Raw genomic sequence first — 57,029 nt, forward strand, 5'->3', positions numbered from 1 at the left:
GTGAAACGACTTTGCGCCGATGATAGTGCGGGTTCCCGTGTGAAAGTAGGTCATCGTCAGGCTCTTACAGCCCAAATCGCCCCGACATCCAACGATGTCGGGGCGCTTTGCTTTGGAGAATGAAAATCTCTCCTCCAAATCTTCGCTAAACGTAGCCTGCTTGGGTGAATCAGTCTCCAGTCAGGTACGCCCCTTGGCCTCCGGCCCAAGCCTGACAACGCATTGCAGGCTTCAATGCGGCGCTGTTCGTCGGCCTCAGGCATTCAACGGATCACGCGACCACGCTGCCATTCCGATCAGCTTGGCCCGATCCAGGCCAGTTCAATCCGCTCCAGGCCCAGTGGATACGCTACGATTGACGTTACGTCAACGTCAGCGAACCCTCCCCCCACCACCGCAGCCGCTGACAGGGATGAATCTCCACGAGTCTCCCCCACCTCCTATGGCCGCCACCACCTACACCATCAGCGACCTCGCCAAAGAGTTCGACCTCACCACCCGCGCCATGCGCTTCTATGAAGACATGGGCCTCCTCCAACCCCAACGCACCGGACCCGGCGCCCGTACTCGCATCTACACCGCTCGCGATCGCACTCGGTTGCGGCTTACCTTGCGGGCAAAACGCCTGGGGCTTTCGCTGACCGAGGCGAAGGAGATCATCGATCTCTACGACAGCCCCAGAGACACGGGCGTGCAGCTTCGTAAATTCCTGGACGTACTGGCGGACCACCGCAAGCAACTGGAAGCCCAGATGGCCGATCTTCAGGCGAATCTGGAGGAGGTGCGGGAGCATGAAAAAGAAGCGCGGGCACTGCTCCTCAAGGCAGAAAAGAAGAAATAGGCCATAATTGACGTTTACGTAAACGTAACTCAGCCAAGCCATGCCGATCACGTTGTCTGACCTTGCCCACCCCGACCATGTACAACGCGTTTCCCAGAGTTTTGCGCTACAGGGCGCGATGCACACTTTGGGCGCGCATCTGGGGCGCATTGCCCCTGGCGAGGTGGACATCGAACTGGATTGGGCCCCGTCTCTGACGCAGCAGCATGGGTTTTTGCATGCGGGAATGGTGTCCGCCGCGCTGGATTCCGCCTGCGGATACGCGGCCTTCACCTTGATGCCCGACGAAGCCGCGGTGTTGACGATCGAATTCAAGATCAACCTGTTGGCGCCGGCGCGCGGACCCCGCTTTCGCATGGAAGGCCGTGTCATCAAGCCAGGCCGGACCATCACGGTGTGCGAGGGCCGGGCCTACGGTATTGACGGCAGCCAGGAAAAACTCATCGCCACCATGGGCTGCACGCTCATGTCCGTCATCGGGCGCGATGGCATTGCTGGCTGAATTTCTTCTTCATTGATTCCCAAAATAGGAGACTCCATGACCCTCGCCAGCCTTCCCGGCCTGAATTTCCAACTGGGTGAAGACATCGACGCGTTGCGCGATGCCGTGCGCGATTTCGCGCAAGCCGAGATCGCACCGCGTGCGGGGGAGATCGATCGCACCGACCAATTTCCCATGGACCTCTGGCGCAAGATGGGCGAGTTGGGCGTGCTCGGCATCACCGTGCCGGAAGCCTACGGCGGTGCGCACATGGGGTATCTCGCGCACATGGTGGCGATGGAGGAAATTTCCCGGGCCAGCGCATCGGTGGGCCTGTCCTATGGCGCCCACAGCAACCTGTGCGTGAACCAGATCAACCGCAACGGCTCCGAAGAGCAAAAGCGCAAATACCTGCCCGGCCTGATCAGTGGCGAGCACGTGGGCGCGCTGGCCATGAGCGAGCCGGGTGCCGGCTCCGATGTGATCAGCATGAAGCTCAAGGCCGAAGACAAAGGTGGTTACTACCTGCTCAACGGTACCAAGATGTGGATCACCAACGGCCCGGATGCCGACACGCTGGTGGTCTACGCCAAGACGGAGCCCGAACTGGGCGCGCGCGGCGTCACGGCTTTTCTGATCGAAAAGGGAATGAAGGGCTTCAGCATTGCGCAAAAGCTCGACAAGCTCGGCATGCGGGGAAGCCACACGGGCGAGTTGGTGTTCGAGAACGTCGAAGTGCCAGCGAGCCAGGTCCTGGGCACCGTCAACGGTGGTGCCAAGGTTCTCATGAGCGGGCTCGACTACGAACGCGCGGTGCTGACCGGCGGGCCGCTGGGGATCATGCAGTCGGTCATGGACAACGTGGTGCCCTACATCCACGACCGCAAGCAGTTCGGCCAGAGCATCGGCGAGTTCCAGCTGATCCAGGGCAAGGTGGCCGACATGTACACCGTGCTGCAGGCCGGCCGCTCGTTTGCCTACACGGTGGCGAAGAACCTCGACATGCTGGGTACCGACCATGTGCGCCAGGTTCGCAAGGACTGCGCTTCCGTCATTCTGTGGTGCGCCGAAAAAGCCACCTGGATGGCAGGCGAGGGAGTTCAGATTTTCGGCGGAAACGGTTACATCAACGAATACCCCTTGGGCCGCCTCTGGAGAGATGCAAAACTGTACGAGATCGGCGCCGGCACCAGCGAAATTCGCCGTATGCTAATCGGCCGCGAATTGTTCGCGGAAACATGCTGATTTGTTGAACAATCTTCGAAAGAACTGACATGGCCGTTCCCGACATCGAACAACTTTTTGTCCACAACCGTTCGTGGGCAGCGCAGATGGAGCGGGAACGTCCCGGGTTTTTCACTGGCCTCATGGCGCAGCAAAAGCCCAAATACATGTGGGTCGGCTGTTCCGACAGCCGCGTGCCGGCCAATCAGATCACCGGATTGGAGCCCGGCGAGGTGTTCGTGCACCGCAACGTGGCCAACGTGGTGGTGCCTACCGATCTGAACTGTCTCTCCACCATCCAGTACGCGGTCGACCAACTGCGGGTCGAACACCTGATGGTGGTCGGCCATTACGGATGCGGCGGTGTGCTGGCCGCGCTGCAGGACGTGCGTGTGGGCCTGGCGGACAACTGGATCCGCCACGTGAAGGATGTGCGCGACCGCCACCGCGACCTCATCGCCGCGACGCCGCAGGCGTGGCGCCACGACGTGCTGTGCGAACTCAACGCCGTCGAGCAGGTGATGAACGTCGCGCAGACCACTGTGATGCTCGACGCTTGGGCGAGCGGCCAGAACGTCACCCTGCACGCCTGGTGCTACGGCCTCAAGGACGGGTTGATCAAGAACCTGAACCTGGAGGTCTCTGGCACCGAAGGCCTCGACGCGCTCTACCAGGCGGCCGTTGCCGACATTGCGGCCACCCGCCGCGAGTAAGCTCGCTCTCCTTCGCAGGACGCGGCCCATGTTTCCCCAGCGACTGGACTCCCCCCACGCCTACGCGATCGCCAAGGCGATGATGGATGGCTTCAACCGCCACTATCAGCTGTTCCGTAAGGAGTCCGCGCGCGCCAAGCACCGTTTCGAGACGGCCGACTGGCACGGGCAGCAAAGGGCCCAGCGCGAGCGGATCGAGTTCTACGATCTGCGCGTGAAGGAATGCGTGCGGCGGCTGGACAAGGAGTTCAACGCGGGCGAGCAGCCCATGGACGTGTGGCACCAGGTCAAGCTGCACTACATCGGCCTGCTCGTGGATCACCACCAGCCCGAGCTGGCCGAGACGTTTTTCAACTCGGTCACGACGAAGATCCTGCACCGCACGCATTTCCACAACGACTTCATCTTCGTGCGGCCGGCCGTGAGCACGGAGTACATCGAAAACGAAGAGCCGGCCGCCCGGCCGACGTACCGCGCCTACTACCCGTCGCCGGACACACTGCACGAGACGTTGGTCCGCATCGTGGACAACTTCCAGCTGCAGCGCGAGTTCGAAGACCTGGACCGCGATACCCGCCATGTGCTGGCCGCCCTCCAGCAGCGCCTGGGGCCGCACACCAAGCTGCGCGCCAATTTCCAGGTGCAGGTGCTTTCGGGCCTGTTCTATCGCAACAAGGGCGCCTACCTGGTGGGCAAGGTGATCAACGGCTTCAACGAACTGGCGTTCGCCCTGCCCATCCTGCACGGCAGCGCGGGCCGCCTGGTGATCGATGCAGCCCTGTTCGGCGAGGACGACCTGCAGATGCTGTTCAGCTTCGCGCGGGCTTATTTCATGGTGGACATGGAAATCCCGAGCGCTTATGTGCAGTTCCTGCGCAGCCTGATGCCGCGCAAGCCCCGGGCCGAGCTGTACAACGCGCTGGGCTTGGCCAAGCAGGGCAAGACGCTGTTCTACCGCGATTTCCTGCACCACCTGCGCTATTCCAGCGACCGCTTTCGCATCGCGCCGGGTATCAAGGGCATGGTGATGCTGGTGTTCGACCTGCCCAGCTTTCCGTTCGTGTTCAAGCTCATCAAGGACTACTACCCGCCACCGAAGGACACGACTCGCGAGCAGATAAAGTCCAAATACCTGCTGGTCAAGCAGCACGACCGCGTGGGCCGCATGGCCGATACGCTCGAATACAGCGAGGTGGCCTTTCCACGCGAGCGATTCGAGGACGGGCTGATCGCCGAGATCGAAAAATTCGCCCCGAGCCAGTTGGAGATCAGCGACCGCGATGGCGACGGCCAGACCGAGGTCATCATCAAGCACCTGTACATCGAGCGGCGGATGATTCCGCTCAACATCTACCTGCAGGAGGCCTTCGATGCCGGCCTGCACGATGCGCGCGCGCGCCAGCAGATGGAGCGCAGCGTGGTCGAGTACGGCAACGCGATCAAGGACCTAGTGGCCGCCAACATCTTTCCCGGCGACATGCTGTGGAAGAATTTCGGCGTCACGCGCAACGGCAAGGTCGTGTTCTACGACTACGACGAGATCGAATACCTCACCGATTGCCAGTTCCGCCGCGTGCCCGCGGCGCGCAACGAAGAGGACGAGATGAGCGGCGAGGTCTGGTACGCCGTGGGGCCGCGCGACGTGTTCCCGGAAACCTTCGCTCCCTTTCTGCTCGGCAACGACGCGGTGCGCGACGTGTTCATGCGCCACCACGCCGATCTGCTGGACGCGGACTTCTGGCAGTCGCACAAGGAGCGCATCCAGGCGGGCCATGTGTACGACGTCTTTCCCTACGACAACGAACGGCGGTTCTCGTCCAGGACTGCGCCGCCTTCCTGAGCGCCGCCGCGGCCGCACCCTGGCCGTTTCCCTTCGGCTTTTCCACCCCTTCCCCTCTTTTTGCAGCAGGAGCAACAGCATGAGCAGTGATTCCATCGTCATCGTCGGTGCCGCACGCACCCCCATGGGCGCCTTCCAGGGCGATTTCTCCAGCCTGGCCGCGCACGACCTGGGCGGCGTGGCCATCCGCGCCGCCGTCGAGCGCGCGGGCATCGCGCCGGAGTTGGTCGAAGAGGTGCTGTTCGGCAATTGCCTGATGGCCGGCCAGGGCCAGGCGCCCGCGCGCCAGGCAGGCTTCAAGGGCGGGCTGCCGCAGAGCGCCGGCGCCGTGACGCTGAGCAAGATGTGCGGCTCGGGCATGAAGGCCGCGATGTTCGCGCACGACCTGCTGCTGGCCGGCACGCACGACGTGATCGTCGCCGGCGGCATGGAGAGCATGACCAACGCGCCCTACCTGTTGCAAAAGGGCCGCGGCGGCTACCGCCTGGGCCATGACCGCATCTTCGACCACATGATGCTCGACGGCCTGGAGGACGCCTACGAGCCCGGCCGCTCGATGGGCACCTTCGGCGAGGATTGCGCCGCAAAGTACCAGTTCACGCGCGAGCAGCAGGATGCCTTCGCCGTGGCCAGCGTGCAGCGCGCCAAGGCGGCCAGCGACTCCGGCGCGTTCGCCGACGAGATCGCGCCGGTCACGGTCAAGACCCGTGCGGGCGAGACCGTGGTGTCGGTGGACGAAGGCCCGGGCAAGGTCAAGCTGGACAAGATTCCCCAGCTCAAGCCCGCGTTCAAGAAGGACGGCACCATCACCGCCGTCTCCAGTTCCAGCATCAACGACGGCGCGGCCGCGCTGGTAATGATGCGCGAGTCCACCGCCCTCAAGCTCGGCCGCCAGCCCATCGCCCGCATCGTGGCCCATGCCATGCACGCGCAGGCCCCGGAATGGTTCACCACCGCCCCGGTCGGCGCCACCCAGAAAGCCCTGAACAAGGCCGGCTGGAGCGTGCTGGACGTGGACCTGTGGGAAGTGAACGAGGCCTTTGCCGTCGTGCCCATGGCGCTCATGAAGGAGCTGAACGTGTCGCACGACATCGTCAACGTGAACGGCGGCGCCTGCGCCCTGGGCCACCCCATCGGTGCCAGCGGCGCCCGCATCATGGTCACGCTGATCCATGCGCTGAAGGCGCGCGGCAAGAAGCGCGGCCTGGCCACGCTGTGCATCGGCGGGGGCGAAGGCACGGCCGTCGCGCTGGAGCTGATCTGATCTGATCGAGGCGCTTGGTGTATTGCTATTAAATATATAGCAATACGCCCTAGAATTGATTGCGGTGGAAGCCGATTGGATACAAGGACTCAGGCAGTGACTCAGACCGTTCTCGTCATCGGTGCATCGCGCGGCATCGGGCTCGAATTCGTGCGGCAGTACCGTGAGGCCGGCTGGCGCGTGATCGCCACCGTGCGCGACGACGCCGGTCGCGAGCGCGTGCAGTCCATGGGGGCCGAGCCGATGCGCGTGGATGTGGCCGACCCGGCCAGCGTCAGCGGCCTGGCCTGGCTTCTGGACGGCGAAAAGCTCGACGTGGCGCTCTACGTGGCGGGCGTGATCCGCCGGCCCTCGGCGCTCACCCCGCCCACGCGCGAGGATTTCGATGCGGTCATGCGCACCAACGTGCTCGGCGCCATGCAGGCGCTGCCGCAGGTCGCGCCCCATGTGGCGATGGCGGGCGGCACCCTGGCGTTCCTGTCGTCCGCCATGTCGCTCATCGGCAGCGTGCCGGGCAGCGATTCGTGGCTGTACCGCACGAGCAAGGCCGCGCTCAACATGGCGGTGGCCGCGGCGCAGCACGACTATCCGGGGGCCACGCTCATCACGATCGACCCGGGCTGGGTGCAGACCGACATGGGGGGCGAGGGCGCGGCGCTCACGCCCGAGGCGAGCGTGCGCGGCATGCGCGCGGTGCTGGCGGGCGTTACCCCGGCCGACCGGGGCCGGCTGCTGCACCACGACGGCCGCCGGGCCGCGCACTGGTGAGCACCGCAGTGCTGGACGCCCCGCGTGGGGCGGCGGTGATCGCGCCGACCGCGCATAGCGCGAACCATTTCAACCTGCTGCGCCTGGCAGCGGCGATCGCCGTGCTGCTGTCGCATGGCGAGTTCCTCTACCGCCTGAGCATGCCCGTGCCCTTCGCCGGACACAGCCTGGGCTCGCTGGCGGTGTACTGCTTTTTCTTCATCAGCGGCTACCTCGTGTGCCAGAGCTGGGAGCGCGAGCCGGACATCGGCGTGTTCTGGGCCAAGCGCGTGGCGCGCATCTTTCCCGGGCTGGTGGTGGCGACCGCGTTCGCTGTGTTCGTGCTGGGCTGGGCCATGACGCAGCTGCCGACGGCGCAGTACTGGTCCGATGCCCGCACGTGGATCCATTTCCTCAACAACGCCGTGGGGCTGGCCGCCATGCAGGTGCTGCCGGGCGTGTTCGAGAACAACCCGTTCGCCCGGTCGGTGAACGGCTCGCTGTGGACGATCCGCTACGAGCTGCTGATGTACCTGCTGCTGTCGATGGCGGGCGTGGCGGGGTGGACGCGGCGGCGCTGGGTGTATCCCGTGGCTGCGCTGCTCATGGCGGTGTCCTGGCAGTGGGTGCGGGTGGCCGGCTGGGATGCCTGGGTCGATGCCGGGCCGCGGTGGCTCACGGCGCTCTTCCACCTGTTCCACTGGGCCGAGGTGTCAGGGTTCGGCGTGGCGTTCCTGCTCGGCTGCACCTTCGCGGCTTACCGCGTGCGCAGCGGCCCGTGGCTGCTGGCGGTGGCCGTGCTGGGCGGCGCACTGGCGTGGTTCACGCCGCAGGCGTGGAGCGTGCAGATCGGCGTGTGGGCTCTGGTGGCGGCCGGCATCTTCTGGGCCGCGCACGTGGGCGGCGGCCGCTCGGGCGGCTGGCTGCGCGAAGACCTGTCCTATGGCGTCTACATCTACGCCTTTCCGATCCAGCAGGCCGTGACGGAAATCAGCCTCAGGCGCGGCTGGAGCCTGGCGGTGTGCATCGCGGTGTCGCTCGCGCTGACGCTGGCCATGGCGGCGTTCTCGTGGTTCTGCATCGAAAAGCCCGGAGTGCGCTATGGGCGGCGCGTGGTGGAGCAGTGGTCGCGCCGCCGCGGCCTGCGCATGCACGGCACGCCGGTGTAGCCGGCGCTGGCCGGCACCGCGAGGCGGATGCGCCGGCTTCGGCAAACGAATTTTCAGGGCCTTTTTCAGAGCCATTCCTTTCGACGACGGAGACAAAAAGCATGCTGTTGAACCAAGACCAGGAAATGATCCGCGACGCGGTGCGCGACTTCGCCCAGCGCGAGCTGTGGCCGCACGCCGCCCGATGGGACCGCGAACACCACTTCCCCCGCGAGGCCCACCAGGGCCTGGCCGCGCTGGGCGCCTACGGCATCTGCGTGCCTGAAGAGGATGGCGGCGCGGGCCTTGACTACCTGACGCTCGCGCTGGTGCTGGAGGAGATCGCGGCCGGCGATGGCGGAACCAGCACGGCCATCAGCGTGACCAACTGCCCGGTGAACGCCATCCTCATGCGCTACGGCAACGCCGCGCAGAAGAAGGCCTGGCTCGCGCCGCTGGCGCAGGGCCGGATTCTGGGCGCGTTCTGCCTGACCGAGCCGCACGTGGGCTCGGACGCATCGGCCCTGCGCACGACGGCGGTGAAGGACGGCGACGGCTACGTGATCAACGGCGTCAAGCAGTTCATCACCAGCGGCAAGAACGGCCACGTGGCCATCGTCATCGCGGTCACCGACAAGGGCGCGGGCAAGAAGGGCATGAGCGCCTTCCTGGTGCCCACCGACTCGCCGGGCTACACCGTCGCGCGGCTGGAGGACAAGCTCGGCCAGCACAGCAGCGACACGGCACAGATCCAGTTCGACCAGTGCCGCGTGCCGGCCGAGAACCTGATCGGTGCGGAGGGCGAGGGCTACAAGATCGCGCTCGGCGCGTTGGAGGGCGGGCGCATCGGCATCGCCGCGCAGAGCGTGGGCATGGCACGCAGCGCCTTCGAGGCCGCGCTGGCGTATTCGAAGGAGCGCGAGAGCTTCGGCACGCCCATCTTCAACCACCAGGCGGTGGGCTTTCGGCTGGCCGATTGCGCCACGCAGATCGAGGCGGCGCGCCAGCTCATCTGGCACGCGGCGGCGCTGCGCGATGCCGGCCGGCCGTGCTTGAAAGAGGCCGCCATGGTCAAGCTCTTCGCCAGCGAGATGGCCGAGCGCGTGTGCAGCGCGGCGATCCAGACGCTCGGCGGCTACGGCGTGGTGAACGACTTTCCCGTGGAGCGCATCTACCGCGACGTGCGCGTGTGCCAGATCTACGAAGGCACGAGCGACGTGCAGAAGATCATCATCCAGCGCGCGCTGGCCTGAGTTTGATGGCGCGGTGGTGGTGCGGGTGCGGGCATCCTCGCATGGGTTGACCGCGCCATCAGGCGCGGCGGTTGATGGAATTCCGGTGCTGTGAGGGGGCGAGTGGTCCGGGCGTGCTGTTCCTTCAAAGTCTAGAAAGACGGCCGGCATTTTTCGCTGGTTTGCCCAGTGCTTCGCCATGATGGGTTGGCGCGCGCGCAGATATCGGATGCTCCGAGACGCCGGCAGGTCTTGGCGGCAGAAAGAGAGCCATGTTGCCGGAGAACTCATTTCGGATAGATCGAAACCCCGGCCTGGGATCGCAGCGCATTCACACCGACGTGGAGCCATCCCGGTCGGCATCGCCCTCTCCGTCAGTGCTTAATGCACCAGCCGGACTGCGCAGCGCTGCCAGGCGCCCACCGGGCACCCAAGAGCATGGCTCTCCCGTGCGCAGCCCGTTGCCACAGTCGCTGTTAGGCAAGGCGCAGGCAAGCACCAAGGCGTCTGTCGCAGCATCGGCGTTGCCTCTGCCTGCGGTGGTACGCCATACGCCCTTCGTCCCGCCACACGCCGGCATCCGTGGCGCGTCCGATCCCCTGCAGCGCGCGGCAAGCGCCCAGCGATCCGCGCGTGTGCCCCGAACGACACTGGGGCAATTGCTGGCTCAGGAGCGCCGGGAGGAGGCCGAGCAGGCGCGATTGGCACTGTTCAATGCCGGTGGAGCACTGAAGCGGTTGAAGGACCGCGCGGCCAGGATGCATCCGTCCACGATGGACCAGCGATGGCACGCCATCTTGAATGGAAAGCCCAAACCCATGGAGGGGAAACGCAAAGAGGCGTTCGAGGATCTGATCTGGGCAGACGTCGTGGCGCTTGGCGAGGCTGGTGATATCGAAAACTCACGCGCGATCGACGAGATGATCAACGCGTTGAAAAATGGCACCGCTGGCCCTTCCATCCTGGAGCGAGACCGGCAGATGCTGTTGGAAGTGCTTGAGGGATGGGCCGTCAACTGCCGATACGATGAACTGAACCTGAAAATCACTCCCTATACGCGGCTGACCTTTACCGACGACCAGGTTCTTGAAAAGCCCGAGAAGCTGGGATCGGGAAAGTTCAACACGGTGTTTTCGGTCAAGCTGACGGGCCCGGATGGTGCTCCGATCGACGCCATTTTCAAGCCGCTCAGCACGGTGGAGCGTGGATGGGTGGCCATGGAAACCGGTATTCCCCCTGACGATCCACAGATCGCAATGCGCAACGTGGCCACGGTGGCCTATGTGAGAAAGCTCGGCATGCGCGTGGTTGCCGATACACGCGTCGCGTTGATCGATACCGGACAAGGCCGTCAACTGGGTATGGTGATGGAGCGGGCCCGCGGCAAGTCGGCCGCCGACACTGATCCAAAACTTTTCAGGCAAGCGAACGTATGTGCGGAAGTGACCAAGTTGCAGTTACTGGATCACCTCACAGGGCAAGGCGATCGCCATGCCGGCAACTATTTCATCAACCTCGAACCGGACGGGCGTGCCAAGGTGATGGGGATCGATAACGATCAATGCTTCGGACACAAAATGACGGACCCGGCCGGAATCGAAAGAATCCGGAATGATCCCTCGCGTAAAGGGTTCCGCGGGACGGGGCTGCCTCCGGTGGTGGATACCGAAATGGAGCGATCGATTGGCGCGCTCACTGAAACCGACATCCGTTCGATGCTGGGAGACAAGTTGAGTGAGGCCGAGATCGACGCGGCGGTCCAGCGGCACGAAGGCGTCAAGCAGCATATTGCGCAACTGCGTTCCACCAACCGCGTGATCGATCCGGCCGAGTGGGGCGATGCGGGCGTGCAGCAACTCCTGAACAGCCAAAACAGCTACGTGGGGCGCGAGCGTGACCATGCGCTGTCGATCACCACCTGGTGAGGCATTGATCGCCAACGCATGGCCATCGAATTGCCAGTGGCTCATTGCCAATCGCTCTTCGTTTTTTCGCCTTTCGGCCGTGGGCTTCGCAGCAGCGTGCAGGCCCGTGTTGTTGTCCGGCATAGTCGCTCGGGCCGAACCATTCTGGCGGCAGAAAGAAAGCCATGTTGTCGGATATCGCTTCCCGGCTTGCCCGAGGCCTTATACACAATAAGCCCCGCACCTCCGCCGATGTACCGAAGCCTCCTGAGACGCCTTCGCCCCTCGCTTCGGAAAGTCCTGCGGGACTCCGGCATGCGCCCAAACGGCCCCAAGGATCGTTGGAGCAACTCTCACCCCTTCGCAGCCCGTTGCCCTCCCTGAACAGGCAGCCCAGCATTCGACTGCAAAGTGAGATTCAAGAGTTGTCTTCTGGCGCCAATCCATCGCAAGGGCCGGATGCGGCTCCGCCATCGCAGAAGGTTGGCCGTCCGAGACTGGGCGAACTTTTGAAGCAGGAGCTTCGGCAGGAAAAAATCGAGCAAGCCGAAAAGGCCGAGCAAGACCGTCAGCAACGGCGTGCCGCGCTGGAGCAACTGGTGCATTCGGCGCTGCCCGACGGGGGACAGGCCATGAAACGGCTCAAGGAGCGCGCAGTCAGAAAGCACCCGAAGACGGCGGCTCAGATATGGCATTCGATCCAGACCGGACTGCCCAAAACCATGAAAGACCAGCGCAGGTCGGCTTTCGAAACGTTGGTGCGCGCTGATCTGCGGGCGCTGGCATCCACTGGCCAGATCGCACCCAGGGCTGCGGTCGACCAATTGACCGAGGCGCTCGGCGAAGGCATCTTCGGCCAAGGCATCCTCAAAAGGGATCGAGCGCTTTTGCTGGAAATATTGGGTGACCTGTCCTTGGAAGGTCTCTACCGGCGGTGGAATCTGGCAATGACAGACGACACCAAGCCTGCCTTTACCGACGCAGACCTTCTGCAAGTGCCTAAACCGTTCGGCGCCGGAAAATCCACACACGTCTATGAAGTCAAGCTCAAGGAAACCGACGGCGCGGTGCTGAATGCCCTCTTCAAGCCGATTCCGAAGGAGGATTGGTCTTATGCCGGTTTGGTGACCGGCATTCCGAGATATGACCCTCAGACCGTGATGCGCAATCTCGCCACCGTCGATTACGCCAGGAAGCTCGGGTTCCATGTGATCCCGGATACCCGCGTGGCACTGATCGACGTCGATAAAAAACCGTTTGATCCCTCCTTGGGCCTGCTCATGGAGCTGGCCCCTGGCGAACCGGCCGAGCGCACGCCTGCGAGCGTTTTGGCCCGGGCAGATGTTCGCGCGGAAGTGACCAAGCTCCAGCTGCTCGACCACCTGACGGGGGAGGGGGACCGCCATGGTTTCAATTACTTCATCCATATCGACGCGGACGATCGGCCCACGGTCATGGGCATCGACAACGACCAGTGTTTTGGCGAGAAGTTGACCGATCCCGACGGTGCCCGATACGCCGATGACTCGCAGCACAGGCTCTTGGAGGGAGTCGGGCTGCCTCCCGTGGTGGATACCGACATGGAGCGCGCTATTGAGGCGATGACGGAGGACGACATCCATTCCATGCTCGGCAACAAATTGAACACCGCGGAAATTGCCGCCGCGCTTCAGCGGTACCGAGGCTTGAAAGCGCACATCGTTCAGTTGCGGGAGCAGAACTTGGTCATCGATCCGAAAGATTGGGAGACGCCGCAGGTGCAGGCGCTCATGACCCCTCAGAACAGCTACCTGGCACGCGATCTTCAACGAGTGGCAGGCGTTTGAGCCACGGGGCTCTGCGGCGGAAGGTCATGACATTTCGCATGCCGACCCCGTGCTTCGCTGCAATGGGTTCGTCCGGTGTCCTTGGCCGACACACTCATTTGCACCGTTCCCTTTGACGGCAGAGAGAGTCGTTTTGCTGGATCACCTGTTTCGGACCGCTCGCAGTTCCGTGCCCAATGCGCCGCGCGTCGAGTCTGGCGGCGTGCCTCCCGCGCGTACGCCGCATACTCCGGTAGCGCTGAAGGGGCCTGAAGGTCTCATGGGCGCGCCAAAGCGATTGCAGGGCGCTGGTGAGCAGTCTTCCCCCGTGCGCAGTCCGTTGCCACCGTCCGCACTGAACCGCCAACCGGTCATCGACCGCTCGCAGACAGAGATCCAGCCCCATGTCTCCGACGGCCATACCTCGCCGACGCACGAGACCTCGCCTTCTCAGCCGGTACGACGCCAGACGCTGCGCCAACTGCTGGACGAGGCCCTGCGAGAAGAAAAGGCCGAGAAGGCGGAGCAGGCCCAGCAAGCCAAACAGGCCCGCCGCGCTGCGCTGGCGCAATGGGTGCACTCGGCATTGCCGGATGGCGGTCAGGCCATGAAACGATTGAAGGCGCGCGCGGCCAGGGAGCACCCGGCCACTTTGGCCGACAGGTTGCTTTTGATCCGCCATGGAACCCCCAAACCGATGGAAGGCCCCCGGAAAACGGCGTTCGAGGCGCTGGTGCGTGACGACCTGTGGGCGATGGCCATGGCTGGTGGGGTCGATCCTTTGGTGGCGGTCGACAAGATGGCCGAGGCTTTGGAAGAGGGGATACTTGGCCAAGGCATGTTGAAGAGCGACCTTGAATTGCTGACGCAAGTGCTGGACGACTTGGTCATCGACCGGTTGTACACGCGGCTGAACCTGAAAATGACGGACGACACCATGCCCGCGTTCACCAACGCGCAGGTGCTGGAGGCGCCTGTGGAGTTGGAGGCGGGGAAAATCAACAAGGTTTACGCAGTCAAGCTTGAGAACACTGATGGCTCTGAACTGGATGCCGTTTTCAAGCCGCTGAACCCCGAAGTGCCCAGCGTGGAGGAGTGGAGTGCGGCTGCCAGACTGGCGGGCATATCGAGAGAAGATCCGCAGACGGCGATGCGCAACCTTGCAACCGTCGCCTACGCGAAGATGATCGGTTTTCACGTGGTCACCGACACGCGCGTGGCGTTGATCGCCATCGGAGATGACCCGTTCAACCCTGCCTTGGGGCTGATCATGGAACGCGCCCTTGGTCAGCCGGCTGAAGAGGTCGATGCTGAAGTGTTCAAGGAGGGCTCCGTGTGCGCTGAAGTGACGAAGCTCCAGTTGCTTGACCATCTGACCGGGGAGGCCGATCGCTACGAAAAAAACTATTTTGTCGAGCTCGGCTCCGATGGCCGGGCCAGGGGCATGGGCATCGATAACGACACCAGCTTCGGCGCAGCACTGACTGATCCAGCCGGCGCCAAAGCGCCGCCGACCAACCCGAAAGGCGTCGTGATCGATCCGTCGCGCCTGGGGCTCCGCGGTACGGCGCTCCCCCCTGTGGTGGACACGGACATGGAAAGCGCAGTCCTTGCCCTCACGGAAGAAGGCATTGTCTCGATCCTGGAAGACAAGCTGAACGATGCCGAGGTTGATGCCGCCATCCAGCGGTACCGAGGCGTCAGGCAGCACATTGCCGAGTTGCGCGCAGCGGGGCTCGTCATCGCGCCGAACGAATGGAGCCGTTCCGACATCCAGGAACTCCTCACCCCGGAAAACAGCTATCTGGGCCGCGATCGCGATCTTGCCTGGGTTGCCAGCCAACCATAGACATTGAACAACCCACATGAACCTCTCTGCCAACGAAGCCGAACGCCATGCCGGCGCGTCCTCAGCCCTGACCCTCTTCGCTGACGAAGGACTGCCGTTTCCTCCCGTACCGACAGCGCTGGCGAGCGCATTGCAGGTCCAGGGGCGGGCATGGTTCGCCACGCGTCCCGTGGCCTCGTCTCCTTACGATTTCCATCACTTCCTGGATGAAGTCGAAACGCAACCCGATGTGGCGGATTACGCCGTGGTGGGTTTCGACGGGCATGGCACCAACAGCTGGGCGGTGCATTTCTACCTGGTCGGCCAGGGGTTGGCGCTTTTCATCAAGCTTCCCTGGGGTGGAGCCTACCTGGAGCCCGAGCCCGCCCGCGCGCATATCACTGAAATGTTCGACTGGGCCGCTGCCTTGCTATCGCACCTGCAACGTGCCGAATCGGCCGGCAAGATACCGTCGGGCATGCGGCTGCACGTGGCGGCGAGCCGTTTTGATCACGCGGGTTGGCGCTGGGTGGCCGCAGGGCAGAACGCGGCCGAGACGCCGTGGAACCCGGCCGGCGGCATGAGAGCGGCCGTGCTTCAGGAGCTTGAGGCGGTGATCGCTGGCCGGGCATTGGCTGGTGGGTCGAATCCGCAGGGGCCGATGACTTAGTCGCTGTGCGCCGCCTTCCTTCGGCTGCCGGGCTGCCGTTTCGCCACAGGCTGGATCGCGAGTGCCGTTGGCCGACACACTGCCCGGTGCCGTGCGTTTTGAACGGCGGAGGGAGTTGCCTTGCCAGACAGTCCGTTTCGGGTCACCCGGAGCCAAAACCCCGGCCCGTCGCGCATCGAGCCCGGCACCTTGCCAGCCAGGCCGGTTGCCTCTTCGTCCCGCGCACTGGAGGGGCCCTTGGGACCGGGCCTGGCACCGCGGCTGCATCAGGCCGCGGCAGGGCCGCTTTCGCCTGTGCGCAATTCGGCACCCCGGCCACTGACGGGCCTTTCGCCAGCAAGCACCGGACGATCGCCACCCGGCCTGCACACGCCAGACAGAGCCGGCCGAATGCGGTTGCTCGAATCGGCCCTGCCAAGCGGTGGTGGAACCCTGAGGTTTTTGAAGGAACGCGCGGCCAGGCAGCACCCGGCCACGCTGGCCGAGCGATTGAATGCACAACTCAAAGGCGCACCCGAAGCCTTGGATGTGCACAGCGATGCGGCATTCGCTGCATTGGTGCGCGCGGACGTGATGGCGATTGCCAAGGCCGGCGCGATGGAGCCCTCGTTGGCCGCCGACGCGCTGGGCGCCGCCATAGAGGAGGGCATGCTGGGTCAAGGCATCCTGCCTACGGACCGGCAGGCGCTGCTGGCCGCGCTGGACCAGTTGTCCATCCACCGCCTCTACCAAAAAATCAACCTGAAGGTCACGCCCGAGACGTCGCCCGCCTTCACCAACGTCCAGGTCCTGGAACCACCCAGGGCTTTCAGATCAGGGAGCTTTCACACCGTGTTCGGGGTCCGTCTCGCGAAGCTGGACGGTTCGGTGTTCAATGGCATCTTCAAGCCCCTCAAGGCCACGGAGAAGAACAATCCGACGACCGCAGGCACCGGCATTCCAGAGAGCGATCCGCAGACCGCGATGCGCAACATCGCGACGCTTGCCTATGCCAGAAAACTCGGTATGGACGTGATCGTGGACACGCAAGTGGCGTTGATCGACACCCGGCAAGCCCCTTCGGTTTCCAACCTCCAGTTGGGGTTGGTCATGGAGCGTGCCCCCGGCAAGCCAGCCTTGTACACCGACGTGCAGACGCTGGACCGCGCGGACGTGTGTGCGGAGGTGACCAAGCTCCAACTGCTCGACCACCTCACGGGGCAAACCGACCGCTACCATGAAAACTATTTCATCGATATCGGGCCGGACGGGCGGGCCAAGGTCACAGGGATCGACAACGACCAGTGCTTTGGCCAAAAGCTCACCGATCCCGCGGGCATCCGGCCCGGCGCCGATGGCACTGCACAAGCCCGGTTCCGGGGTGTGGGACTGCCTCCGGTCGTGGACACCGACATGGAGCGTTCGATCCAGGCGCTCACGGAGGGCGATATCCGTTCGATGCTGGGAGACAAGTTGAACGAGGCCGAAATCAGCGCGGCGATACAGCGCCACCAGGGCGTCAAGGCGCACATTGCCCAACTGCGCGAGATCGGCCGGGTGATCGACCCCGAACATTGGGGGGAGCCCGGCGTGAAGGAGCTGCTGACCGAGCACAACAGCTACATCGGGCGCGAGCGCCAGTGGGTGCCGTTCTATGCCGCGGGCCTGCAAAGCAACTGGTGAGAGGTGTCGTGCAGGACGTGGGCTGGCGCCGGCGTAGCGGCCCGCTTCGCCCCCCGTGCTGGGGCTTCGCAACCCGGCGGCCTTCAGCGCCGGCTCATCCGCACACTTCCGGGTGCCATCCTGTGATTTGGGGTGGCAGAGAGAGTCGCCTTGCCAGAAAGCCCGTTCCGTATCACCCGGGGTTCCAGCCCCGGTGCGCCGCGCGTCGACTTCGACGCCGTGCCCTCCACGCCCGCTTCGCCTTCCCGCGGTGCGCTGCAGGGACCAGCTGGATTGGTGAGCAGCGCGTCCACGCGGCCCTCGGGGCTGGCCGGGCAACTTTCGCCCTTGCGCAGTGCGTTGCCCAAGGCCCCGGCTGAAAAACCGCCCGCAGCCCCTGACCCGGCCGGCGTGGCATCGCCTTCCGTGTCGCCTTCCCTGACGCCTTTTGTCACGGCGCCGTCCTCGCCCGCCATCCATTCGAGGCATTCCAGCAGCGAGATCCAGCCAGAGCCAGCCACTGGCCCCGTGCCCCGTTCCACATTGGGTGCGCTGGTCGAGCAGGCGCGGCAGCAAGAAAAAGCCGAACGCAACCAGCTCTTGCATTTGGCCTTGCCCCATGGCGGCCGGGCGATGAAGCGGCTGAAGGAACGAGCGGGCCGAGAAACCCCCGTCACGATGGCCGACAAATGGCGCGCGCGCCTGAATGGGCCACCAAAGCCCATGGAGGGCCGGCGCAGAGAGGCGTTCGTGGCGCGGGTGCGTGCCGATGCGATGGCGGTGGCCAAAGCCGGTCAGCTCGATGCCCGCGTTGCGGTGGACAGGGTCCGAATGGCGGTCGAGGATGGCACCTTGGGCCAGAACGTCTTGAAGGAAGACCGTGAATTGCTGCTGGAGATCCTGGGCCAGCTGGCAGACCCGGCCGATCATCTCTACCGGCAGCTGAACCTGAAGATCACGCCCGACACTCGGTTGGCCTACACGGACACGCAGGTGCTGGAAAAGCCCAAGCACCTCACGTCGGGCAGCTTCGCTTCCCTCTTCTCGCTCAAGGTCGAGAACGCCGATGGCGTTGCGCAAGACAGTGTTTTCAAGCCGCTGAAGGCAACGGAAGAAGGCTGGGTGGGCAAGTGGTCCGGCATCCCCATGGACGATCCGCAAGTGGCCATCCGCAACATCGCGACCCTGTCCTGCGCGAAGAAGCTCGGCCTCGATGTGATCGCGGACACCCGGTTGGCACTGATCGACACCGGACGGGGCCCATTGGACCCCGATCTCGGCCTGCTCATGGAGCGCGCACCCGGCAAGCAGGCGAGCAACGCCGATGCCGACTGGTTCAAAAATCCGGCGGTCTTCGCGGAGGTCACCAAGCTGCAGCTGCTGGACCACCTGACGGGCCAGGTCGATCGCCATGACAACAACTACTTCATTGACGTCGGACCGAGCGGGGACGTCAAGGTCACGGGCATCGACAACGATCAGTGCTTCGGCAAGCACCTGCTCAGTCCGTCCGATATCCGGCCGCGCAGTGGCCTGCCTTTCTATGGCACGGCGCTGCCCCCGGTGATCGATACCGCGATGGCGAGCAAGCTCGATGACCTCGATGACGATGATCTGCACGCGATGCTGGACAACCAACTGAGCGACGACGAAGTCGATGCCACGGTCTCTCGCCTGCAGGGCCTCAGGCTGCATGTCGAGCACCTGAAGAGTCAGGGCCTGGTCATCGAGCCCGCCCAATGGGCTGATCCAGCGATGCAGGCGCACTTCACCGCGCAAAACAGCTACATCGGCCGCGAGCGCACCAAGCACCAGGTCTTCTAGCCCTCCACCTGGCGCACCAGTTTGGCGACCGATGCAAAACGCCGCCCCTGGTTCAGAGGTCGGCGGGCAACGGCCCCGCATTCAGCAGCCGGGGTGTGGCCGCGCCATGGAACAGCCGCGCGGGCACGTCGCCTACCAGCGTGCGCGCATCGCCCCGCACCCGCACGCCCGTGCCTTCGGGCAGGCCCAGCACCGGGGTGCCGGGGTTGAGCGCACAGAACTCCTGCAGCCGCTCCTGCCGCGTCTCGCCGCGGTGGCCGGGCGGATGGGCCTCTGTGTAGTGCGCGTTGATCTGCCACGGCACCAGGCCCATCGCGTCCAGCCCGCCGGGATCGGTGATGGGCATGTCATTGGTGGTGCGGATGGTGGGGCAGGCGATGTTGGAGCCCGCGCTCCACCCCAGGTACGACGCATCGCCGGCGCGCACCCGGGCGGCGATCGCGGGCAGCAGGCCCTGGCGGCGCAGATGGCCGAGCAGCGCGAAGGTGTTGCCACCGCCCACCACGATGCGGCGCGCGCTCTGCACGGCGGCCAGCGGGTCGGCCGCGTGGTGCACCGACCGCACGTTCAGGCCCAGCGGCCGCAGGGCCTGCGCCACCAGCGCCTCGTAGTCGTCCCAGCCGCGCGTGACGCCGGCGAACGGAATGAAGAGCGCCTCGCCGGCGTCCGCGCCATCGGGGCCGGAGGGCAGCGCGGCCCAGTCGCGGACCCAGTCCAGCGCATGGGTGAGATAGCCTGCGTCGCTGCTGGAGTTGCTCAGGAGCAGAAGATTCATGGGGGTGTTCCGATGGGATCCAGAGAAGTGTGGGGTGGTGGGAAACGAAGAAGGGGGCAATGACCTGGGTCATATTTTGCTATTAAATTTGTAGCTATATGCCCTAGAAGATATTGCGCTGGAGGCCTATTTTGTCATGATCCTGTGCCCCGCTCGCGCAGCACCACGGTGATCTGGCCGTTGGTCTCGATGGTGGCCCGCTCCACCTCGTGCAGGTGCAGGCTGCCCCCGGCGCGCAGCGCGGCGGCGAGGTCCTCGGTGGAGATCAGTTCCTTGCGCATGAGTGCGGCGTTGACCTGGCCGCCCTGCACCAGCACCTCCGGCTTGCCGTCCACCAAGTGCGCCAGGCGCGGGAAGTGGAAGGTCAGCTGGGCCAGCAGCACATGGCAGGCGATGAGGGTCAGGGCCGAGATGAGCCCGCCCACCAGGGAGTTGTCGCCCGCGTTCATCGAGTTCTGCACTGCGTTCGACAGGATCAGCAGCAGCACCAGGTCGAACGGCGCGGTCTGCCCGGTCTGGCGCTTGCCGGTCAGGCGCAGGAAGACCAGCAGGAAGAGGTACACGATCACCCCGCGAACGATGAATTCCCACCACGGCACGCTCATTGCCAACATGGCCATTCTCCAGTTGCGCCCGACATGGGCGGGGTGCAGTGTGCCATCTGCAAGAATGCGCCCCTCGGGCCCGAGCCGGGCCGCTTTCTTGCTTTCCGTTTTTGCAGCAAAGGACCGCCATGCAGCGTCGCACCTTCCACCACCGCGCGTGCGCCGGGGCCCTGGCCCTGGGGCTGCTGGCCGCCCGCGGCCAAGCGCTGGCGTTGTCGCTGGGCGACCTGTCCGGCGCCGATGCCGCCAGCGGCGTGAAAGCCGCGCTGGCGCAGGGCGCGCAGGCCGCCGTGTCCCTGCTCGGGCGGCCCGACGGCTTTCTGGGCAACCCGCAGGTGCGCATCGCGCTGCCGGCGCGCCTGGAAAAAGCCGCGGAGCTGATGCGCCGCTTCGGGCAGGGCCGCCGCATCGACGAACTGGTGACTTCCATGAACCGCGCAGCCGAGCAGGCCGTGCCGATGGGCCGCGACCTGCTGGTGGGCGCGGTGCAGACGATGACCGTGGCCGATGCCAAGGGCATCCTGGCCGGTGGCGAAACCTCGGTGACCGAGTTCTTCGCGCGCAGGACCCGGGTGCCACTGGGCGAGCGCTTCCTGCCCGTGGTGAACCGCGCCATCGAGCAGGTGGGGCTCACGCAGCAGTACAACGCCTTCGCCAGCAAGGCTGCGGGGTTCGGCCTGATCCGGCAGGAAGATGCCAACCTGTCGCAGTACGTCACGGGCAAGACCCTGGACGGCCTGTACCTCATGATCGGCGAGGAGGAAAAGAAGATCCGCCAGGACCCGGTCGGCTCGGGCAGCGCCATCCTGCGCAAGGTGTTCGGGGCGCTGAAATGACAGGGGGCGAGACGGTGAGCCCGGCCACCCCACGATCGCCCGCCCCGCCCGATGGCCTTGCCGCGTGCCCCTGCGGCCGTTCGTCCGGCCCCTTGCCGCAGCGCCGGCCCTTGCCTTACGCCGGGTGCTGCGGCCGCTACATCGACCACTTCGACACCACCCCCGCGCCCGATGCGGAAAGCCTCATGCGCTCGCGCTACACCGCCTTCGTGCGCGAGCAGGCGCCCTACCTGCTCGCCACCTGGGAGGTGGCGCACCGGCCCGCGCAGGTGGCGTTCGATCCGGGTGTGCGCTGGCTGGGCCTGGAAGTGCGTGCGCACCGCCGCCTGGATGGCGAGCGCGCCGAGGTCGAGTTCGTCGCCCGCCAGCGCATGCCCGGCGGCCGTGCCCACCGCCTGCATGAACTGAGCCGCTTCGTGCGGCAGGACGGGCGCTGGTTCTACGTGGACGGCGACCTCCGCTAGGCGCTGCCGCATGCCCGATCACTCCAGCGGCGCGGTGACGCCCGTTTCCGCCTCCGTGCCCGCATTCCCCGACGTGCTGGGCCCGCTGGCATCCCGGGCCGGCGGGATCGAGGGGGCCGACGGGCAGGCGCTGGACCTGGCCGTGCGCCGCCGGCTGCTGCAGTCGCTGGCCTCGCGCGGCTCCTCGGAGATCGCCGCGGGGGTCATCCCCGGCGTGCTGGTGGGGTTCTACAGCCGCTTCGCGCCGCCCGGTCCGCTGATCGCCTGGTGGGTGCTCTTCGGGGTCGTGGCCCTGGGGCTGCTGCGCCTGCGCCGCGGCCTGCAGCGCGACGCCGCGCTGCCCGATGCGGTGGCCGTGCCCAAATGGGAGCGCATCTTCCAGTGGCTGTCCCTGGGGACGGGGCTGATGTGGACGCTGCCCGTCTTTCTCACGATGTCCGCGGCCCCGCTCGAATTCCGGCTCTTCCTGTACATGGTGCTGTGCGCGGTCATCGCGTCGGCCACGACGTTCCTCGCCCCGGTGCCGGTCATCTTCTGGCGCTATTTCGCGGCCAGCTACCTGCCGCCCACGCTGGCGATCTACTGGTACTTCCCGCAGCGCTGGCACTACCTGCTGCCGCTGATGCTGCTGTACGGCGCCGTGCTGTGCCGCCATGCCTGGGGATCGCGCCGCTTCGTGGTGCAGCAGGTGGAGATGGAGCGCCAGCGCGCGCAGCTGGCCGAGCAGTACCGCGCCGCCAAGGAGGCCGCCGAACGCGCGCTGGAGGAGAAGAACCGGTTCATCGCCACCGCCAGCCACGACCTGCGCCAGCCGTTGCACGCCATGGGCCTGCTGCTGGAAACGGCCCTGCAGCGCAACGGCGACGTTCGCCTGAACGCCGTGCTGCAGGACGTCCAGAGCTGCGTGCGGTCGCTGAACTTCATGTTCAACGCGCTCCTGGACCTGTCGCGCATCGAGGCGGGCACCTTCACGGTGCGCGAGGAGACCGTGTCCCTGCGCGCCCTGTTCGACGACGTGGCCACCGTGTTCGCGCCGGACGCCGAACTGCGCGGCCTGCACCTGCGCCTGCGCCTGCCCCGCCAGCGCGAGGCGGCGGTGCGCGGCGACCCGGCGCTGCTGCGCCAGATGGTGTTCAACCTGGCGCAGAACGCGCTGCGCTATACGGCCTCGGGCGGGGTGCTGCTGGGGGCGCGGGGGCGGGGCGGCCGCTGGCGCATCGAGGTGTGGGACACCGGTGCGGGCGTGGCCCCCAAGGACCGCCACCGCATCTATGCGCCGTTCTACCGCAGCGATCAGGCCCAGGTGCAGCAGGCCGAAGGGCACGGCCTGGGGCTGTCGGTGGTGGCCCGCTCGGAGGGGCTGATCGGCGCCGGGCACGGGTTCGAATCCACGCCGGGCCGGGGCTCGTGCTTCTGGCTGGAGTTGCCGGCGGCGCAGCCCGACGGTCCGCTGCCGGCCGAGCCTTTGCTGCAGCCGGCGGCGCCCTGGGCCGAACGCATGGCCTCGCTGCAGGGGCGTTGCCTGCTGGTGGAGGACGACCCGCAGATCGCCACGTCGCTGTCCCAACTGCTGCAGTCGTGGGGGTTGCAGGTGCAATGGGCGGCCACCGGGGCGCAGGCCATGGCCCGGGTGGACGGCGGCTTCGAGCCCGATGCCGTGCTGTGCGACCACCGGCTGGGCGCGGGCGAGAGCGGCCTGGCCGTGCTGCAGGCGCTGCTGGCGCGCTGCGGCCATGCGCACGGCGCCATGGTGAGTGGCGAGCACGACGCCCCGGCGCTGGTGCAGGCCGAGGACGACGGCTACCTCGTGTTCCGCAAGCCGCTGGCGCCGCAGGCGCTGCACGCGGTGCTGTCGCGCTGGCTGGCGCGCACGGACCCGACGTGATCGGGCGGGCGGCTCGGCCGCGGGCTCAGCGCGGGTAGTGCGCTGGCGGCACTTCCAGCCGCACGCCGCGCAGCTTGGCGATGGCTTCGACCCGGTTGCGCGCCTGCAGCTTGTGCAGGATGGCCGTCACATGCTCCTTGACGGTGTGCTCGGACACGTTCAGCGCTGCGGCGATGGGCTTGTTGGGCAGGCCCTGCAGCAGCAGGGCGAGGATCTCGCCCTGGCGCGGGGTCAGCCCCAGGTCGGACGGAGCCAGCGGCACCTCGCGCGCCAGCGGCGTGTCGGCCACGGCCGGGGGGCTGTCCGGCGCGGCGTCGAACCAGGTGCCGCCGTCCAGCACCGCGCTCACCGCGGCGGCGAGCGCCTCGGGCGCCTCCTGTTTGTGAACGAAGCCATGGGCGCCGCTGGCCCGCACCTTGAGCACGATGGCCGGATGGCTGTCGCCGCTCACCATGAGCACGCGGGTGGACGGCGCGAGCGCCAGCACGTCGCGCACGAACAGGTCGGTGGCCCCGTCGGCCAGCCAGAAATCCACCAGCGCGATGGCGGGGGCGCCGCGTTGGGCGATGGTGCGCAGGGCCTCGGGCGGGCTGCCCGCGCTCACCGCATCGTCCAGTTTCTTATGTAACCGCAGGAACGCGGCCATGCCGTGCGCGACGAGAGGGTGGTCGTCCACGACCAGCCCGTAGTGGTCGCCGCCAGGGCGCAGGGATTCAGAAAAGCTCAAGGAAACTTCCGTGCCGGTGCAGGCTGCCCGCCCTCGGAACCGGTGCACCGCGTAACAAATACCCCCCGAAAGGGGGGAGGGCATGGGGTGCAATGTACTGAAAATCACCCGCTCGTTGTACCGAACCGGGCGGATATCGTCCGCGTTCGTTGCTTTGATGCCAGTCACCCCGACGCAGGGGCGTGCCGGCGCTTGTGTGCCGGACCACGCGCGTCCGCTGCGATCGTGGGTGTTCTCCCTTCCGGGAGGGCACCTGTTCAACCCCTTTTCAGGAAACAAAACATGAACACTGCGGACCTGACCCGCCGAACGGCTGCGGCCTTGATCGTCTCCCTGCTGGCCGCCTGCGGCGGAAGCGACGGCAGTGGCGACCCCACGGCGCCGACCGCCCCGGGAACGCCCGCACCCGCCCCCTCGCCCGAGCCGACCACGCCCACCCCGGCGCCGTCGCCCGCTCCGGCCCCCGCCAGCGTGACCGGCCAATACCGCCAGGAAAGCGCGGCCACGTCGATGGATGCCGCCCTGGCGGCCATGAACGCTCAGGGCGCCCAGGGCTACGCGTTCGTGTCCACCTTCGTGGCCGATGCCGGTGGCAGCGCGCAGGCATCGGGCGACTTCTACCTGCAGGACACGGCCCATGCCGGCTCGCGCCTGCAGTACGCGGCCATCGCGCAGCCCGCCACGGCGGACGCGCTGCTGGCGCTGCTCAACCAGCAGGGCGCGGGCGGCTTCGCGTACAAGGCGCCTTTGTCGTTCGGCTCGGCATCGGGCATCCGCGGCCTCTTCGTGAAGGACACCTCCAAGTCCCTCACCTATACCTATGAACGGCAGCCCATGTCGTCCGCGCTGTCGCGCGACGGCTTCGTGGCCCAGCTCAACGCGCAGGGCGCGCGCGGCTTTCGCCTGGTGGGGCCGATGGTGGCAGGCAGTGAATCCTTCAACCTCTACATGAAGGATTCGTCGGCCAATACCTATGCCTACGTGGGCCTGGACGGCTTGCCGTCGTCCCCAGCCACCTACGGCGACGCATTGCGGCAGCGGCTGGACGAGCAGGGCGGGCAAGGCCGCCTGTGGATCGGGGACTTCGTGCTGCAGGCAGGCGCGAGCGCGATCATCTTCGAAAAGAGCGCGGCCCAGAGCGGTGCCATCCGCTACAGCGTGGAGCCGTCGAGCGGTGCGCAGAGCCTGGCGCAGCTGCAGTCCCAGTTCAATGCGCGGGCGGCCCAGGGCCTGTTCTATTACAGCGACGTGGGTGTCACCGATGTCGGCACCAGCCAGAGTGCGCGGTTCTCGGTCTCGGTCGGGGGCGCGCTCGCGATGCGCAACCCCTTGGCGGGCATCACCTACCCGTAAAGGCCGGCATCGTCCGGGCCGCCGCAGGCATGCGGTAGATTCCGGGGCTGGTTTCCAGCGGCGCCGGCTTCGGCGCCGCCGGATGCATCGCACGCAGTGCCTGTGCTGCCTGCACCCTCGCGCCGATCCTGCGCGCTCCCGCCCCGACCCTGCCATGCCCCCATCCGTCCTGCCCTCTTCCTACGACGCCGTGCTGTTCGACTGCGACGGCGTGCTCGTGGACAGCGAACCCATCACCCACCGCGTGCTGCGCGACCGGCTCGAAGCCTCGGGCTGGTCGCTCACGCCCGAGGAATGCCTGGCCGTCTTCCTGGGCAAGGCCGTGCGCAGCGAGGCGGCGCGCATCGAGGCCGAAACCGGCCAGCCGCTGACCGACGCCTGGATGGCCGACTTCTATGCGCGCCGCAATGCCGCGCTGCAGGCCGAGTTGGGCCCCATCCCCGGCGCCCCCGATGCCGTGCGGGCCGTGCATGCGCGGCTCGGTGGGCGCATCGCCTGCGCGTCGGGCGCCGACCGCTTCAAAGTGGAGCTGCAACTGGCCAAGGTGGGCCTGACGCCGTTCTTCCAGGGCCGCGTCTTCAGCGGCCACGAAATGCCCCGCACCAAGCCCGCGCCCGATGTGTACCTGGCCGCGGCTGCCGCGCTGGGCGTGGCGCCGGCGCGCTGCCTGGTGGTGGAGGACTCGGTCACGGGCGTGCAGGCCGGCGTGGCGGCGGGCGCCACGGTGGTCGGCTACAGCCCGGCGCCCGTGGGGCATGGGTCGGCCCAGGCGCTGCGCGCCGCCGGGGCGGCGCATGTGATGCTCCACATGGCCGAATTGCCCGAACTGCTGGGTTGACGGAGAGGCGGCGGCACGGCGGCCACGGGCTGCCGGCGCCGTCGGGGCGGGTGACCGGGGCGGCCATGCCGACGCGCCTTCGCAGCACGGGGCATGGGTTCGCTCCTCCGCGGCAGGTCCGGGGCTTTTGCTCCCACGATCCGAAGCGGTGGGATGGGACGTGGTGCGCGGCACCGCTTGCTGCCCTCCCTCAGGAGCCGCCCATGTCGATTCAGTTTCCCAAGAACCTTTTCTCCCGTTTCAATAGCACCTCCGAACGCGGTGCCAACGCCGTTCCGGAGTACCGGGAGCCTGCACGGCTGGGCCGCTCCAAGCCCGGCGTGGGCGCGGGGCCCATGCCGCAGCGCAGGGCGGCGGGCCACCCGGCCGACAACGCCACCGCCACCGACCGCCGGGGGCCCGCTCCACAAAAATTCGCGGGACACGCCAGCGCCCATGCCCGGCGGCCGGGCGCGCCACCGATCGTTCCGGTAAAGCCGACGGTCGCGCAGGTGCTGTCCAGCATCCCACTGCACGAAGTCGACCGCATGACCCCGATGCAGGTCAAGCAGTTCACGAAGCTCTTGGGCGGGCGCACCCTGGGCGTGGACCCCGCGCTGCTGGCTCGGAACTGGAAGCTGCTGCGCAGCCAGTTCAAAGGGCCTGAGCTGCAGCAGTTGCTGTTGAAGAAGACCGCCGACGTGATGAAGTTCCTGACGGCGCCGGCACTGCCCAAATCGCCTGCGGCCCAGGTGCTGGCCGTGTTCCAGTTGCATGAGATCGACCGCATGGACCCACCGAGGCTGAAGGATCTCGTGGCGATCCTGGGTGGGCATGCCCAGGGCAAGGGCCCCGAAATTCGTGCCGAGAACTGGCAGCGGCTGCGCGAGAACTTCACCGAGCCGGAACTGAAGCAGTTGCTATTGAACGACACGGCCGGTGTGGTGGATTTTCTGACGGCTTTGCCGCCTCCGCCGAAAGCGGACGCCGGAGGTGCCAAGGCGGATGCCGGCCCCAAGCCAGACAACGGTCCCCGGCCGCAGGCGGAGCCCCGGCCGAATGCAGGTCCCCGGCCGAATGCGGGCGCCGGGCGGCAGGAGGCGCCGAAGCCCTCCGCCAAGGTGCAGCAAGCGCCGGCGGCGGTGCCCGCGGCCGCAGGAGCCAAGCCCATCGCCCTCGCCGGGATGAAGCGGGAGGCGGCGTTCCAGGCGCTGAAGGACCGCGGCATGTCGCACGTGCAACTGCAGCAGATGCGGCAGGATTTTCTCGATCAGGTGAACCACGGCAGTGGCGCGTCGGGCGACGCATTGAGCGCCAAGTACCGGGCGTTCATCACCGACGACCTGTCGCAATCGGGCACCTTGCGCAGCTATGCCAAGCTGTTCGTGCGCCCCATTGCGGACGAGGCCACCACCGGTAAGGCATAGGTCGCAGGCCCTGGCCGGATCAACCCCCGCCCGCGAGCCGGGCCGCGCGGCGGAACGCGGCGGGGGACTGCCCCGTCCAGCCCCGAAACGCGCGGATGAAGCTCTTTTCGTTGAGGAAGCCCGCGGCCTGCGCCACCTGCTTGATCGGCCGGTCGGTGCGGTGCAGCCATTCGATGGCGCGGTGCTGGCGCACCTCGTCCTTCAGCGCCTGCAGCGATGCGCCTTCTTCCTTGAGCTGGCGGTGCAGCGTGCGCGGCGACAGGTGCAGCCGCTCGGCCAGCGCGTCCGCGCCCTGCAGCGTGCCGGTGTCGGCTGCCAGCGCCTGCCGCACGCGCTGCACCAGCAGGCGGTCGCGCCGGTACTGGCGCACGGTCAGGGGCAGCGCGCGCTGCAGCATGGTGCGCAGCGCGTTCTCGTCGCGCTGCAGCGGCATTGCCAGGTAGCGCGCATCGAAGCGCAGCGCGGCATGCGGCGCACGGAAGGCGATGGGGCCGGCGAACAGCAGCGGATAGGCCGCCTGATGCGGCGGCGGCGCGAAGGGAAAATCCGCGCCCTGCAGCGGCAGGCGCGAATCGATGAGCCAGCAGGCCAGCCCCAGCGCGTTGCGCAGCATCGAGACCAGGCAGAACTCGCGCAGCGTGCCCAGGTCGCGGTGTTCGGTGATCGCCAGCGTGGCGGTGGCGCCGTCCGTGGTCAGGTGCAGGGCGATGTCGTCGGTCAGCAGGCCGTGGTGGCGGCACCAGCGCTGCAGGGCCAGGCCCAGGTGCGGCGCGCTGATCGAGGCCCGCGCCAGCATGCCGTAGCTGCCCCAGGGCAGGCGCCGGCCGAACCAGCCCAGGGCCTCGTCGTCCAGTTCGCGCATGGCGCCGTCGGAGAGCTGCTCCATCTGCAGCGCCGTGATGCGCCCCTGCGGATGCGCGATGTCCGATGGCGTGATTTGTGCCTGCTGCAGCACGGCCGAGGCATCCATGCCGCGCTGGGTGTAGGCCTGCAGGATGGCCCGCACGAAGGCCATGGGCGTGGCGGCGGTGGGTGCATGGGGGGCGGTGCGGGGCAGGGCGGTGGCGGATTCGGGCATGGGGGGAGTTTGCCTTGCGTGGCGCATATTGCAACCTTTGTGACCCCATCTGTCATGCGGTCCGGGCCCGGGCGGGCGTATGCTGCGGCCCATCGCCGTTCCCGGCCGGGCCGGGGGCGTGCCACACGAGGAGACATTGCCATGGACCCAGTGAGCCCGACCGCCCCGTTGACTTCCGCCTTCGCGCGCGGCAGCACGGCGGTGCCCCTGATCGAGCAGACGATCGGCACCTTTTTCAGCGCGATGGCGCAGCGCCAGCCGGACCGCGAGGCGCTGGTGAGCGTGCACCAGGGCCTGCGCTACACCTACGGCCAGCTGCATGCCGAGGTGCGCCGCCTGGCCAGCGCGCTGCTGGGGCTGGACCTGAACCCGGGCGACCGGGTGGGCATCTGGTCGCACAACAACGCCGAATGGGTGCTCATGCAGCTGGCCACCGCGCAGGTGGGCCTGGTGCTGGTCAACATCAACCCCGCCTACCGCACCTCGGAGGTGGAATACGCGCTCAACAAGGTCGGCTGCAAGGCGCTGGTGACGATGGCGCGCTTCAAGACCAGCGACTACCTGGGCATGCTGCGCGAACTGGCGCCGCAGTGGGCCGCCGGCACGCCCGGCGCACTGCAGTCCGACCGGCTGCCGCAGCTGCGCACGGTGGTGTGGATCGACGGCGCGCCGGGAGACGCGGCGGGCGGCGACGACTCGCCCGGCCTGCTGCGGTTTTCCGAACTGATGGCGCGCGGCGACGCGCAGGATGCGCGCATCGATGCCGTGGCCGCCACGCTGGACGCCGACGACCCCATCAACATCCAGTTCACGAGCGGCACCACGGGCTTTCCGAAGGGCGCCACGCTCACGCACCGCAACATCCTGAACAACGGGTTCTTCATCGGCGAGTGCATGCGGCTCACCCCCGAGGACCGGCTGTGCATTCCCGTGCCGCTGTACCACTGCTTCGGCATGGTGCTGGGCAACCTGGCCTGTCTCACGCACGGCGCGGCCATCGTGTACCCGAGCGACGGCTTCGATCCGCTCAAGGTGCTGGAGACGGTGCAGGCCGAGCGCTGCACCGGCCTGCACGGCGTGCCCACGATGTTCATCGCCGAGCTGGACCACCCGCGCTTCGCCGAGTTCGACCTGTCCACGCTGCGCACCGGCATCATGGCCGGCTCGCCGTGCCCCATCGAGGTGATGAAGCGCGTAGTGAGCGACATGCACCTGTCGGAGATCACCATCGCCTACGGCATGACCGAAACCAGCCCGGTCAGCTGCCAGAGCAGCACCGAGACGCCGCTGGACAAGCGCGTGTCCACCGTGGGCCAGGTGCAGCCGCACCTGGAGATCCAGATCATCGACCCCGAATCCGGCGCCGTGGTGCCCGTGGGTGAGCGCGGCGAGCTGTGCACGCGCGGCTACTCGGTCATGCACGGCTACTGGGACGACCCGGCCAGGACCCGCGAGGCCATCGACGATGCGGGCTGGATGCACACCGGCGACCTGGCCACCATGGACGCCGAGGGTTATGTGAACATCGTCGGCCGCATCAAGGACATGGTGATCCGCGGCGGCGAGAACGTGTACCCGCGCGAGATCGAGGAGTTTCTCTACCGCCACCCGCAGGTGCAGGACGTGCAGGTGGTGGGCGTGCCCGATGCCCGCTACGGCGAAGAGCTGTGCGCCTGGATCATTCCCAAGCCCGGCACGGCCGCGCCCACCGAGGACGACATCCGCGCGTTCTGCAAGGGGCAGATCGCGCACTACAAGGTGCCGCGCTACATCCGATTCGTCGCCGAGTTCCCGATGACGGTGACCGGCAAGATCCAGAAATTCAAGATCCGCGACGCCATGAAAGAACAGCTCGGCCTGCAGGAAAGCACCACCGCATGATCCTCGAATCCCAACTCAATGCCCGCTCGGCCGACTTCCTGGCCAATGCCGCCGCCATGCGCGCCCTGGTCGATGACCTGCGCGCCCGCACCGCCCAGGTGGCCCAGGGCGGCGGCGAAGCCGCCCGCGCCAAGCACACCGCCCGCGGCAAGCTGCTGCCGCGCGAACGCGTGCAGATGCTGCTGGACCCCGGCACGCCGTTCCTCGAACTGGCGCCCCTGGCCGCGCTCAACATGTACAACAACGACGCGCCCGGCGCCGGGCTGATCGCCGGCATCGGCCGCGTGAGCGGCGTGGACTGCATGGTGGTGTGCAACGACGCCACGGTGAAGGGCGGCACCTACTACCCCATGACGGTGAAGAAGCACCTGCGCGCGCAGGAGGTGGCCGCGCAGAACCACCTGCCGTGCATCTACCTGGTGGATTCCGGCGGCGCCAACCTGCCCAACCAGGACGAAGTGTTTCCCGACCGCGACCACTTCGGCCGCATCTTCTACAACCAGGCGCACATGAGCGCGCAGGGCATAGCGCAGATCGCCGTGGTGATGGGCTCGTGCACCGCCGGCGGCGCCTACGTGCCGGCCATGAGCGACGAATCCATCATCGTCAAGAACCAGGGCACCATCTTCCTGGGCGGCCCGCCGCTGGTGAAGGCGGCCACGGGCGAGGTCGTGACGGCCGAGGACCTGGGCGGCGGCGACGTGCACACGCGCCTGTCCGGCGTGGCCGACCATCTGGCGCAAAACGACCTGCACGCGCTGCAGCTGGCCCGCAACGCGGTGCGCAATTTGAATAGAAACAAGGCCCATGCCGGGGAATTGCATGCCTCTGTTGCTCCTAAATTCATAGCGGATGAGCTGTACGGCGTGATTCCGGTGGACACGCGCAAGCCCTTCGACGTGCGCGAGATCATCGCCCGCATCGTCGACGGCAGCGAGTTCGACGAGTTCAAGGCGCGCTACGGCACCACGCTGGTCACGGGCTTCGCGCGCATCGAGGGCATGCCCGTGGGCATCATCGCCAACAACGGCATCCTGTTCAGCGAGTCCGCGCTGAAGGGCGCGCACTTTATCGAGCTGTGCTGCCAGCGCAAGATCCCGCTGGTGTTCCTGCAGAACATCACCGGCTTCATGGTGGGCCGCAAGTACGAGAACGAGGGCATCGCGCGCAACGGCGCCAAGATGGTCACCGCCGTGGCCACCGCCGCCGTGCCCAAGTTCACCATCGTCATCGGCGGCAGTTTTGGCGCGGGCAACTACGGCATGTGCGGGCGGGCGTATTCGCCGCGCTTCCTGTGGATGTGGCCCAACGCGCGCATCTCCGTCATGGGCGGCGACCAGGCCGCGAGCGTGCTCGCCACCGTCAAGCGCGACGGCATCGAGGGCAAGGGCGGCCAGTGGAGTGCCGAGGAGGAGGAAGCCTTCAAGGCCCCCATCCGCCAGCAGTACGAGAGCCAGGGCCACCCCTACTACGCCACCGCGCGGCTGTGGGACGACGGCGTGATCGACCCCGCCGACACGCGCCGCGTACTGGCGCTGGGCCTGTCGGCCACGCGCAATGCGCCCATCGAAGACACGAAGTTCGGCCTGTTCCGCATGTGACCTCGACCATCCCCCGAAAACTTTCGCCGCAGGTCCTGTCATGACCCTTCGCCGACACGCCCTGGCCTGGCTGCTGCGCTGCGCGCTGCTGCTGGGCGCCTTGCCCGCCCTGGCGCAACTGGCGCCGTCCACACCGCCCACGCTGGATGCCACGCTGCGCGAGCAGATCGTGATGGTGCCCAAGGGCGAAGGGCTGCTGGCCACCGAGCTGGAAACCACCGTGTACCGCCCGGCGGGCACGGGGCCGTTTCCCGTCGTCGTGATCAACCACGGCAAGGCCAACGGCAATCCGCGCCTGCAGGAGCGTGCGCGCTACCTGGCGGCCGCGCGCGTGTTCGTGGAGCGTGGCTACCTCGTGGTGATTCCGATGCGCCAGGGCTTCTCGCGGTCCACGGGCGCCTACCTGGGCAGCGGCTGCAACGTGGAAGGCAATGGCCGCAACCAAGCCGAGGACGTGCAGGCCGCGCTGGCCTACGTGCGCCGCCTGCCGGACGCGGACAGCCAGCGCATCGTGGTCGTCGGCCAGTCGCACGGCGGCCTGACCACCCTGGCGCTCGGCACGCTGAACCCGCCCGGCGTGCGCGGGCTCATCAATTTCGCCGGCGGGCTGCGGCAGGAGCAATGCCCCGGCTGGGAAAACAACCTGGCCAGCGCCTTCGGTGCCTACGGCCAGGGCACGCGCCTGCCGTCGCTGTGGTTCTACGGCGACAACGATTCGTACTGGCCCACCTCGCTGTACCGCGACATGTATGCCCGCTACGTGGCGTCCGGTGGGCGGGCGCAGCTGGTGGCGTACGGCCGGTTCGGAACCGATTCGCACCGGCTGTTCGCCTCGCAAAGCGGCGTGCCGATCTGGCTGCCGGAGGTGGAGCGCTTCCTGGCCGGCCTGGGCCTGCCGTCCCGGCCGGTGACGCACATTCCGATGCCGCACGACAGCGCCGTGCCCCGGGCCACCGACGCCTACCCCGTGGCCGATGCGTCGGCCATCCCCTACGTGCGCGATGCGGCGCGCGAGGGCTACCGCAAGTTTCTCGCGGCGCCGTGGCCGCGGGCCTACGCCATCGCGCCCAGCGGCGCCTGGGCCTACTACTACGGCCGGGCCGATGCCATGGCCGCGGCGGTGGCCCGCTGCAACGAAAACGCCAAGGCGGCCACCTGCCACCTGTATGCCGTGGACGACCACGTTGTCTGGGACGCACCATGAGGCCCGCACATTCGCCCGCCGCACGCATCCGGCCGCATTCGCGTTCGCCTTTTTCTGCAGAGCACCGAGGAACCCACCCATGAACTCCGTCCAGACAGCCTATGACGGCGCCGTGGCGCGCATCACGCTGGCGCAGCCCGATCTGCGCAACGCCTTCAACGACGAAACCATTGCCGCGCTCACCGACGCCTTCGCGCAGGCAGGCAGCCGCGACGGCGTGCGTGCCGTGGTCCTGGCCGCGCAGGGCACGGCCTTTTGTGCCGGTGCCGACCTGAACTGGATGCGCCGCATGGCCGACTACACGCGCGAGGAGAACGTGGCCGACGCCGGCGCGCTGGCCGAGATGCTGCGCACGATCTACGAATGCCCCAAGCCCACCATCGCCCGCGTGCAGGGCGACGTGTATGCCGGCGGCATGGGCCTGGTGGCGGCCTGCGACATGGCGGTGGCCGTCGATACGGCGGGCTTTTGCCTGTCGGAGGTGAAGCTGGGGCTCATCCCGGCGACCATCAGCCCCTATGTGATTCGCGCCATGGGCGCGCGCGCCGCCCACCGCTATTTCCTGACCGCCGAGCGCTTCGGTGCGGCCGAGGCGCTGCACCTGGGCTTCGTGCATGCGGTGGTGGAGTTCGAGCAGCTCGACGACACGGTGGATGCCTGGCTCAAGGCGCTCACCGGCGCCAGCCCGGCCGCGGTGCGCGCCTGCAAGCGGCTGGTGCAGGACGTGGCCGGCCGCGACATCGATGCCGCGCTCATCGCCGCCACGGTGCAGGGCATTGCCGACATCCGCGCCAGCGACGAGGGCCGCGAGGGCGTGCAGGCCTTCCTGCAAAAGCGCAAGCCGTCCTGGCTGGTGGGGCCGGGCTGACCGGGGACGGCATGGACGCGCTCTGGCTGCACATCGTTCAGTGGCTCCACGCCGTAGGGCTGCACGTGGACCCCGGCACCGCCCGCGACGTGGCGGCCGGCGCGGCCCAGGCCACTTCGGCGATGGACCTGCCGGGCCTGCTGGCGCTGGCCGCTGCGCTCGGCTGGGCCAGCGGCTTCCGGCTCTATGCGGTGGTCTTCATCGTGGGGCTCATGGGTGCGGGTGGCTGGCTGCCGTTGCCTGCCGGGCTGCACGTGCTGCAGCACCCGGCCGTCCTCACCGTGAGCGGGCTGCTGCTGTGCGTGGAGTTCTTCGCCGACAAGGTGCCCTGGCTGGACAGCGCCTGGGATGCGGTGCACACCGTCATCCGCATTCCCGGCGGCGCGCTGCTGGCCGCGGGCGTATTCGGCGCCGACAACGCCACCATGGGCCTCGTCGCGGGGCTGCTGGGCGGCTCGCTCTCGGCCACGGCCCTGGCCACCAAGATGACCACGCGCGCCGCGGCCAACACCTCGCCCGAGCCGTTCTCCAACTGGCTGCTGTCGTTCTTCGAGGACGGCCTGGTGGTGGCCGTCGTGTGGATGGCCACGCAGCACCCGGTGCTGTTCGGCATTGCGCTGGTCGTGATGCTGGTGCTGTCGGCGCTGCTGCTGATCGTGCTTTTCAAATTCCTGCGTGCCGTGCTGCGGCGCGTGTCGTCTCTCTTTTCCGGTCCTGCGAAGGTGGTTTGAATGTTCTCCAAAATCCTGATGGCCAACCGCGGTGAAAACGGCCGCATCGCAGCCGTTTCGTCCAATGGCGTGGCACGCGCAGCGTGCGCAGGCGGTTTCGCCGCAGAGGTGGCCTATGTTTAAGAAGATCCTGATTGCCAACCGCGGTGAAAGCGGTTGCATCGCAGCCGTTTCGGTAAATGGCGTGGCACGCGCAGCGTGCGCAGGCGGTTTCACCGCGGAGGTGGCTTATGTTTAAGAAGATCCTGATTGCCAACCGCGGTGAAATCGCCTGCCGTGTGGCCGCGACCGCCCGCCGGCTCGGCGTGAAGACCGTGGCCGTGTATTCCGATGCCGACGCCGGCGCCAAGCACGTCGCCGCATGCGACGAGGCCGTGCACATCGGCGGCAGCTCGCCCAAGGAAAGCTACCTGCAGTGGCAGCGCATCATCGACGCGGCCCGGGCCACGGGCGCGCAGGCCGTGCACCCCGGCTACGGCTTCCTGTCGGAGAACGAGGAGTTCGCCCAGGCCTGTGCGGATGCCGGTCTGGTGTTCATCGGCCCGCCCCCGTCCGCCATCCAGGCCATGGGCCTGAAGGCCGAGTCCAAGCAGCTCATGGAAAAGGCCGGCGTGCCCCTGGTGCCCGGTTACCACGGGGCCGACCAGGACCCCGCGCTGCTGCAGCGCGAGGCCGACCGCATCGGCTACCCCGTGCTCATCAAGGCCAGCGCGGGTGGCGGCGGCAAGGGCATGCGCGCGGTGGACCGGTCGGAAGACTTTGCCGCCGCCCTGGCGTCGTGCCAGCGCGAGGCCATCAACAGCTTCGGCGACGACGCGGTGCTCATCGAAAAATACGTGCAGCGCCCGCGCCACATCGAAATCCAGGTGTTCGGCGACACCCTGGGCAACTGCGTGTACCTGTTCGAGCGCGACTGCTCGGTGCAGCGGCGCCACCAGAAGGTGCTGGAAGAGGCCCCGGCCCCCGGCATGACCCCGGCCATGCGCGCCGAGATGGGCAATGCCGCCGTGGCCGCCGCCCGCGCGGTGAACTACGTGGGCGCGGGCACGGTGGAATTCATCGTGGAGCAGCGGGCTGATGGGTCCATGGACTTCTTCTTCATGGAGATGAACACCCGCCTGCAGGTGGAGCACCCGGTGACCGAGGCCATTACCGGCCAGGACCTGGTGGAGTGGCAATTGCGCGTGGCCTGCGGCGAGCCGTTGCCGCTGGCGCAGGACCAGTTGCGCATCGGCGGCCATGCCATCGAGGCGCGCATCTGCGCCGAGAACCCCGACAACCAGTTCCTGCCCGCCACCGGCACGCTGCAGGTGTACCGCAAGCCCGCGGCCACCAGCTTCGAGCGCGCGCCCCTGGGCAGCGGCGGTGTGCGCATCGATGACGGCGTGCGCGAGGGCGATGCCATCAGCCCCTTCTACGACTCGATGATCGCCAAGCTCATCGTGCACGGCGACACGCGTGAGCAGGCCCTGGCCCGGCTCGACGAGGCGCTGGCGCAGACCCGCATCGTGGGCCTGTCCACCAACGTGCAGTTCCTGCGCCGCGTGGCCCGCACCGATTCGTTCGTGCAGGCCGATCTGGACACGGCGCTGATCCCGCGCGAGCAGGCCGTGTTGTTCCACCAGGAGCCGGTGGGCCTGCCGCTGGCCGCGGCGGCGGCGGTGGCGCGGACGCTGCAGCGCGAGCGTGCCACCGAGGGGGCCGACCCGTTCAGCCGCCGCGACGGCTGGCAATCGCACGGCGTGACGCGCCGGCGGTTCGCGTTCGAGTTCGGCGGCCAGCCCGCCAATGCCTGGCTCACCTACGCCGCGGGCGGCGCGATGGAGCTGGCGGTGGGCGAGGGCGATGCCGCGGTGGCGGGGTCGCTGGCCTTCACCGCCGATGGCGAAGGCCTGGACCTGCACTTCGCCGGCCAGCGCACGCGCGCCGTGGTGCATGCCCAGGGCGAGGCCGACCACGTCTTCACCCCGCGCGGCGCCACGCAGATCGTCGCCATCGATTTGCTGGCCCATGCGGGCGAGGCCCAGTCCGAAGGCGGGCGCCTGACCGCGCCCATGCCCGGCAAGGTGGTGTCGTTCGCCGTGAAAGCGGGCGATGCCGTGACCAAGGGCCAGGCCCTGGCCGTGATGGAGGCCATGAAGATGGAGCACACCATCGCCGCGCCCGTGGACGGCACGGTGCAGGAGCTGCTCTATGCGCCTGGCGACCAGGTGACCGAAGGCGCCGAGCTGCTCAAGCTCTCGCCCGCGTGACAGCGCGCCATCCGCAGCCGCGATACGCTCTTGCGCCATGAACATCACCTTCTGCTGTACGCACACCAAGGCCGAGCCCTGGCTGCAGGGCCTGCAGGCCGCGCTGCCCGGGGCGCACATCACCGTCTGGCAACCGGGCGCCCCCCCGGCCGATTTCGCCGTGGTCTGGGCGCCGCCCCAGCAGTTCATGGACGAGCAGGCCGGCATCCGGGCGCTCTTCAACATCGGCGCGGGCGTGGATGCGCTGCTGGCCCTGCGCCTGCCGCCCGGCGCGCAGGTGGTGCGGCTGGACGATGCCGGCATGGCCGTGCAGATGGCCGAATACGTGTGCCACGCGGTGGTGCGCCACTTCCGCGAGTTCGAGGCCTACGAGGCCGACATGCGCGCCGGGGGCTGGGCCTACCGCCGGCCGCGCCTGCGCAGCGACTTCTCCGTCGGCGTCATGGGCCTGGGGGTACTGGGCGAGCGGGTGGCGAAGGCGCTGGCGCACTTCGAGTTCCCGGTGAACGGCTGGAGCCGCTCGCCCAAGGCCGTGGAGGGCTTGCGGACCTTTCATGGCGCGGAGGGTTTCGACAGCTTCCTGGCTGCCAGCCGCGTGCTGGTGAACCTGCTGCCGCTCACGCCCGACACGCAGGACATCATGAACCGCGACACGCTCTCGCGCCTGCAGCCGGGCGGCTATGTCGTCAATGTGGCGCGGGGCGCGCACCTGGTCGAAGACGACCTGATCGCCCTCATCGACGCCGGCCACCTGGCCGGGGCCACGCTCGACGTGTTCCGCACCGAGCCGCTGCCCGCCGACCATCCGCTGCGCACGCACCCCCGCATCACGACCACGCCCCACACCTCCGCCCGCACGCTGCGCGAAGAAATCATCGCCCAGATCGCGCGCAAGATCGCCGCCATGCAGCGCGGCGAGCCGGTGGCCGGCATCGTGGACCCCCGGCGCGGCTACTAGGCCTCGGGCACCGCCCCGCATTCTTTACCGCAGGATTTCCCCATGAGCAGCAGCATTCCTTCCCGCGTCAAACTCGTCGATGTCGGCCCGCGCGACGGCCTTCAGAACGAAAAGTCTCCCGTGCCCGCCGCGGTCAAGATCGGTCTCGTGCACCGCCTGCAGGCGGCCGGGCTGACGGAGATCGAGGTGACCAGTTTCGTCTCGCCCAAGTGGGTGCCCCAAATGGCGGACAACGTGGAGGTGATGGCGGGCATCGAGCGCCAGCCCGGCGTGCGCTATTCGGTGCTCACCCCCAACCTCAAGGGCTACGAGGCCGCCGTGCCGACGCGGCCCGACGAGATCGTCGTCTTCGGCTCGGCCAGCGAGGCGTTCAGCCAGAAGAACATCAACTGCAGCATCGCCGAGAGCATCGAGCGCTTCGCGCCGGTGGTCGAGGCGGCGCGCGCGGCGGGCATTGCCGTGCGGGGCGCCATGAGCTGCACCGTGGGCTGCCCCTACGAGGGCGAGGTGGCGCCCGAGCGCGTGGCGTACCTGGCGGGCCTGATGAAGCAGATCGGTGTGCAGCACGTGGGCGTGGCCGACACCATCGGCGTGGGCACGCCGCGCAAGGTGCAGCGCGCCATGGAGGCCACCTTACAGCACTACGGCATCGACGCGGTGTCGGGCCACTTCCACGACACCTACGGGCAGGCGCTGGCCAACACGCTGGCCTCGCTGGAGATGGGCGTGTGGCAGTACGACACGTCGGTGGCCGGCCTGGGCGGGTGCCCCTACGCCAAGGGCGCCACGGGCAACGTGGCGACCGAAGACGTGGTCTACATGCTGCACGGCATGGGCATCGACACGGGCATCGATCTGGACGCGCTCATCGATGCGGGCGCGTACATCAGCGACTTCCTGGGCCGGTCGTCCAACTCGCGCGCCGCCAAGGCATTGCTGACCAAGCGCCTGGGCTGAGGCCGCGCAGGGCCTGGGCGCTGGGTGCGGTCAGCCGCCAGGCAGCGGCGCGGCCACGTTCTGCAGTTGCTCCTTGAGGTGCGCGAGAAACGATTGCGCCGCGCGTGACAGCGTGCGGCCCATCAGCGTCTGCACCTCGATGTTGCGCAGGTCCAGCCCGCGGTCGCGCAGGCGCACGCAGGCCATCTCCTCGCGCTCGATCTGGTAGCGCATAGTGATCTCGCCCGAGATGGACACGCCCTCGGGCTCGTGCTTGACGAACCCGAACAGGCTGGCGATGTAGTTGCTGGTGAGCACGGGGTCGATCTGCACCTTCTGGCGGCTGCACGCGATGTCGAACAGCTGCCGCACGGTGGTGTCCATTTCGGGCAGCGCCACGGGGTAGTTCTGCAGCTGCGACAGGCTGACCTGCTGAAAGCGCGTCAGCGGATGGCCGCGCTGCACCACGGCCAGCACGGGCGAGGGCTGCAGCAGCTCGATGCGGATGTCCTTTTCGGCGCTGCGGCTCATGGTGATGCCGATGTCCGCATCGCCCAGCAGCACGCGCCGCGTGCTTTCGGCCGGCGGAAACACCCCCAGGTGGAACTGGATGCCCGGGTGCCGCCGCCGGAAATCGCTGATGAGCCGGGGCAGGAATTCCAGCGCGAAGCCCTCCGACGAGGCCAGTCGCACCCGCCCGCGCTCCATGCCCTGCAGCGCCTGCATTTCATGCACCACGCGCTCCGCGTCGTGCGCGGACTTCTGCGCGTGCACCGCCAGCAGCTCGCCCGCCGCGCTGGGCACCATGCCGCGCGCGTGGCGGTCGAACAGCGTCGCGCCCAGGAGGTCTTCCAGGTGCGCGATGTGGCGGCTGATGGCCGAGCCCGCCACGTTCAGCCGCTGCGAGGCCTCGCTGATCGAGCCGCACAGTACCACCTCCAGGAAGTAGCGCAGGGCCGTGTCCTGCAACTGGCGGGCGACGATCTGCGAGCGTTTCATGGCGGTGGGCGACGGGGCGTGGTGCACTGCGGCAATCCCTCGAGCATAGGCGCAATGCGGCGGGAGCATTGCCTTTTTGAGATCGCTCGCCGCGATATTCGGTAATGGCGGAAACGCCTCCGAGGTCCCATTCTTGCTCCCGTTCACTGTGTTTCCTGTTTCATCACGATGAAGGAGTTCGCAATGGGGCATTTATTCACCCACTGGGTGCGCCGGGGCTGTCTGGCACTGGGCATGATGGTTTTCGGGGCCGGTGCGCACGCCGGCAAGGCCAACGACACGCTGACCTACGCGTCGGACAACGAGGTCGAGAACGTGAGCCCGTACCACAACAACATGCGCGAGGGCGTCGTGCTCGCGGCCATGGCGTGGGACACGCTGCTCTACCGCGACACGAAGACGGGCGAACTCAAGCCGCAGCTCGCCACCGCCTGGAAGTGGGAGTCGCCCACCGCGCTGCTGGTCACGCTGCGCCAGGGCGTCACCTTCCACAACGGCGACAAGTTCACCGCCGACGATGTGGCCTACACCTTCAACGTGGTGACCGGCCCCGACGCCAAGATCGCCACGCGCCAGAACACCGACTGGATCAAGGGCGTGGACAAGGTGAGCGACTACGAGGTGCGCATCCACCTCAAGACGCCGTTCCCCGCGGCGCTGGAATACCTGGCCGGCCCCACGCCCATCTACCCCGCAGCCTATTTCACCAAGGTGGGGCTGGAAGGTTTCAGCAAGGCGCCGGTGGGCAGCGGCCCCTACAAGATCACCAGCGTGGTGCCGGGGCAGGGCGTGACGATGGTGAAGAACACCGCCTACTTCAAGGACAGCCCCGCGGGCCAGCCCAAGATCGGCACCGTGAAGTTCACCGTCATCCGCGACCCGGAAGCCCGCATGGCCCAGCTGATGACCGGCGCGGTGGACTGGATCTGGCGCGTGCCGGCCGACCAGGCCGATTCGCTGAAGGCCGCGCCCAACCTCTCGGTGCTGAGCGGCGAGACCATGCGCGTGGGTTTCATCTCCATCAACAACAACGGCACCACGCCCGAGGCCGCGCCCTTCAAGGACCCCCGCGTGCGCCAGGCGCTCAACTACGCCATCAACCGCAAGGGGCTGGCCGACAGCCTGGTGCGCGGCGGCAGCCAGCCGGTGTATGCGCCGTGCTTTCGCACGCAGTTCGGCTGCGACACCAGCAAGGTGCAGCAGTACGAATACAACCCGGCCAAGGCCAAGGCGCTGCTGGCCGAGGCGGGCTACCCCAACGGCTTCGACACCGCGCTGTGGGCCTACCGCGAGCGCGAGTACGCCGAGGCGATGATCGGCGACCTGCGCAAGGTCGGCATCCGCGCGCGGCTGCACTTCGTGCAGTACCCGGCCCTGCGCACCGAGTTGCGCGCCGGCCGTGCGCCGCTCACCTTCCAGGCCTGGGGATCGTTCTCGATCAACGACGCCTCGGCCTTCGTGGGCAACTTCTTCAAGGGCGGCCCGGACGACACCGCCAAGGACCCGCAGGTCATCGCGCTGATGCAGACGGCCGACGCCACGGTGGACAAGGCCGAGCGCAAGGCCAAGTACGCCCAGGCGCTGCAGCGCATCTCCACCCAGGCCATGTGGGCGCCGCTGTTCTCGTACTCGACCAACTACGCGTTCACCTCGGACCTGAAGTTCGAGGCCCAGCCCGACGAGCTGCCGCGCTTCTTCCAGGCCAGCTGGAAGTGACGGCCCCGGCGTTCGTGTCCCTCCCACACCCTCGCGGGCCCCTGCCATGCTGATCTACATCTTTCGCCGCCTGCTGGTGGCGCTGAGCGTCATGCTGACCGTGGCGGTCGTCAGCTTCATGCTGCTGCACCTGTCGGGCGACTTGGCCACCGCCATCGCGGGGCCGGAATCGAGCGCCGCCGACGTGGAGAAGATCCGCGTGCAGTACGGCCTGGACCGCCCCATCGTGGAGCAGTTCTTCGACTGGCTGGGCGCGGCGGCGCGGCTGGATTTCGGGCGGTCGTTCTATTTCCAGAACACCGTCATGGAGCTGGTCGGCGAGCGCCTGCCCATCACGCTCAAGCTCGGCGGCGTGGCGCTGCTGCTGGCCGTGGCCGTGGCCATTCCACTGGGCGTGCTGGCCGCGCTCTACCGCGACACGTGGATCGACCGCCTGGCATTGATGGTGGCGGTGGTGGGCCAGGCCATGCCGACCTTCTGGTTCGCGCTCACGCTGGTGCTGCTGTTCGCCGTGGGCCTGAAGTGGCTGCCCGTGGCGGGCAACACGAGCTGGCAGCATTTCGTGCTGCCGGCGGTGGCGCTGGGCTACTACGCCATGCCGGCCATGATGCGGCTCACGCGGGCCGGCATGCTGGACGTGCTGGGCGCGGACTACATCCGCACCGCGCGCGCCAAGGGCCTGAGCCGCTCGCGCGTGGTGTTCAAGCACGCGCTGCGCAACGCCATCATTCCGGTGGTGGCGCTGGCCGCGGTGGAGCTGGGCTTCATGCTCGGCGGCTCGGTGGTGATCGAGTCGGTGTATTCCATGCAGGGACTGGGGCAGCTCGCCTGGGACTCCATCGCGCGCAACGACTACCCCGTGGTGCAGGCCGTGGTGCTGATCATCGCGGTGTTCTACATCGCGCTCACCTTCCTGGCCGACGTGCTCAACGCCGCGCTCGACCCGCGCATGCGCACCCGCTGAAGCCTCCGCACCGGAGATTGCCATGAACGCTTCCACCACCCTTTCCTCTCCCGGCGCGGCGGCCACCCTGGCCCTGCCGTCGCCACCGGCCTGGCGCCGCTGGCTGCGCCGCGTGCTGGGCCAGCGCGGCCTGGTGCTCGGCGCCATCGTGCTCGTGCTGGCCCTGGTGGCCGCGCTGCTCGCCCCCTGGATCAGCCCGCACGATCCCTACGCGCAGGACGTGACCCAGCGCCTCATTCCGCCCGTCTGGCACGCCAAGGGCAGCTGGGAGCACGTGCTGGGCACCGACAAGCTCGGCCGCGACTACCTGAGCCGGCTCATCTACGGCGCCCGCGTGTCGCTGCTGATCGGCGTGGTCACGGCGCTCATCGCCGGGGCCATCGGCACCACGCTGGGCGTGCTGGCCGGCTACTTCGGCGGCCGGGTGGATGCGGTCATCAGCTACATCATCACCACGCGCCTGGCCATGCCGGTGGTGCTGGTGGCGCTGGCCATGGCCTCGCTCGTGGGCGGCTCGCTGCAGGTGGTGATCGTGCTGCTGGGCCTGCTGCTGTGGGACCGCTTCGCCATCGTGACCCGCTCGGCCACGCAGCAGCTGCGCGATGCCGAGTTCATCGCGGCGGCCAAGGCGCTGGGCGCCTCCACGCCGTACATCCTGGTGCGCGAGCTGCTGCCCAACCTGATGAGCGCACTCACCGTGGTCGCCACGCTGGAGATGGCGCACGCCATCCTGCTCGAATCGACCCTGTCGTTCCTGGGCCTGGGCGTGCAGCCGCCCACCCCGTCGTGGGGCCTGATGGTGGCCGAGGGCAAGGCCTACATGTTCTTCCAGCCCTGGGTGATCCTGATCCCCGGCGTGGTGCTGGCGGTGCTGGTGCTGGCCATCAATTTGGTGGGCGACGGCATCCGCGATCTCACGGCCCCCGATGGCCGGAACTGAAAGGCAAAGACCCATGACCACCCCTTTGCTGGACGTGAAGAACCTGCGCGTGGACCTGCCCACCGAGCGCGGCATGCTGCATGCGGTGCGCGGCATCGATTTCCACGTGAACCGCGGCGAACTGCTGTGCCTGGTGGGCGAATCGGGCTGCGGCAAGTCCATGACCTCGCTCGCGCTCATGGGCCTGCTGCCGCGCAAGGCGGTGCGCACGGCCGACCACATCCGCTTCGACGGTGCCGAGCTGCAGGGCCTGCCCGAGCGCGGCATGGCGGCGCTGCGCGGTGCCCGCATGGCGATGATCTTCCAGGAGCCGATGACCTCGCTCAACCCGTCGTACACGCTGGGCGACCAGCTGTGCGAGGCGCTGCGCGCGCACCGCAAGGTGAGCATGGCCCAGGCGCGCGAGCGGGCCGTGTACCTGCTGGAGCGAGCGGGCGTGCCGCAGGCGCCCGAGCGCCTGCGCCAGTACCCGCACCAGCTCTCGGGCGGCCTGCGCCAGCGCGTGATGATCGCCATGGCGCTGATGTGCGAGCCCGACCTCATCATTGCCGACGAGCCCACGACGGCGCTGGACGTGACCATCCAGGCGCAGATCCTGCGGCTGCTGCGCGAGCTGCAGCAGGAGTTCGGCACGGCCGTGGTCTTCATCACCCACGATCTGGGCGTGGTGGCGCGCATCGCCGACCGCGTGGCGGTGATGTATGCGGGCGAGGTGATCGAAACCGCGCCGGTGGGCGAGTTGTTCGCGCGCCCCACGCACCCCTACACGCAGGGCCTGCTCAATTGCATTCCCGTGCGCGGCAAGACGCTGCCGGGCAGCCGGCTGCAGGCCATTCCCGGCGTGGTGCCCAGTCTCGTCGGCACCGTGCAGGGCTGCGCTTTTTCCAACCGCTGCGCGCACGTGCAAGCCGCGTGTGCGCACACGCCGCCCTATGTGGCGGTGAATGCCCACCACGCGGTCCGCTGCGTGCATGCCCATCCCCTGGCGGAGGCCGCATGACCCCTTCATCCCTCCCCCCCGCACCCGGCAGCGACATCGCGCTGGAGCTGTGCGCGCTGCACCGCAGCTTCCGCCTGAAGCGCGGACTGTTCCGCGCGCCCGGCGAGATCCACGCGGTGAACGATGTCTCGCTGCGCGTTCGCAAGGGCGAAACGCTGGGCCTGGTCGGCGAATCCGGCTGCGGCAAGAGCACGCTCGCCAAGATGCTGCTGGGCCTGCTGCCGCCCAGCTCGGGCAGCGTGCTGGTCGATGGCAAGGAGATCGATCCGCGCCAGCGCCGCGCGCTGGCGCGGCGCATCCAGCCCATCTTCCAGGACCCGTACTCGTCGCTCAACCCGCGCCGCACCGTGGCCGACATCGTCGGCGTGCCGCTGCGCCTGCACCAGGTGGGCACGGCCGTGGAGCAGCGCCGGCGCGTGCGCGAGATGCTCGATCTGGTCGGCATGCCCGAGCGCACCCATGCGCAGTACCCCAACCAGCTGTCGGGCGGGCAGCGCCAGCGCGTGGCCATCGCGCGGGCGCTGGTGCTGCGGCCCGACATCCTGATATGCGACGAGCCGACCTCGGCGCTCGACGTGTCGGTGCAGGCGCAGATCCTGAACCTGCTGCTCGACCTGAAGGCCGAGTTCGGCCTGACCTACCTGTTCATCAGCCACGACCTGGGCGTGGTCGAGCACCTGGTGGACCGCGTGGCCGTGATGTACCGCGGCGCCATCGTGGAACTGGGCACGCGCGAGCAGATCTTCGCCCGGCCCGAACACGCCTATACCCGCAGGCTGCTGGCCTCCGCGCTCACGCCCGAGCCGGGCCTGGGCATTCCCGACATCGAGCGTGCGGCCCTGGCCTGAGCAGCCTATATGCACCTTCCATTCACTCCACCCACCCCACCCGAGGACCTTTCCCATGAGCCGTGACCAAGCCATTGCCCAGACGCTGGCCTGCTTCGATGACGGGCGCTTTCAGCAGACGCTGGCGCGCCGGGTCGCCTTCCGCACTGAAAGCCAGGACGCCGCCAGCGGCCCCATCCTGCACGCCTACCTGACCGAGGAGATGGTGCCGCAGCTGCAGGCGCTGGGCTTTGCCTGCCGTGTGGTGGACAACCCGGTGCCGGGCAAGAGCCCCTTCCTGCTGGCCGAGCGTGCCGAGGAGGGCGCGGCCTTCACGCTGCTGACCTACGGCCATGGCGACGTGGTGCGCGGCTACGACGCGCAATGGCGCGCGGGCCTCAAACCGTGGGATATCGTGGTGGAGGGCAACCGCTGGTATGGCCGCGGCACGGCCGACAACAAGGGCCAGCACACCATCAACCTCACCGCGCTGGAGCAGGTGCTGGCGGTGCGCAGCGGCCGCCTGGGCTACAACGTCAAGATCATCCTGGAGATGGGCGAGGAGGACGGCTCGCCGGGCCTGAACGCGGTGTGCGCGAACGAGCGCGATGCGCTCGCGGCCGACCTCTTCATCGCCTCAGACGGACCCCGGGTGTCCGCCTCGCGCGCTACCCTGTTCCTGGGCTCGCGCGGTGTCTTCAACTTCGACCTGCACGTGAAGCTGCGCGACGGCGGCCACCACTCGGGCAACTGGGGCGGCCTGCTGCGCAACCCGGGCATCCGGCTGGCGCATGCCATCGCCAGCCTGGTGGACGAGCGCGGCCGCATCCAGGTGCCGGGCCTGCGTCCCACCGAGCTGCCCGCCAGCGTGCGCGAGGCGCTGCGCGACATCGACGTGGGCGGCGGCCCGGACGACCCTGAGATCGACCTGGACTGGGGCGAGCCCGGCCTGACCCCGTCCGAGCGCGTGATCGGCTGGAACAGTCTGGAGGTGCTGGCCTTCACCACCGGCAACCCGGCCATGCCGGTGCATGCCATTCCCGCCGAGGCGCGCGCGCACTGCCACATGCGCTACGTGGTGGGCTCCGACCCCACGGCGTTCCTGGACCACATCCGCGAGCATCTGCGGGCCCGCGGCTTCACCGACGTGGAAGTGCGAGGCACCGACGTGCACATGGCCGCCACCCGGCTGGATCCGGACGATGCCTGGGTGCGCTGGGGCCTGGCCTCCATCGAGCGATCCACCGGCCGGCGCCCGGCGCTGCTGCCCAACCTGGGCGGCTCGCTGCCCAACGACGTGTTCTCCGAGACCCTGGGCCTGCCCACGCTGTGGGTGCCGCACTCGTACCCGGCCTGCTCGCAGCACGCGCCCAACGAGCACATCCTGGCTGACGTTACGCGCGAATCGCTGCAGATCATGGCCGGCCTGTTCTGGGATCTGGCGGAGCAGGGGCCCGGCGTGCACCAGGAGCGCGCGGAGGCTTGAAGGTCCCCCGAGAGGCTGCGCGCCCCGGCGGCCATCGCTAAGATCAACGCTTTGGACCACCGGCCTTCCGGCCTTGAGAGATCCCATGTGCGCAGCCGAACTCATTCCCCTTCCCGAAGGCGTCCAGCGCGTGGCCGCCACGCTGCAGTCGCTGGGCCATCCGCACATGCCGCGCATGCTCGACGATGCGGCGCGCACCGCCCAGCAGGCGGCCGATGGCCTGGGCATCCTGGTCGGCCAGGTGGCCAAGAGCATCATCTTCCGGCGCAAAAGCGACGATGCGGCCGTGCTGGTCGTCACCTCGGGCGACCGGCGCGTGGATGAGAAGAAGGTCGAGGCCCACGTCGGCAATATCGGCCGCGCCGATGCCGAGTTCGTCAAGGCGCGCACGGGCTTCTTGATCGGCGGCGTGTCCCCCGTGGGCCACGCCACGCCGCCGGTCACGCTGATCGACCGCGAACTGTTCCGCTTCGAGGAGATCTGGGCCGCGGCCGGCCACCCGCACAGCGTGTTCGCGCTGCGCCCGCAGGACCTGGAAAAGCTCACCAGCGCGCCCGTGGTCGATGTGGTGCAAGCGCCGATCGAACCATGAGTGCGACCGAATCGATCGCCAACCGCGCGATGCTGCTGAGCGCGGGAGGCTATTTCGGCGAGGACAGCACGGACGGCGTGCCCTCGCCCTGCATCTCGGTGTGCCGCCTGTCGGCCGACGGCACCTACTGCGACGGCTGCTTTCGCACGCTGGACGAGATCCGCGCATGGTCGGGCGCTGATGACGTCGAACGCCGCGCGATCTGGGCCCGCCTCGCGCAGCGCGCGGGTTTCGAGTTTCCCCCGCCATCCCCTTTTCCGGACCTGCCGTGAAGCACATCACCTTCTACCTGGACTTCGTCTCGCCCTATGCCTGGCTGGCGTTCGAGCAGTTGCCGCAGGCCCTGGAAGGACTGAGCTACAGCGTCGAGTACCGCCCCGTTCTGCTGGGCGCGCTGCTGCAGCGCCACGGCAACCCGGGCCCGGCGGGCATTCCGGCCAAGCGGCTGTGGACGTACCGCCATGCCGAATGGCTGGGCCATTCGCTCGGCACGGGCTTGGCCATGCCGGCCCAGCACCCGTTCAACCCGCTGCCGCTGCTGCGCCAGTCACTGGCCTGCAGCGAGGACGGCGCCATCAACCGCTTCGTGGCTGGCACCGTGCTGCGCCACTTGTGGCTGGGCGGGCACGATGCCAACGACCCCGCGCGTCTGCAGGCGCTGGCCGAGACGCTCGCGCAACAGGTGCGCCCGGACCCCGCAGGCGCTGCCGCCAAGGCCCTGCTGCGCGCCAACACCGACGCGGCGGCGCAGCGTGGCGTGTTCGGCGTGCCGGCTTTCGAGGTGGAAGGCCGCCTGTTCTGGGGGCTGGACAGCCTGCCCATGCTGCGGGCCTGCCTGAGCGGCGACCCCTGGTTCGACGGCCCCGCATGGGACCGTGCCGAAGCGCTGCCCTCCGGCTTGCCGCCCGCCGCCGCCTGATCCCGCCGAACCCGGTGGCAGGCACCGAGTCGGCCCGCTTGATCGCGCTGACGCGGCCGATTCCCCCGACATCTCCGCCCTTTCAGGGTTAGTCCCTGGCAGGGTTTTCCCGCGGCGCGGCGGTGCGTCGTTGGTGCCTCCGTGGCCCGTTCGGTGAGCTGCACCGCAGTTTTACCCCCGATTTACCGCATCGAGAAATGCGGGCACAGGGTTGGCCCGGGGTTTGTCAGGTGGCTGTCAGTCCGGGGCGGCGTGGGGCGCCTGGCGCTTGTCAGTGTTTGGTCAGATGCACGTCCGATATTGCGGTCCAGGCTGCGACGAGTGCCCGGAAACCCCATCGCACCGTGCATTTCCGCATCCATCCGACCACCAATGGAGACAAGCACCATGGCTACCAATGTTGCATCCCGGCCCATGTCGCCGGAAGAAAGAAAAGTCATCTTCGCCTCGTCGCTGGGCACCGTGTTCGAGTGGTATGACTTCTACCTGTACGGCTCGCTCGCGGCCATCATCGCCAAGCAGTTCTTCAGCGGGCTGGATGCGGGCTCGGCCTTCATCTTCGCGCTGCTGGCCTTCGCGGCCGGGTTCATCGTGCGGCCCTTCGGCGCGCTGGTGTTCGGGCGCCTGGGCGACATGATCGGGCGCAAGTACACCTTTCTCGTCACCATCCTGATCATGGGCCTGTCCACGTTCATCGTGGGCATCCTGCCGACCTACGCCAGCATCGGCGTGGCCGCGCCGGTGATCCTGATCGCGCTGCGCATGCTGCAGGGCCTGGCCCTCGGCGGCGAGTACGGCGGGGCCGCCACCTATGTGGCCGAGCACGCGCCGCAAGGCAAGCGCGGCGCCTACACCTCGTGGATCCAGACCACCGCCACGCTGGGCCTGTTCCTGTCGCTGCTGGTCATCCTGGGGACCCGCACCGTGATGGGCGAGCAGGAGTTCGGCGATTGGGGCTGGCGCATTCCGTTCCTGGTGTCCATCCTGCTGCTGGGCATTTCGGTGTGGATCCGGCTGTCGCTGTCGGAATCGCCCGCCTTCCAGAAGATGAAGGCCGAAGGCAAGACGTCCAAGGCGCCGCTGGCCGAGTCGTTCGGCGAGTGGAAGAACCTCAAGATCGTGATCCTCGCGCTGATCGGCCTGACCGCCGGCCAGGCCGTGGTCTGGTACACGGGGCAGTTCTATGCGCTGTTCTTCCTCACGCAGCAGCTGAAGGTGGATGCCGTCACGGCCAACCTGATGATCGCCGCCGCGCTGCTGATCGGCACGCCGTTCTTCATCGTGTTCGGCACGCTGTCGGACAAGATCGGCCGCAAGCCCATCATCATGCTGGGCTGCGTGCTCGCCGTGCTGACGTACTTCCCGGTGTTCAAGGCCCTGACCGAAGCCGCCAACCCCGATCTCGCCGCCGCGCAGGCCAAGAACAAGGTGGTGATCGTGGCCGACCCGGCCGAGTGCTCGTTCCAGTTCAACCCCACGGGCACGTCCAAGTTCACGAGTTCGTGCGACATCGCCAAGCAGGTGCTGGCCGCCGGTTCGGTGAGCTATGACAACGAAGTCGCACCGGCCGGCACGCCCGCCGTGATCAAGATCGGTGCCACCACCATCCCGAGCTACAGCGCCAAGGGCCTGCCCGCCGACCAGGTCAAGGTCAAGGACGCGGAGTTCAAGAAGGCCGTGGCCGACACCCTCAAGGCCGATGGCTACCCCACCAAGGCCGACCCCGCCAAGATGAACAAGGTGATGATGGTCGTCCTGCTGACCTACCTCGTGCTGCTGGTGACCATGGTGTACGGCCCCATCGCTGCCATGCTGGTGGAAATGTTCCCCACCCGCATCCGCTACACGTCGATGAGCCTGCCGTACCACATCGGCAACGGCTGGTTCGGCGGCCTGTTGCCCACCACCTCGTTCGCCATCGTGGCGCAGACCGGCAACATGTACAACGGCCTGTGGTACCCCATCATCATCGCGGGCGCCACGGCGGTGATCGGCACGCTGTTCATCCGCGAAACCAAGGACGTGGACATCTACGCCAACGACTGATGGGAACCGCCCGGGCTCCCGTGAATCGGGAGCCCGCAGTGCGGAAAAGGGCTGCATGTGTTGGCAAAAAACGCCAAAGTGTGGTGGCGATGCATCAAGGCTGTTATGAAAATGACTTTTGGGGGTGGTATTGAGGCGCCACCCCCTAGAATTTCGTAAGTAGTTGCACCAACGCCCGGCGGCCACCCGCTCTGCAGTGCCTACCACACCATCTGACGGATAAAAGCATTCAAGGAAATCACATGCAAAAGACGAATCGTTTGGCACTGGCTGTGCTGGCTCTCCTGGGTAGCACCGCTGCCTTCGCCCAAAGCAGCGTCACGCTGTATGGCCGTGTGAACACCACGGTGGAACGCCAAGAAGTGGGCGACACCAAGACCACCGGTCTGTTCAACAACGCTTCGCGTTTCGGCTTCAAGGGCGTTGAAGACCTCGGCGGTGGCCTGAAGGCTGGCTTCCAACTGGAAAGCGGCTTCGCTTCCGACACCGGTTCTTCCGATGCACGTGGCTTCTTCGCCCGTCAAAGCGAAGTGAACCTGTCGGGTGGTTTCGGCGCCCTGCGTCTGGGCCGCTTCACGGCTGAGTCCTACTACGCCACGGCCGACTACGTCAGCCTGCACAACCATGACACCGGTTCGTCGTCCGACGCGTTCTACGCCTACGTGATGCCCGATGCCAACAAGATTTCCTACCGCACGCCCGATTTCGGCGGCCTGACCGTCGAAGGCGCCGTGGCACTGCACGAGCAAGCCGTCGGCGTGAAGAACGCCTATGACCTGGCTGCCAACTACAACCTGGGCGCTCTGGCCCTGGGCGCTGGCTACAGCAAGCAAGGCGACGTGAACCAGTTCGCACTGCGCGGCCTGTACACGATGGGTTCGTTCATGTTCGGCGGCTACTACCAACGTGACGAAGACGCATACGTTCTGAACGGCGGCAAGCGCAACACGTTCCGTCTGTCGGGTGCCTACCTGATGGGCGCTTCGGAATTCCACGTGAACGTGGGCCGTGCCGGCAAGTACAAGAACGTGGCTGACAGCGCCGCTACGCAATACACGCTGGGCTACAACTACAACCTGAGCAAGCGCACCAAGGTGTACGGCTACTACACGAAGGTGAACAACAGCCGCAACGCCGCTTACATGACGGGCATCGCCGGCGCTGACTTCAGCTCCGTGGCCGTGGGCGTTCGCCACGCATTCTGATGGTTGACGCGGGTCGGCGGCCCCGGCTGCCAACCCGCGTTCCAGACGATCCGAGCCTCACATCCCGAAAGGGGTGTGGGGCTTTTTTTCAGCCGTTCGTTTCACTAAAAAGGAGATAGGTATGTGGAAAATTGTCGTGGGCTTCGTTCTGTTCGCAGCGCTGTCGCTCTTCGTCATCATGAAAGCCGGAGACAAAGTGGACATGAGCGGTGAAAAGCACGGGGCCGATGCCGTGCACGTGCCTGAAACGGCGGTCCCTGCGGCCAGCAGCCCCGCATCGGCACCTGCCGTGCCCGCCTCGGGAGCCAGCAGCGCTTCCTAAAGCAGGCGGTTGCCCGATGCAGACGTGAAAAAGCCCGCTGATGCGGGCTTTTTGCCGAGCGCGGAGGGCTGGCGGGGCGAAAGCGAGGTTTTCAGCCCCTCAGCGGCGGAATTTTCCGTCCGCGCCGAGGATGGACAGGTCGGCAAAGTCCAGCCCGGTGTGGTCGTCGGGGCCGTAGCTCACCTCCAGGCCGCCCAGGTCGAGCTTCTGCAAGCCTTCCAGCGCCGCATGGATCCGCTCCCGGGTGGGCTTGGGGCCGGCGCGGCGCAGGCCTTCCACCAGCACCTTGGCGGCCGCGAAACCTTCCAGCATGGCCGGGCTGACTTCCTTGCCCCGGCTCTTGGCGAGGTCCTGCGCTTCGCTCACCAGGGGCAGGTTCACGGCGCGCTCGCTGGGGAACACCTGGGTGACGATCACCCCCCGGGCGTTGGCGCCCAGGCTTTTGGCGAAACCGGCGGAGGCATTGTTGGACAGGGTGGCCATCTGCGCCGTCGAGCCCGCGGCGCGCAGGGCCGCGTAGCCTTCGGCCACTGCGGTGCTGGAGGCGATCATCAGCACGGCCTGGGCCTGGGACTGCGCGATCTTGGGCACGAGGGCGGCGAAGTCGGGCTTGGAGCGATCGACCTTTTCCACCAGCACGGCCTTGACCTTGGCGGCGTCCAGCCCCTTTTGTGCGCCGACCAGGCCGTCCGCGCCGAAGCTGTCGTCCGCATGGACCACGGCGATCTTGGTGATGCCGACGGACACCAGGTGCGCGATGGCCTTCTCGGCCTCGCGCTGGTAGGGCGCCCGCACGTTGAAGACGTTCCGGCGCACGGGCCGGTGCAGCACCATGGCGCCGGTGGAGGGGCCGACCAGGGCCACGCCGTACTTGTCCAGCAGCGGGATGACGGCTTCGGTGGGCGGCGTGCCCCGGGTGAGGAAGAGGGCGGAGACGTTCTGCTCTTCGATCAGCTTGCGGGCATTGGCCGCGGCCAGCTGGGGGTCGAGCTTATCGTCCAGCGAGATGAGCTGGATTTTCTGCCCGTGGATGCCGCCCCGCGCATTGATGGCGTCCAGGTACAGCTTGGCGCCGTCGGTGGTTTCCTGCACCCCGGCGGCCACCGTGCCGGAAAAACCAGCGGTCTGTCCGATGAGGATCTGCGCCTGCGCGGCCGACAGCAGCGCCGTCAGGGCCACGCCCGCGCTGATTTTCTGAAGGGTTCTCATAGCTCTCTGGTCAAAGGATGGAGGGGCGTGCCGGACTCGCTCCGGCCCCGGCATGTCCGGCGATGGCGCTTCTCAGGAAGGGACGTAACCGAAAGGTACGGCGATTGTGCCGAGGCGATGGCCGCGGCTTTCCTCATATCCCCCGGATGGGCTGGGCCATTGCGGCCGCTCGGGCACGATGCCCGGGCCTTCAGCGGCGGAACTTTCCGTCGGTTCCGATGATAGACAGGTCGGCGAAGTCCAGGCCGGTGTGGTCCTCTGGGCTGTAGCTGATTTCCAGCCCGCCCAGGTCGAACTTCTGCAGCCCTTCCAGGGCCGCCTGGATGCGGTCGCGGGAGGGCTTGGGTCCGGCGCGGCGCAGGCCTTCCACCAGGACCTTCGCGGCGGCATAGCCTTCCAGCATGGCGGGGCTGATTTCCTTGCCCTGGGCCTTGGCGAGGTCCTGTGCCTCGCGCACCAGGGGGAAGTTCATGGCCCGTTCGTTGGGAAACACCTGGGTGACGATCACACCGCGGGCGTTGGCGCCCAGGCTTTTGGCAAAGCCGGCGGAGGCGTTGTTGGACAGCGTGACCATCTGCGCGCCCGAGCCGGCGGCGCGAAATGCCGCATAGCCTTCAGCCACGGCGGTGCCCGAGGCGATCATGAGCACGGCCTGGGCCTGCGACTGCACGATCTTGGGCGCGATGGGGCCGAAGTCCGGCTTGGAACGGTCGAACTTCTCCTGCAGCACGGCCTTGAGCTTGGCGGCTTCCAGCCCCTTTTGCGCGCCGACCATGCCGTCGGCCCCGAAGCTGTCGTCCGCCTGCACCACGGCGATCCGGGTGATGCCCATGGAGACCAGGTGGGAGATCGCCTTTTCGGCTTCGCGCTGGTAGGTGGCGCGCACGTTGAAGACGTTCTTGCGCACCGGCTTGTGCAGCACCATGGCGCCGGTGGAGGGGCCGACCAGTGCCACGCCGTGCTTGTCCAGCAGCGGAATGATGGCCTCGGTGTGGGGCGTGCCGCGCGTGAGGAAAAGGGCGGAGACGTTCTGCTCCTCGATCAGCTTGCGGGCATTGGCGACGGACAGCTGCGGATCGAACTTGTCATCCAGAGAGACCAGCTCCACCTTCTGGCCGTGGACCCCGCCCCGCCCGTTGACGGCGTCCAGGTACAGCTTGGCGCCCTCGGTCGTCTCCTGCACGCCCGAGGCCACTGCCCCTGAAAATCCGGCGGTCTGGCCGATGAGAATCTGTGCCTGGGCCGCCGACAGCAAGGCGGCCAGGACCAGTGCGGCGCCGGTGTTGCGCATGAATGCCATGGTGTGTCTCCAATCCGTGAGGGGTTGCCGAGGAAAGCCCTCTGCCTGGGCGCCACCTTGCCGAAGTTGACGATTCGTGACAATAGGTAACACCCTGGGTCGAAGGCCTTTTCCATGCCGCGGGCGGTTGCCAACGGCGGCCTCGCCCCGATATGGGAAAACGCCCTACCTTCCGCGCGCGGAAGCCGTCCCTAGAATGCTCCGCCTCCCCTACCCGAAAGACCCCCGATGACCCAGGGATTGATCCGCATCCACGGTGCACGCCAGCACAACCTCAAAAACCTCGATCTGGACATCCGCACGGGTGAGTTGACGGTGGTGACGGGCCCCAGCGGTTCGGGCAAATCCAGCCTGGTGTTCGACACCCTCTACGCCGAGGGCCAGCGCCGCTACGTGGAAACCTTCAGCGCCTATGCGCGCCAGTTCCTCGACCGCATGGACAAGCCGGCCGTGGACAAGGTGGAGGGCGTGCCGCCCGCCATAGCCATCGACCAGACCAACCCGGTGCGCTCCAGCCGCTCCACGGTCGGCACGATGACCGAGCTGAACGACCACCTGAAGCTGCTCTTCGCCCGCGCCGGCCAGCTGTTCGACCGGCAGACCGCGCAGCCGGTGCGCCACGATTCGCCCGAGACCATCTACGCCGAGCTGCAGCGCCGCTGCGCCGAGGCCGGCGACCCGCGCGTGGTGCTGACCTTCCCCGTCGAGCTGCCCGCCAACACCTCGCCCGAGCAGGTCGAGCAGTGGCTGTCCGCCAGCGGTTTCACCAAGGTCCAGGCCGAGCGCGAGGTCGCGACGCCCACCGGGCCCCGCAAGCTGCTCGACGTGGTGGCCGACCGGTTCCGCCTGGGCAACGCCGAAAAGGCGCGGGTGGTGGAGGCCATCGAGGTGGCGATCAAGCGCGGCACCGGGCGGCTGAACGTGTACCGGCTGGTGGACGACGGCGAGCCGGAGCTGTGGCGGTTTTCCACCGGGCTGCACTGCCCCGACAGCGACCTGCGCTACAGCGAGCCGATCCCGTCGATGTTCTCGTTCAACTCCGCCGTGGGCGCGTGCGACACCTGCCGCGGCTTCGGCCGCGTGATCGGCGTGGACTACGGGCTCGTGATCCCCAACGAGAAGCTCACGCTGCGCGCGGGCGCGATCAAGACCATCCAGACGCCGGCGTGGAAGGAGGCGCAGGACGATCTCATGCGGCACGCCGAAACCGCCGGCATCCCGCGCGACACGCCCTGGTACAAGCTCACCGACGACCAGAAGCAATGGGTCATCGGCGGCGCGCCCGGCTACAAGGATGGGCAGTGGAACAAGCAGTGGTACGGCATCAAGCGCTTCTTCGAATACCTGGAGAGCAAGGCCTACAAGATGCACATCCGCGTGCTGCTGTCCAAGTACCGCAGCTATACGCCGTGCCCCACCTGCGGCGGCGCGCGTTTGAAGACCGAGAGCCTGCTGTGGCGCGTGGGCAGCAAGGAGGACGCCGACATCGCGATCGACCCGGCCCGCCGCTTCATGCCCCAGGGCGTGCAGTGGAGCCGCGCGCAGCTCGAAGCGCTGCCCGGCCTGTGCCTGCACGACCTGATGCTGCTGCCCATCGACCGGCTGCGGCGCTTCTTCGACCGCATGGAACTGCCCGAGGGCGATGCCGCCGCGGGTGGCGACGCGCAGGCGCTCAAGCTGCTGCATGAAGAGATCACCACGCGCCTCAAATACCTGTGCGACGTGGGCATCGGCTACCTCACGCTGGACCGGCAAAGCCGCACGCTCAGCGGCGGCGAGGTGCAGCGCATCAACCTGACCACGGCGCTGGGCACCTCGCTGGTGAACACGCTGTTCGTGCTGGACGAGCCCAGCATCGGCCTGCACCCGCGCGACATGCACCGCATCACCGAGGCCATGCTGCGCCTGCGCGATGCGGGCAATACGCTGGTGGTGGTGGAGCAC

Annotated in this window: 50 protein-coding genes (1 of these 50 running past the window's edge); 43 read left to right on the forward strand and 7 right to left on the reverse strand. The window is 67.5% G+C overall.

Translation table 11 applies throughout. The annotated features are described in order from the left end of the window. Positions 1-442 precede the first annotated feature (442 nt). The 15 genes from AVMA1855_RS21715 to AVMA1855_RS21785 all read left to right on the forward strand — a co-directional run bounded on the left by AVMA1855_RS21715 (position 443) and on the right by AVMA1855_RS21785 (position 19,162). On the forward strand, positions 443-841 hold the full coding sequence (locus tag AVMA1855_RS21715; RefSeq protein WP_284427273.1) for a MerR family transcriptional regulator: 399 nt from the start codon (positions 443-445) through the stop codon (positions 839-841). A 40-nt stretch (positions 842-881) separates the two neighbouring features. Beyond that, the gene (locus tag AVMA1855_RS21720) at positions 882-1,343 is read left to right on the forward strand and encodes a PaaI family thioesterase (RefSeq protein ID WP_284427274.1); all 462 of its coding nucleotides are present in this window, start codon (positions 882-884) and stop codon (positions 1,341-1,343) included. Between the two features lie 36 nt (positions 1,344-1,379). Next, positions 1,380-2,567, forward strand: a complete 1,188-nt coding sequence (locus AVMA1855_RS21725; protein WP_284427275.1) for an isovaleryl-CoA dehydrogenase — start codon at positions 1,380-1,382, stop codon at positions 2,565-2,567. A gap of 29 nt (positions 2,568-2,596) precedes the next feature. After that, positions 2,597-3,259, forward strand: coding sequence for a carbonate dehydratase (can, locus tag AVMA1855_RS21730; protein ID WP_284427276.1), 663 nt, complete (start codon positions 2,597-2,599; stop codon positions 3,257-3,259). A gap of 28 nt (positions 3,260-3,287) precedes the next feature. After that, positions 3,288-5,099, forward strand: coding sequence for a bifunctional isocitrate dehydrogenase kinase/phosphatase (aceK, locus tag AVMA1855_RS21735; protein ID WP_284427277.1), 1,812 nt, complete (start codon positions 3,288-3,290; stop codon positions 5,097-5,099). A gap of 79 nt (positions 5,100-5,178) precedes the next feature. Then, a complete protein-coding gene (locus tag AVMA1855_RS21740) occupies positions 5,179-6,363 on the forward strand; it encodes an acetyl-CoA C-acyltransferase (protein ID WP_284427278.1) in 1,185 nt (394 codons plus the stop codon). A 96-nt stretch (positions 6,364-6,459) separates the two neighbouring features. Next, positions 6,460-7,131, forward strand: a complete 672-nt coding sequence (locus AVMA1855_RS21745; protein WP_284427279.1) for an SDR family oxidoreductase — start codon at positions 6,460-6,462, stop codon at positions 7,129-7,131. After that, the gene (locus tag AVMA1855_RS21750; protein WP_284427280.1) at positions 7,128-8,279 is read left to right on the forward strand and encodes an acyltransferase family protein; all 1,152 of its coding nucleotides are present in this window, start codon (positions 7,128-7,130) and stop codon (positions 8,277-8,279) included. Before AVMA1855_RS21745 ends, AVMA1855_RS21750 begins: the two co-directional genes overlap by 4 nt. A 101-nt stretch (positions 8,280-8,380) precedes the next feature. Then, the gene (locus tag AVMA1855_RS21755) at positions 8,381-9,511 is read left to right on the forward strand and encodes an acyl-CoA dehydrogenase family protein (RefSeq protein ID WP_284427281.1); all 1,131 of its coding nucleotides are present in this window, start codon (positions 8,381-8,383) and stop codon (positions 9,509-9,511) included. A gap of 428 nt (positions 9,512-9,939) precedes the next feature. Beyond that, positions 9,940-11,415, forward strand: a complete 1,476-nt coding sequence (locus AVMA1855_RS21760; RefSeq protein ID WP_284427282.1) for a protein kinase family protein — start codon at positions 9,940-9,942, stop codon at positions 11,413-11,415. Positions 11,416-11,765: 350 nt separating this feature from the next. Beyond that, positions 11,766-13,220 carry a hypothetical protein gene (locus AVMA1855_RS21765; RefSeq protein ID WP_284427283.1) on the forward strand — a complete coding sequence of 485 codons (1,455 nt, stop codon included), beginning with the start codon at positions 11,766-11,768 and terminating at the stop codon, positions 13,218-13,220. A gap of 133 nt (positions 13,221-13,353) precedes the next feature. Further along, positions 13,354-15,048 (forward strand): hypothetical protein, encoded by a 1,695-nt coding sequence (locus AVMA1855_RS21770; RefSeq protein WP_284427284.1) that lies wholly within the window; start codon positions 13,354-13,356, stop codon positions 15,046-15,048. Positions 15,049-15,064: 16 nt separating this feature from the next. Beyond that, the gene (locus tag AVMA1855_RS21775; protein ID WP_284397724.1) at positions 15,065-15,697 is read left to right on the forward strand and encodes a hypothetical protein; all 633 of its coding nucleotides are present in this window, start codon (positions 15,065-15,067) and stop codon (positions 15,695-15,697) included. A 390-nt stretch (positions 15,698-16,087) separates the two neighbouring features. After that, on the forward strand, positions 16,088-17,359 hold the full coding sequence (locus AVMA1855_RS21780) for a hypothetical protein (protein ID WP_284427285.1): 1,272 nt from the start codon (positions 16,088-16,090) through the stop codon (positions 17,357-17,359). A gap of 507 nt (positions 17,360-17,866) precedes the next feature. After that, a complete protein-coding gene (locus AVMA1855_RS21785; protein WP_284427286.1) occupies positions 17,867-19,162 on the forward strand; it encodes a hypothetical protein in 1,296 nt (431 codons plus the stop codon). Positions 19,163-19,214: 52 nt separating this feature from the next. Here AVMA1855_RS21785 and pepE read toward each other — a convergent pair whose 3' ends face one another. Both pepE and AVMA1855_RS21795 read right to left on the reverse strand, forming a co-directional pair. Next, a complete protein-coding gene (gene pepE / locus AVMA1855_RS21790) occupies positions 19,215-19,937 on the reverse strand; it encodes a dipeptidase PepE (protein WP_284427287.1) in 723 nt (240 codons plus the stop codon). A 134-nt stretch (positions 19,938-20,071) separates the two neighbouring features. Then, positions 20,072-20,551, reverse strand: coding sequence for a DUF421 domain-containing protein (locus tag AVMA1855_RS21795; protein WP_272565338.1), 480 nt, complete (start codon positions 20,549-20,551; stop codon positions 20,072-20,074). 119 nt (positions 20,552-20,670) lie between these two features. Between AVMA1855_RS21795 and AVMA1855_RS21800 the strand changes: the two genes are divergently transcribed. The 3 genes from AVMA1855_RS21800 to AVMA1855_RS21810 are packed head-to-tail and all read left to right on the forward strand — an operon-like array spanning position 20,671 to position 23,727. Then, positions 20,671-21,378 (forward strand): DUF4197 domain-containing protein, encoded by a 708-nt coding sequence (locus AVMA1855_RS21800; RefSeq protein WP_284427288.1) that lies wholly within the window; start codon positions 20,671-20,673, stop codon positions 21,376-21,378. Beyond that, complete coding sequence (locus AVMA1855_RS21805; RefSeq protein WP_502870363.1) at positions 21,375-21,842, forward strand: YchJ family protein; 468 nt, start codon at positions 21,375-21,377, stop codon at positions 21,840-21,842. The genes AVMA1855_RS21800 and AVMA1855_RS21805 overlap by 4 nt, the downstream gene beginning before the upstream one ends. A gap of 10 nt (positions 21,843-21,852) precedes the next feature. After that, positions 21,853-23,727 (forward strand): ATP-binding response regulator, encoded by a 1,875-nt coding sequence (locus AVMA1855_RS21810; RefSeq protein WP_284427290.1) that lies wholly within the window; start codon positions 21,853-21,855, stop codon positions 23,725-23,727. Positions 23,728-23,752: 25 nt separating this feature from the next. On the opposite strand, the gene AVMA1855_RS21815 is transcribed toward AVMA1855_RS21810, so the two are convergent. Beyond that, the gene (locus AVMA1855_RS21815) at positions 23,753-24,454 is read right to left on the reverse strand and encodes a LuxR C-terminal-related transcriptional regulator (RefSeq protein WP_284427291.1); all 702 of its coding nucleotides are present in this window, start codon (positions 24,452-24,454) and stop codon (positions 23,753-23,755) included. A 282-nt stretch (positions 24,455-24,736) separates the two neighbouring features. Between AVMA1855_RS21815 and AVMA1855_RS21820 the strand changes: the two genes are divergently transcribed. The 3 genes from AVMA1855_RS21820 to AVMA1855_RS21830 all read left to right on the forward strand — a co-directional run bounded on the left by AVMA1855_RS21820 (position 24,737) and on the right by AVMA1855_RS21830 (position 28,051). Further along, the gene (locus tag AVMA1855_RS21820) at positions 24,737-25,807 is read left to right on the forward strand and encodes a hypothetical protein (RefSeq protein ID WP_284427292.1); all 1,071 of its coding nucleotides are present in this window, start codon (positions 24,737-24,739) and stop codon (positions 25,805-25,807) included. A 154-nt stretch (positions 25,808-25,961) separates the two neighbouring features. Beyond that, the gene (locus AVMA1855_RS21825; protein WP_284427293.1) at positions 25,962-26,645 is read left to right on the forward strand and encodes an HAD family hydrolase; all 684 of its coding nucleotides are present in this window, start codon (positions 25,962-25,964) and stop codon (positions 26,643-26,645) included. Positions 26,646-26,848: 203 nt separating this feature from the next. Beyond that, positions 26,849-28,051, forward strand: a complete 1,203-nt coding sequence (locus AVMA1855_RS21830) for a hypothetical protein (RefSeq protein ID WP_284427294.1) — start codon at positions 26,849-26,851, stop codon at positions 28,049-28,051. Between the two features lie 19 nt (positions 28,052-28,070). Here the strand turns inward: AVMA1855_RS21830 and AVMA1855_RS21835 are convergent, their stop codons facing one another. Beyond that, positions 28,071-29,129 carry an AraC family transcriptional regulator gene (locus AVMA1855_RS21835; protein ID WP_284427295.1) on the reverse strand — a complete coding sequence of 353 codons (1,059 nt, stop codon included), beginning with the start codon at positions 29,127-29,129 and terminating at the stop codon, positions 28,071-28,073. Positions 29,130-29,270: 141 nt separating this feature from the next. Here AVMA1855_RS21835 and AVMA1855_RS21840 point away from each other — a divergent pair, with 141 nt between their 5' ends. The 9 genes from AVMA1855_RS21840 to AVMA1855_RS21880 all read left to right on the forward strand — a co-directional run bounded on the left by AVMA1855_RS21840 (position 29,271) and on the right by AVMA1855_RS21880 (position 39,581). After that, entirely contained in the window at positions 29,271-31,010 is a 1,740-nt protein-coding gene (locus tag AVMA1855_RS21840; protein ID WP_284427296.1) for an AMP-binding protein, read from the forward strand. Continuing rightward, positions 31,007-32,611, forward strand: a complete 1,605-nt coding sequence (locus tag AVMA1855_RS21845) for a carboxyl transferase domain-containing protein (protein WP_272565326.1) — start codon at positions 31,007-31,009, stop codon at positions 32,609-32,611. The genes AVMA1855_RS21840 and AVMA1855_RS21845 overlap by 4 nt, the downstream gene beginning before the upstream one ends. 40 nt (positions 32,612-32,651) lie before the next feature. Beyond that, positions 32,652-33,815, forward strand: coding sequence for a dienelactone hydrolase family protein (locus AVMA1855_RS21850; protein WP_284427297.1), 1,164 nt, complete (start codon positions 32,652-32,654; stop codon positions 33,813-33,815). A gap of 79 nt (positions 33,816-33,894) precedes the next feature. Next, a complete protein-coding gene (locus tag AVMA1855_RS21855) occupies positions 33,895-34,683 on the forward strand; it encodes an enoyl-CoA hydratase/isomerase family protein (RefSeq protein WP_284427298.1) in 789 nt (262 codons plus the stop codon). A gap of 11 nt (positions 34,684-34,694) precedes the next feature. Beyond that, a complete protein-coding gene (locus tag AVMA1855_RS21860) occupies positions 34,695-35,414 on the forward strand; it encodes a DUF4126 domain-containing protein (RefSeq protein WP_284427299.1) in 720 nt (239 codons plus the stop codon). Then, positions 35,415-35,537, forward strand: a complete 123-nt coding sequence (locus AVMA1855_RS21865) for a hypothetical protein (RefSeq protein WP_284427300.1) — start codon at positions 35,415-35,417, stop codon at positions 35,535-35,537. 107 nt (positions 35,538-35,644) lie between these two features. Further along, positions 35,645-37,666, forward strand: coding sequence for an acetyl-CoA carboxylase biotin carboxylase subunit (locus AVMA1855_RS21870; protein ID WP_284427301.1), 2,022 nt, complete (start codon positions 35,645-35,647; stop codon positions 37,664-37,666). 37 nt (positions 37,667-37,703) lie between these two features. Beyond that, positions 37,704-38,624: a 2-hydroxyacid dehydrogenase gene (locus AVMA1855_RS21875; RefSeq protein WP_284427302.1), complete on the forward strand. Its 921-nt coding sequence runs from the start codon at positions 37,704-37,706 to the stop codon at positions 38,622-38,624. A 42-nt stretch (positions 38,625-38,666) separates the two neighbouring features. Then, a complete protein-coding gene (locus tag AVMA1855_RS21880) occupies positions 38,667-39,581 on the forward strand; it encodes a hydroxymethylglutaryl-CoA lyase (RefSeq protein WP_284427303.1) in 915 nt (304 codons plus the stop codon). A 30-nt stretch (positions 39,582-39,611) separates the two neighbouring features. On the opposite strand, the gene AVMA1855_RS21885 is transcribed toward AVMA1855_RS21880, so the two are convergent. Then, positions 39,612-40,559, reverse strand: a complete 948-nt coding sequence (locus tag AVMA1855_RS21885; RefSeq protein ID WP_349817126.1) for a LysR family transcriptional regulator — start codon at positions 40,557-40,559, stop codon at positions 39,612-39,614. Between the two features lie 234 nt (positions 40,560-40,793). Here AVMA1855_RS21885 and AVMA1855_RS21890 point away from each other — a divergent pair, with 234 nt between their 5' ends. The 12 genes from AVMA1855_RS21890 (at position 40,794) to AVMA1855_RS21945 (ending at position 52,576) form a co-directional block, all read left to right on the forward strand. After that, the gene (locus tag AVMA1855_RS21890; RefSeq protein WP_272569814.1) at positions 40,794-42,275 is read left to right on the forward strand and encodes an ABC transporter substrate-binding protein; all 1,482 of its coding nucleotides are present in this window, start codon (positions 40,794-40,796) and stop codon (positions 42,273-42,275) included. A 46-nt stretch (positions 42,276-42,321) separates the two neighbouring features. Next, complete coding sequence (locus AVMA1855_RS21895) at positions 42,322-43,239, forward strand: ABC transporter permease (protein WP_272550879.1); 918 nt, start codon at positions 42,322-42,324, stop codon at positions 43,237-43,239. Between the two features lie 22 nt (positions 43,240-43,261). Further along, entirely contained in the window at positions 43,262-44,179 is a 918-nt protein-coding gene (locus tag AVMA1855_RS21900; RefSeq protein ID WP_272565313.1) for an ABC transporter permease, read from the forward strand. A gap of 13 nt (positions 44,180-44,192) precedes the next feature. Then, positions 44,193-45,179 (forward strand): ABC transporter ATP-binding protein, encoded by a 987-nt coding sequence (locus AVMA1855_RS21905; protein ID WP_284427304.1) that lies wholly within the window; start codon positions 44,193-44,195, stop codon positions 45,177-45,179. Next, positions 45,176-46,027, forward strand: coding sequence for an ATP-binding cassette domain-containing protein (locus AVMA1855_RS21910; protein WP_284427305.1), 852 nt, complete (start codon positions 45,176-45,178; stop codon positions 46,025-46,027). Before AVMA1855_RS21905 ends, AVMA1855_RS21910 begins: the two co-directional genes overlap by 4 nt. Positions 46,028-46,082: 55 nt before the next feature. Further along, positions 46,083-47,492, forward strand: coding sequence for a M20 family metallopeptidase (locus AVMA1855_RS21915; protein WP_284427306.1), 1,410 nt, complete (start codon positions 46,083-46,085; stop codon positions 47,490-47,492). A gap of 85 nt (positions 47,493-47,577) precedes the next feature. Then, the gene (locus AVMA1855_RS21920; RefSeq protein ID WP_284427307.1) at positions 47,578-48,084 is read left to right on the forward strand and encodes a YbaK/EbsC family protein; all 507 of its coding nucleotides are present in this window, start codon (positions 47,578-47,580) and stop codon (positions 48,082-48,084) included. Next, the gene (locus tag AVMA1855_RS21925) at positions 48,081-48,356 is read left to right on the forward strand and encodes a DUF1289 domain-containing protein (RefSeq protein WP_284427308.1); all 276 of its coding nucleotides are present in this window, start codon (positions 48,081-48,083) and stop codon (positions 48,354-48,356) included. The genes AVMA1855_RS21920 and AVMA1855_RS21925 overlap by 4 nt, the downstream gene beginning before the upstream one ends. Next, positions 48,353-49,003 (forward strand): 2-hydroxychromene-2-carboxylate isomerase, encoded by a 651-nt coding sequence (locus tag AVMA1855_RS21930; protein WP_284427309.1) that lies wholly within the window; start codon positions 48,353-48,355, stop codon positions 49,001-49,003. Before AVMA1855_RS21925 ends, AVMA1855_RS21930 begins: the two co-directional genes overlap by 4 nt. A 387-nt stretch (positions 49,004-49,390) precedes the next feature. After that, positions 49,391-51,049 carry an MFS transporter gene (locus AVMA1855_RS21935; RefSeq protein ID WP_272565304.1) on the forward strand — a complete coding sequence of 553 codons (1,659 nt, stop codon included), beginning with the start codon at positions 49,391-49,393 and terminating at the stop codon, positions 51,047-51,049. Between the two features lie 242 nt (positions 51,050-51,291). Then, positions 51,292-52,254, forward strand: a complete 963-nt coding sequence (locus AVMA1855_RS21940) for a porin (RefSeq protein ID WP_272565303.1) — start codon at positions 51,292-51,294, stop codon at positions 52,252-52,254. A gap of 121 nt (positions 52,255-52,375) precedes the next feature. Continuing rightward, positions 52,376-52,576 carry a hypothetical protein gene (locus tag AVMA1855_RS21945; RefSeq protein WP_284397820.1) on the forward strand — a complete coding sequence of 67 codons (201 nt, stop codon included), beginning with the start codon at positions 52,376-52,378 and terminating at the stop codon, positions 52,574-52,576. Positions 52,577-52,675: 99 nt separating this feature from the next. Here the strand turns inward: AVMA1855_RS21945 and AVMA1855_RS21950 are convergent, their stop codons facing one another. Together AVMA1855_RS21950 and AVMA1855_RS21955 are read right to left on the reverse strand one after the other, a co-directional pair. Beyond that, positions 52,676-53,785, reverse strand: a complete 1,110-nt coding sequence (locus AVMA1855_RS21950) for an ABC transporter substrate-binding protein (RefSeq protein WP_284427310.1) — start codon at positions 53,783-53,785, stop codon at positions 52,676-52,678. A 190-nt stretch (positions 53,786-53,975) separates the two neighbouring features. Beyond that, positions 53,976-55,076: an ABC transporter substrate-binding protein gene (locus tag AVMA1855_RS21955; RefSeq protein WP_284427315.1), complete on the reverse strand. Its 1,101-nt coding sequence runs from the start codon at positions 55,074-55,076 to the stop codon at positions 53,976-53,978. A 237-nt stretch (positions 55,077-55,313) separates the two neighbouring features. Between AVMA1855_RS21955 and uvrA the strand changes: the two genes are divergently transcribed. After that, positions 55,314-57,029, forward strand: the 5' end (the start) of a protein-coding gene (gene uvrA, locus AVMA1855_RS21960) for an excinuclease ABC subunit UvrA (protein ID WP_284427311.1). The gene runs 4,134 nt beyond the window's last position; 1,716 of the gene's 5,850 nt are visible here — the first part of the coding sequence; its start codon is at positions 55,314-55,316; the stop codon falls past the right edge of the window.

Origin of the sequence: Acidovorax sp. SUPP1855 (genome assembly GCF_030158955.1) — a bacterium.
In the GTDB taxonomy this organism is placed as follows: Bacteria; Pseudomonadota; Gammaproteobacteria; order Burkholderiales; family Burkholderiaceae_C; genus Paracidovorax.

What these genes read in the sequence shown, in the direction of transcription:
- AVMA1855_RS21910 (WP_284427305.1), top strand. Translation starts at nt 45,176, where the DNA reads ATGACCCCTTCATCCCTCCCCCCCGCACCCGGCAGCGACATCGCGCTG.
- AVMA1855_RS21860 (WP_284427299.1), top strand. Translation starts at nt 34,695, where the DNA reads ATGGACGCGCTCTGGCTGCACATCGTTCAGTGGCTCCACGCCGTAGGG.
- AVMA1855_RS21755 (WP_284427281.1), top strand. Translation starts at nt 8,381, where the DNA reads ATGCTGTTGAACCAAGACCAGGAAATGATCCGCGACGCGGTGCGCGAC.
- AVMA1855_RS21885 (WP_349817126.1), bottom strand. Translation starts at nt 40,559, where the DNA reads ATGAAACGCTCGCAGATCGTCGCCCGCCAGTTGCAGGACACGGCCCTG.
- AVMA1855_RS21925 (WP_284427308.1), top strand. Translation starts at nt 48,081, where the DNA reads ATGAGTGCGACCGAATCGATCGCCAACCGCGCGATGCTGCTGAGCGCG.
- AVMA1855_RS21870 (WP_284427301.1), top strand. Translation starts at nt 35,645, where the DNA reads ATGTTTAAGAAGATCCTGATTGCCAACCGCGGTGAAATCGCCTGCCGT.
- AVMA1855_RS21840 (WP_284427296.1), top strand. Translation starts at nt 29,271, where the DNA reads ATGGACCCAGTGAGCCCGACCGCCCCGTTGACTTCCGCCTTCGCGCGC.
- AVMA1855_RS21880 (WP_284427303.1), top strand. Translation starts at nt 38,667, where the DNA reads ATGAGCAGCAGCATTCCTTCCCGCGTCAAACTCGTCGATGTCGGCCCG.
- AVMA1855_RS21825 (WP_284427293.1), top strand. Translation starts at nt 25,962, where the DNA reads ATGCCCCCATCCGTCCTGCCCTCTTCCTACGACGCCGTGCTGTTCGAC.
- AVMA1855_RS21865 (WP_284427300.1), top strand. Translation starts at nt 35,415, where the DNA reads ATGTTCTCCAAAATCCTGATGGCCAACCGCGGTGAAAACGGCCGCATC.
- AVMA1855_RS21810 (WP_284427290.1), top strand. Translation starts at nt 21,853, where the DNA reads ATGCCCGATCACTCCAGCGGCGCGGTGACGCCCGTTTCCGCCTCCGTG.
- AVMA1855_RS21725 (WP_284427275.1), top strand. Translation starts at nt 1,380, where the DNA reads ATGACCCTCGCCAGCCTTCCCGGCCTGAATTTCCAACTGGGTGAAGAC.
- AVMA1855_RS21935 (WP_272565304.1), top strand. Translation starts at nt 49,391, where the DNA reads ATGGCTACCAATGTTGCATCCCGGCCCATGTCGCCGGAAGAAAGAAAA.
- AVMA1855_RS21915 (WP_284427306.1), top strand. Translation starts at nt 46,083, where the DNA reads ATGAGCCGTGACCAAGCCATTGCCCAGACGCTGGCCTGCTTCGATGAC.
- AVMA1855_RS21835 (WP_284427295.1), bottom strand. Translation starts at nt 29,129, where the DNA reads ATGCCCGAATCCGCCACCGCCCTGCCCCGCACCGCCCCCCATGCACCC.
- AVMA1855_RS21900 (WP_272565313.1), top strand. Translation starts at nt 43,262, where the DNA reads ATGAACGCTTCCACCACCCTTTCCTCTCCCGGCGCGGCGGCCACCCTG.
- AVMA1855_RS21955 (WP_284427315.1), bottom strand. Translation starts at nt 55,076, where the DNA reads ATGCGCAACACCGGCGCCGCACTGGTCCTGGCCGCCTTGCTGTCGGCG.
- AVMA1855_RS21740 (WP_284427278.1), top strand. Translation starts at nt 5,179, where the DNA reads ATGAGCAGTGATTCCATCGTCATCGTCGGTGCCGCACGCACCCCCATG.
- AVMA1855_RS21890 (WP_272569814.1), top strand. Translation starts at nt 40,794, where the DNA reads ATGATGGTTTTCGGGGCCGGTGCGCACGCCGGCAAGGCCAACGACACG.
- AVMA1855_RS21715 (WP_284427273.1), top strand. Translation starts at nt 443, where the DNA reads ATGGCCGCCACCACCTACACCATCAGCGACCTCGCCAAAGAGTTCGAC.
- AVMA1855_RS21795 (WP_272565338.1), bottom strand. Translation starts at nt 20,551, where the DNA reads ATGTTGGCAATGAGCGTGCCGTGGTGGGAATTCATCGTTCGCGGGGTG.
- AVMA1855_RS21905 (WP_284427304.1), top strand. Translation starts at nt 44,193, where the DNA reads ATGACCACCCCTTTGCTGGACGTGAAGAACCTGCGCGTGGACCTGCCC.
- AVMA1855_RS21780 (WP_284427285.1), top strand. Translation starts at nt 16,088, where the DNA reads ATGCGGTTGCTCGAATCGGCCCTGCCAAGCGGTGGTGGAACCCTGAGG.
- pepE (WP_284427287.1), bottom strand. Translation starts at nt 19,937, where the DNA reads ATGAATCTTCTGCTCCTGAGCAACTCCAGCAGCGACGCAGGCTATCTC.
- AVMA1855_RS21895 (WP_272550879.1), top strand. Translation starts at nt 42,322, where the DNA reads ATGCTGATCTACATCTTTCGCCGCCTGCTGGTGGCGCTGAGCGTCATG.
- AVMA1855_RS21920 (WP_284427307.1), top strand. Translation starts at nt 47,578, where the DNA reads ATGTGCGCAGCCGAACTCATTCCCCTTCCCGAAGGCGTCCAGCGCGTG.
- AVMA1855_RS21845 (WP_272565326.1), top strand. Translation starts at nt 31,007, where the DNA reads ATGATCCTCGAATCCCAACTCAATGCCCGCTCGGCCGACTTCCTGGCC.
- AVMA1855_RS21820 (WP_284427292.1), top strand. Translation starts at nt 24,737, where the DNA reads ATGAACACTGCGGACCTGACCCGCCGAACGGCTGCGGCCTTGATCGTC.
- AVMA1855_RS21950 (WP_284427310.1), bottom strand. Translation starts at nt 53,785, where the DNA reads ATGAGAACCCTTCAGAAAATCAGCGCGGGCGTGGCCCTGACGGCGCTG.
- can (WP_284427276.1), top strand. Translation starts at nt 2,597, where the DNA reads ATGGCCGTTCCCGACATCGAACAACTTTTTGTCCACAACCGTTCGTGG.
- AVMA1855_RS21805 (WP_502870363.1), top strand. Translation starts at nt 21,375, where the DNA reads ATGACAGGGGGCGAGACGGTGAGCCCGGCCACCCCACGATCGCCCGCC.
- AVMA1855_RS21830 (WP_284427294.1), top strand. Translation starts at nt 26,849, where the DNA reads ATGTCGATTCAGTTTCCCAAGAACCTTTTCTCCCGTTTCAATAGCACC.
- AVMA1855_RS21945 (WP_284397820.1), top strand. Translation starts at nt 52,376, where the DNA reads ATGTGGAAAATTGTCGTGGGCTTCGTTCTGTTCGCAGCGCTGTCGCTC.
- AVMA1855_RS21800 (WP_284427288.1), top strand. Translation starts at nt 20,671, where the DNA reads ATGCAGCGTCGCACCTTCCACCACCGCGCGTGCGCCGGGGCCCTGGCC.
- AVMA1855_RS21775 (WP_284397724.1), top strand. Translation starts at nt 15,065, where the DNA reads ATGAACCTCTCTGCCAACGAAGCCGAACGCCATGCCGGCGCGTCCTCA.
- aceK (WP_284427277.1), top strand. Translation starts at nt 3,288, where the DNA reads ATGTTTCCCCAGCGACTGGACTCCCCCCACGCCTACGCGATCGCCAAG.
- AVMA1855_RS21875 (WP_284427302.1), top strand. Translation starts at nt 37,704, where the DNA reads ATGAACATCACCTTCTGCTGTACGCACACCAAGGCCGAGCCCTGGCTG.
- AVMA1855_RS21855 (WP_284427298.1), top strand. Translation starts at nt 33,895, where the DNA reads ATGAACTCCGTCCAGACAGCCTATGACGGCGCCGTGGCGCGCATCACG.
- AVMA1855_RS21720 (WP_284427274.1), top strand. Translation starts at nt 882, where the DNA reads ATGCCGATCACGTTGTCTGACCTTGCCCACCCCGACCATGTACAACGC.
- AVMA1855_RS21940 (WP_272565303.1), top strand. Translation starts at nt 51,292, where the DNA reads ATGCAAAAGACGAATCGTTTGGCACTGGCTGTGCTGGCTCTCCTGGGT.
- AVMA1855_RS21850 (WP_284427297.1), top strand. Translation starts at nt 32,652, where the DNA reads ATGACCCTTCGCCGACACGCCCTGGCCTGGCTGCTGCGCTGCGCGCTG.